This is a genomic window from uncultured Arcobacter sp., assembly GCF_937982575.1.
Lineage (GTDB): Bacteria > Campylobacterota > Campylobacteria > Campylobacterales > Arcobacteraceae > Arcobacter.
Map to the genome: position 1 here is coordinate 57,672 of NZ_CALJLR010000003.1, position 57,671 is coordinate 115,342.

The 57,671-nt window shown below is 29.1% G+C and carries 55 protein-coding genes (2 of these 55 cut by a window edge); 18 read left to right on the plus strand and 37 right to left on the minus strand.

Features of this window, described 5'->3' with window-relative positions; all coding sequences use genetic code 11:
• The 6 genes from groL to Q0617_RS01045 form a co-directional block, all read right to left on the minus strand.
• A protein-coding gene (gene groL, locus Q0617_RS01020; protein WP_298749520.1) for a chaperonin GroEL crosses the window boundary here: on the minus strand, nucleotides 1-456 show its 5' end (the start). The gene continues 1,191 nt to the left of window position 1, outside the view; 456 of the gene's 1,647 nt are visible here — the first part of the coding sequence; it begins with the start codon at nucleotides 454-456; its stop codon lies beyond the left edge, outside the window.
• A complete protein-coding gene (groES, locus tag Q0617_RS01025; protein ID WP_298749522.1) occupies nucleotides 456-713 on the minus strand; it encodes a co-chaperone GroES in 258 nt (85 codons plus the stop codon). The genes groL and groES overlap by 1 nt, the downstream gene beginning before the upstream one ends.
• Nucleotides 714-850: 137 nt before the next feature.
• On the minus strand, nucleotides 851-1,711 hold the full coding sequence (locus tag Q0617_RS01030) for a polyprenyl synthetase family protein (protein WP_298749524.1): 861 nt from the start codon (nucleotides 1,709-1,711) through the stop codon (nucleotides 851-853).
• Nucleotides 1,711-2,034 (minus strand): YbaB/EbfC family nucleoid-associated protein, encoded by a 324-nt coding sequence (locus Q0617_RS01035; protein ID WP_298749527.1) that lies wholly within the window; start codon nucleotides 2,032-2,034, stop codon nucleotides 1,711-1,713. The genes Q0617_RS01030 and Q0617_RS01035 overlap by 1 nt, the downstream gene beginning before the upstream one ends.
• Nucleotides 2,027-2,410, minus strand: a complete 384-nt coding sequence (panD, locus tag Q0617_RS01040; protein WP_298749529.1) for an aspartate 1-decarboxylase — start codon at nucleotides 2,408-2,410, stop codon at nucleotides 2,027-2,029. Before panD ends, Q0617_RS01035 begins: the two co-directional genes overlap by 8 nt.
• A 10-nt stretch (nucleotides 2,411-2,420) precedes the next feature.
• Nucleotides 2,421-2,783, minus strand: coding sequence for a (2Fe-2S) ferredoxin domain-containing protein (locus Q0617_RS01045; RefSeq protein WP_298749531.1), 363 nt, complete (start codon nucleotides 2,781-2,783; stop codon nucleotides 2,421-2,423).
• 139 nt (nucleotides 2,784-2,922) lie between these two features.
• On the opposite strand from Q0617_RS01045, the gene Q0617_RS01050 reads away from it, so the two are divergent.
• Entirely contained in the window at nucleotides 2,923-3,450 is a 528-nt protein-coding gene (locus tag Q0617_RS01050) for a peptidylprolyl isomerase (protein WP_298749533.1), read from the plus strand.
• A 15-nt stretch (nucleotides 3,451-3,465) separates the two neighbouring features.
• Here the strand turns inward: Q0617_RS01050 and Q0617_RS01055 are convergent, their stop codons facing one another.
• The 14 genes from Q0617_RS01055 to Q0617_RS01120 form a co-directional block, all read right to left on the minus strand.
• Nucleotides 3,466-4,827 (minus strand): response regulator, encoded by a 1,362-nt coding sequence (locus Q0617_RS01055; RefSeq protein WP_298749535.1) that lies wholly within the window; start codon nucleotides 4,825-4,827, stop codon nucleotides 3,466-3,468.
• On the minus strand, nucleotides 4,828-5,232 hold the full coding sequence (locus tag Q0617_RS01060; RefSeq protein WP_298749537.1) for a response regulator: 405 nt from the start codon (nucleotides 5,230-5,232) through the stop codon (nucleotides 4,828-4,830). It lies immediately after the preceding gene.
• Between the two features lie 13 nt (nucleotides 5,233-5,245).
• The gene (locus Q0617_RS01065; RefSeq protein ID WP_298749539.1) at nucleotides 5,246-5,728 is read right to left on the minus strand and encodes a chemotaxis protein CheW; all 483 of its coding nucleotides are present in this window, start codon (nucleotides 5,726-5,728) and stop codon (nucleotides 5,246-5,248) included.
• 68 nt (nucleotides 5,729-5,796) lie between these two features.
• Nucleotides 5,797-6,984, minus strand: coding sequence for an exodeoxyribonuclease VII large subunit (gene xseA, locus Q0617_RS01070; RefSeq protein WP_298749541.1), 1,188 nt, complete (start codon nucleotides 6,982-6,984; stop codon nucleotides 5,797-5,799).
• An 8-nt stretch (nucleotides 6,985-6,992) separates the two neighbouring features.
• A complete protein-coding gene (gene ubiE, locus Q0617_RS01075; RefSeq protein ID WP_298749544.1) occupies nucleotides 6,993-7,703 on the minus strand; it encodes a bifunctional demethylmenaquinone methyltransferase/2-methoxy-6-polyprenyl-1,4-benzoquinol methylase UbiE in 711 nt (236 codons plus the stop codon).
• 14 nt (nucleotides 7,704-7,717) lie between these two features.
• Nucleotides 7,718-7,960: a hypothetical protein gene (locus Q0617_RS01080; protein WP_298749547.1), complete on the minus strand. Its 243-nt coding sequence runs from the start codon at nucleotides 7,958-7,960 to the stop codon at nucleotides 7,718-7,720.
• A gap of 9 nt (nucleotides 7,961-7,969) precedes the next feature.
• Complete coding sequence (locus Q0617_RS01085) at nucleotides 7,970-8,758, minus strand: AAA family ATPase (protein WP_298749549.1); 789 nt, start codon at nucleotides 8,756-8,758, stop codon at nucleotides 7,970-7,972.
• A gap of 13 nt (nucleotides 8,759-8,771) precedes the next feature.
• Nucleotides 8,772-9,413, minus strand: a complete 642-nt coding sequence (locus Q0617_RS01090; RefSeq protein ID WP_298749550.1) for a 3-methyladenine DNA glycosylase — start codon at nucleotides 9,411-9,413, stop codon at nucleotides 8,772-8,774.
• Nucleotides 9,406-10,218, minus strand: a complete 813-nt coding sequence (locus tag Q0617_RS01095; protein WP_298749552.1) for a TIGR00282 family metallophosphoesterase — start codon at nucleotides 10,216-10,218, stop codon at nucleotides 9,406-9,408. The genes Q0617_RS01090 and Q0617_RS01095 overlap by 8 nt, the downstream gene beginning before the upstream one ends.
• A 195-nt stretch (nucleotides 10,219-10,413) precedes the next feature.
• Nucleotides 10,414-11,514, minus strand: coding sequence for an aminoacetone oxidase family FAD-binding enzyme (locus Q0617_RS01100; protein ID WP_298749554.1), 1,101 nt, complete (start codon nucleotides 11,512-11,514; stop codon nucleotides 10,414-10,416).
• 41 nt (nucleotides 11,515-11,555) lie between these two features.
• On the minus strand, nucleotides 11,556-12,806 hold the full coding sequence (locus Q0617_RS01105) for an ArsS family sensor histidine kinase (RefSeq protein ID WP_298749556.1): 1,251 nt from the start codon (nucleotides 12,804-12,806) through the stop codon (nucleotides 11,556-11,558).
• Nucleotides 12,803-13,480 (minus strand): response regulator transcription factor, encoded by a 678-nt coding sequence (locus Q0617_RS01110; RefSeq protein ID WP_298749558.1) that lies wholly within the window; start codon nucleotides 13,478-13,480, stop codon nucleotides 12,803-12,805. The genes Q0617_RS01105 and Q0617_RS01110 overlap by 4 nt, the downstream gene beginning before the upstream one ends.
• The gene (locus tag Q0617_RS01115) at nucleotides 13,452-13,919 is read right to left on the minus strand and encodes a Spy/CpxP family protein refolding chaperone (protein WP_298749560.1); all 468 of its coding nucleotides are present in this window, start codon (nucleotides 13,917-13,919) and stop codon (nucleotides 13,452-13,454) included. The genes Q0617_RS01110 and Q0617_RS01115 overlap by 29 nt, the downstream gene beginning before the upstream one ends.
• A 93-nt stretch (nucleotides 13,920-14,012) precedes the next feature.
• Entirely contained in the window at nucleotides 14,013-15,941 is a 1,929-nt protein-coding gene (locus Q0617_RS01120; RefSeq protein ID WP_298749562.1) for a cache domain-containing protein, read from the minus strand.
• Between the two features lie 215 nt (nucleotides 15,942-16,156).
• Between Q0617_RS01120 and Q0617_RS01125 the strand changes: the two genes are divergently transcribed.
• Complete coding sequence (locus tag Q0617_RS01125; protein WP_366517895.1) at nucleotides 16,157-17,650, plus strand: fumarate hydratase; 1,494 nt, start codon at nucleotides 16,157-16,159, stop codon at nucleotides 17,648-17,650.
• Between the two features lie 104 nt (nucleotides 17,651-17,754).
• Entirely contained in the window at nucleotides 17,755-19,866 is a 2,112-nt protein-coding gene (locus Q0617_RS01130; protein WP_298749566.1) for a cache domain-containing protein, read from the plus strand.
• 176 nt (nucleotides 19,867-20,042) lie between these two features.
• Here Q0617_RS01130 and Q0617_RS01135 read toward each other — a convergent pair whose 3' ends face one another.
• The 3 genes from Q0617_RS01135 to Q0617_RS01145 are packed head-to-tail and all read right to left on the minus strand — an operon-like array spanning nucleotide 20,043 to nucleotide 24,027.
• Nucleotides 20,043-23,012 (minus strand): helicase-related protein, encoded by a 2,970-nt coding sequence (locus tag Q0617_RS01135; protein ID WP_298749568.1) that lies wholly within the window; start codon nucleotides 23,010-23,012, stop codon nucleotides 20,043-20,045.
• 2 nt (nucleotides 23,013-23,014) lie between these two features.
• The gene (locus tag Q0617_RS01140; RefSeq protein ID WP_298749570.1) at nucleotides 23,015-23,311 is read right to left on the minus strand and encodes a hypothetical protein; all 297 of its coding nucleotides are present in this window, start codon (nucleotides 23,309-23,311) and stop codon (nucleotides 23,015-23,017) included.
• Nucleotides 23,312-23,319: 8 nt separating this feature from the next.
• Nucleotides 23,320-24,027: a DUF445 domain-containing protein gene (locus Q0617_RS01145; RefSeq protein ID WP_298749572.1), complete on the minus strand. Its 708-nt coding sequence runs from the start codon at nucleotides 24,025-24,027 to the stop codon at nucleotides 23,320-23,322.
• Nucleotides 24,028-24,145: 118 nt separating this feature from the next.
• On the opposite strand from Q0617_RS01145, the gene Q0617_RS01150 reads away from it, so the two are divergent.
• Nucleotides 24,146-25,852, plus strand: coding sequence for a lysophospholipid acyltransferase family protein (locus tag Q0617_RS01150; protein ID WP_298749574.1), 1,707 nt, complete (start codon nucleotides 24,146-24,148; stop codon nucleotides 25,850-25,852).
• Nucleotides 25,853-25,856: 4 nt separating this feature from the next.
• On the opposite strand, the gene Q0617_RS01155 is transcribed toward Q0617_RS01150, so the two are convergent.
• The 13 genes from Q0617_RS01155 to yajC form a co-directional block, all read right to left on the minus strand.
• On the minus strand, nucleotides 25,857-27,491 hold the full coding sequence (locus tag Q0617_RS01155; protein ID WP_298749576.1) for a cation:proton antiporter: 1,635 nt from the start codon (nucleotides 27,489-27,491) through the stop codon (nucleotides 25,857-25,859).
• 7 nt (nucleotides 27,492-27,498) lie between these two features.
• Nucleotides 27,499-29,619: a DEAD/DEAH box helicase gene (locus Q0617_RS01160; RefSeq protein WP_298749578.1), complete on the minus strand. Its 2,121-nt coding sequence runs from the start codon at nucleotides 29,617-29,619 to the stop codon at nucleotides 27,499-27,501.
• A complete protein-coding gene (locus Q0617_RS01165; protein WP_298749580.1) occupies nucleotides 29,588-30,046 on the minus strand; it encodes a polymer-forming cytoskeletal protein in 459 nt (152 codons plus the stop codon). The genes Q0617_RS01160 and Q0617_RS01165 overlap by 32 nt, the downstream gene beginning before the upstream one ends.
• Nucleotides 29,992-30,906, minus strand: coding sequence for a M23 family metallopeptidase (locus Q0617_RS01170; protein WP_298749581.1), 915 nt, complete (start codon nucleotides 30,904-30,906; stop codon nucleotides 29,992-29,994). Before Q0617_RS01170 ends, Q0617_RS01165 begins: the two co-directional genes overlap by 55 nt.
• Nucleotides 30,890-32,059, minus strand: coding sequence for a bifunctional folylpolyglutamate synthase/dihydrofolate synthase (locus Q0617_RS01175; protein WP_298749583.1), 1,170 nt, complete (start codon nucleotides 32,057-32,059; stop codon nucleotides 30,890-30,892). Before Q0617_RS01175 ends, Q0617_RS01170 begins: the two co-directional genes overlap by 17 nt.
• A 3-nt stretch (nucleotides 32,060-32,062) precedes the next feature.
• Entirely contained in the window at nucleotides 32,063-32,596 is a 534-nt protein-coding gene (gene lptE / locus Q0617_RS01180; protein WP_298749585.1) for an LPS assembly lipoprotein LptE, read from the minus strand.
• A 2-nt stretch (nucleotides 32,597-32,598) separates the two neighbouring features.
• Complete coding sequence (gene leuS, locus Q0617_RS01185) at nucleotides 32,599-35,064, minus strand: leucine--tRNA ligase (protein ID WP_298749588.1); 2,466 nt, start codon at nucleotides 35,062-35,064, stop codon at nucleotides 32,599-32,601.
• Nucleotides 35,064-35,408 (minus strand): DUF6394 family protein, encoded by a 345-nt coding sequence (locus tag Q0617_RS01190; RefSeq protein ID WP_298749590.1) that lies wholly within the window; start codon nucleotides 35,406-35,408, stop codon nucleotides 35,064-35,066. The genes leuS and Q0617_RS01190 overlap by 1 nt, the downstream gene beginning before the upstream one ends.
• A gap of 85 nt (nucleotides 35,409-35,493) precedes the next feature.
• A complete protein-coding gene (locus Q0617_RS01195; protein WP_298749591.1) occupies nucleotides 35,494-35,970 on the minus strand; it encodes a hypothetical protein in 477 nt (158 codons plus the stop codon).
• Between the two features lie 99 nt (nucleotides 35,971-36,069).
• Nucleotides 36,070-37,278 (minus strand): pentapeptide repeat-containing protein, encoded by a 1,209-nt coding sequence (locus Q0617_RS01200; protein ID WP_298749593.1) that lies wholly within the window; start codon nucleotides 37,276-37,278, stop codon nucleotides 36,070-36,072.
• A gap of 189 nt (nucleotides 37,279-37,467) precedes the next feature.
• Nucleotides 37,468-38,439 (minus strand): protein translocase subunit SecF, encoded by a 972-nt coding sequence (gene secF / locus Q0617_RS01205; protein ID WP_298749595.1) that lies wholly within the window; start codon nucleotides 38,437-38,439, stop codon nucleotides 37,468-37,470.
• Nucleotides 38,439-40,007: a protein translocase subunit SecD gene (gene secD / locus Q0617_RS01210; RefSeq protein ID WP_298749598.1), complete on the minus strand. Its 1,569-nt coding sequence runs from the start codon at nucleotides 40,005-40,007 to the stop codon at nucleotides 38,439-38,441. The genes secF and secD overlap by 1 nt, the downstream gene beginning before the upstream one ends.
• 77 nt (nucleotides 40,008-40,084) lie before the next feature.
• Entirely contained in the window at nucleotides 40,085-40,354 is a 270-nt protein-coding gene (yajC, locus tag Q0617_RS01215) for a preprotein translocase subunit YajC (protein ID WP_298749600.1), read from the minus strand.
• Between the two features lie 25 nt (nucleotides 40,355-40,379).
• Between yajC and Q0617_RS01220 the strand changes: the two genes are divergently transcribed.
• The 14 genes from Q0617_RS01220 (at nucleotide 40,380) to Q0617_RS01285 (ending at nucleotide 57,102) form a co-directional block, all read left to right on the plus strand.
• Nucleotides 40,380-41,609: an apolipoprotein N-acyltransferase gene (locus tag Q0617_RS01220; RefSeq protein WP_298749602.1), complete on the plus strand. Its 1,230-nt coding sequence runs from the start codon at nucleotides 40,380-40,382 to the stop codon at nucleotides 41,607-41,609.
• Between the two features lie 59 nt (nucleotides 41,610-41,668).
• Nucleotides 41,669-42,550 carry a DMT family transporter gene (locus tag Q0617_RS01225; RefSeq protein ID WP_298749604.1) on the plus strand — a complete coding sequence of 294 codons (882 nt, stop codon included), beginning with the start codon at nucleotides 41,669-41,671 and terminating at the stop codon, nucleotides 42,548-42,550.
• Between the two features lie 204 nt (nucleotides 42,551-42,754).
• The gene (locus Q0617_RS01230; RefSeq protein WP_298749606.1) at nucleotides 42,755-42,988 is read left to right on the plus strand and encodes a hypothetical protein; all 234 of its coding nucleotides are present in this window, start codon (nucleotides 42,755-42,757) and stop codon (nucleotides 42,986-42,988) included.
• A complete protein-coding gene (locus Q0617_RS01235) occupies nucleotides 42,988-43,647 on the plus strand; it encodes a hypothetical protein (protein WP_298749608.1) in 660 nt (219 codons plus the stop codon). Before Q0617_RS01230 ends, Q0617_RS01235 begins: the two co-directional genes overlap by 1 nt.
• Before the next feature lie 21 nt (nucleotides 43,648-43,668).
• Nucleotides 43,669-44,790 carry a branched-chain amino acid ABC transporter substrate-binding protein gene (locus Q0617_RS01240; protein ID WP_298749610.1) on the plus strand — a complete coding sequence of 374 codons (1,122 nt, stop codon included), beginning with the start codon at nucleotides 43,669-43,671 and terminating at the stop codon, nucleotides 44,788-44,790.
• A gap of 11 nt (nucleotides 44,791-44,801) precedes the next feature.
• Nucleotides 44,802-45,704 carry a branched-chain amino acid ABC transporter permease gene (locus Q0617_RS01245; protein WP_298749612.1) on the plus strand — a complete coding sequence of 301 codons (903 nt, stop codon included), beginning with the start codon at nucleotides 44,802-44,804 and terminating at the stop codon, nucleotides 45,702-45,704.
• A complete protein-coding gene (locus Q0617_RS01250; RefSeq protein ID WP_298749614.1) occupies nucleotides 45,704-46,660 on the plus strand; it encodes a branched-chain amino acid ABC transporter permease in 957 nt (318 codons plus the stop codon). Before Q0617_RS01245 ends, Q0617_RS01250 begins: the two co-directional genes overlap by 1 nt.
• A complete protein-coding gene (locus Q0617_RS01255) occupies nucleotides 46,660-47,439 on the plus strand; it encodes an ABC transporter ATP-binding protein (RefSeq protein WP_298749616.1) in 780 nt (259 codons plus the stop codon). The genes Q0617_RS01250 and Q0617_RS01255 overlap by 1 nt, the downstream gene beginning before the upstream one ends.
• Nucleotides 47,439-48,161 (plus strand): ABC transporter ATP-binding protein, encoded by a 723-nt coding sequence (locus Q0617_RS01260; protein WP_298749618.1) that lies wholly within the window; start codon nucleotides 47,439-47,441, stop codon nucleotides 48,159-48,161. The genes Q0617_RS01255 and Q0617_RS01260 overlap by 1 nt, the downstream gene beginning before the upstream one ends.
• Nucleotides 48,162-48,343: 182 nt before the next feature.
• The gene (locus tag Q0617_RS01265; RefSeq protein ID WP_298749620.1) at nucleotides 48,344-51,913 is read left to right on the plus strand and encodes a bifunctional proline dehydrogenase/L-glutamate gamma-semialdehyde dehydrogenase; all 3,570 of its coding nucleotides are present in this window, start codon (nucleotides 48,344-48,346) and stop codon (nucleotides 51,911-51,913) included.
• Between the two features lie 93 nt (nucleotides 51,914-52,006).
• Nucleotides 52,007-53,704 carry an FMN-binding glutamate synthase family protein gene (locus tag Q0617_RS01270; RefSeq protein WP_298749621.1) on the plus strand — a complete coding sequence of 566 codons (1,698 nt, stop codon included), beginning with the start codon at nucleotides 52,007-52,009 and terminating at the stop codon, nucleotides 53,702-53,704.
• A 238-nt stretch (nucleotides 53,705-53,942) separates the two neighbouring features.
• On the plus strand, nucleotides 53,943-55,121 hold the full coding sequence (locus tag Q0617_RS01275) for a porin (RefSeq protein ID WP_298749622.1): 1,179 nt from the start codon (nucleotides 53,943-53,945) through the stop codon (nucleotides 55,119-55,121).
• Between the two features lie 116 nt (nucleotides 55,122-55,237).
• The gene (locus Q0617_RS01280) at nucleotides 55,238-55,621 is read left to right on the plus strand and encodes a hypothetical protein (protein ID WP_298749623.1); all 384 of its coding nucleotides are present in this window, start codon (nucleotides 55,238-55,240) and stop codon (nucleotides 55,619-55,621) included.
• 29 nt (nucleotides 55,622-55,650) lie between these two features.
• The gene (locus tag Q0617_RS01285) at nucleotides 55,651-57,102 is read left to right on the plus strand and encodes a methyl-accepting chemotaxis protein (protein WP_298749625.1); all 1,452 of its coding nucleotides are present in this window, start codon (nucleotides 55,651-55,653) and stop codon (nucleotides 57,100-57,102) included.
• 111 nt (nucleotides 57,103-57,213) lie between these two features.
• Here the strand turns inward: Q0617_RS01285 and Q0617_RS01290 are convergent, their stop codons facing one another.
• A protein-coding gene (locus Q0617_RS01290; RefSeq protein WP_298749627.1) for a hypothetical protein crosses the window boundary here: on the minus strand, nucleotides 57,214-57,671 show its 3' end. It continues 955 nt past the right edge of the window; only the last 458 of its 1,413 coding nucleotides appear in the window; the start codon falls outside the window, past its right edge — the gene reads right to left on this strand; the stop codon is at nucleotides 57,214-57,216.

A 57,671-nucleotide genomic window follows, 5' to 3' on the forward strand; every position in this document is an offset into this window, starting at 1 on the left:
GTTTGCAGAAATTGTAGCAACTTGTTCTATTTCAGTTTTGTTTGCAACAACTCTTGATGCAGCTTTTAAATTAGCTAAAATAGCATCAGTAGCTTTATCCATACCTCTTTTTAAGATAATTGGATTTGCTCCTGCTGTTACATTTCTCAAACCTTCTTTATATATAGAATGAGCTAAAACAGTAGCAGTTGTAGTTCCATCACCTGCTTCATCAGCAGTTTTTGAAGCAACTTCTTTTACTAATTGTGCTCCCATATTTTCTAGAGTATCTTCTAATTCAATCTCACGTGCCACAGAAACACCATCTTTTGTGATTGAAGGAGCTCCAAAAGATTTTTGTAATAATACATTTCTTCCTCTAGGTCCCATTGTAACTTTTACTGCATCTGCTAATTTTTCAACACCTGCATATAATCTATTTCTTGCTGAATCACTAAATAATACTTCTTTTGCCATTACATAACTCCTATAATATTTTCAATTTCTAATACTAAATAATCTTGACCGTCTAAAGTGAACTCTGTACCTCTATATTGTTCAAATACAATAGTATCACCCTCTTTTAATTCTGTTACTTCAGATCCAACTGCTTTTACAACAGCTGTATTTGGTTTTTCTTTTGCAGAATCAACTAAAATAATTCCGCTTGCAGTTTTACTTTCTACTTCTGTTCTTTCTACAAGAACCCTTTTTCCTAGTGGTTTAAAAGTCATTATATACTCTCCTATCAAGTTTATTTCTAATTTTTATAAGTTTTAGCACTCTATTTTTTTGAGTGCTAAATTGTAATAAAATTTTTGATTTTTGTCAAGTAAATTGAGTAAAGATGACTAAGAGTTTGAGAACTATTTTATTTGTGTCTATTTATATATTTTATAAGTAAATTATTTAATGAATTATGTAGGTTTTCATCTAGTGAATTAAGGGTTTTTTCACACTTAAAAGCTAGTTCATTTGCGGCAGTTATGGCACCATCAAGTCCCAGTAAATTTACAAAAGAGTTTTTTGCTCCGTCATTGTGTGTAGTTTTACCAGCTTCTTCATCACTTTGTGTTTCATCAAGTATATCATCTTGGATTTGAAACAGAAGTCCAATATCTATACCAAAGTTATAAAGCTTGTTTTGAGTGGGCAAATCATAGTTTGCAATAATTGCACCCATTTTTAAACTTCCAGCGATTAGTTTTGCAGTTTTGTGAATATGTAAAAATTCAAGTTGTGAAAGCTCAAGTTTTTGGTTTTCAAAAAAACAATCAATTGCTTGACCAATAATCATTCCATCAATTCCACCATCACTTGCAAGTACTTTTACACACTCAATTTTTACGTCACTAGAAAGTGGAGCATTTGCTATTTTTCCAAAAGCTTCAGTATTTAAAGCATCGCCTACAAGTATTGCAGTTACTTCATCATACTTTTTATGTAAAGTTTCAAAACCTCTTCTTAAATCAGCATCATCCATAGCAGGTAAATCATCATGTACTAAAGAGTAAGTATGTAGCATCTCTAAACCTAAAGCAATAGGAAGTGCACTTTTTACTAAAAGAGAGTTTTTAGAGTTTACTACACTTAATAAAAGCATAGGTCTAAATCTTTTTCCACCAGCATCTAACATAAGACTTAAGGCATCTTCAAAATGAGGATGAAAAGTTTTTGATGCTGGAAGATTTGATTTTAGATAGTTTTCAAAAGTTTCTAAAAGATTATTCATTATTTATTTTGAGACGATGTTCCCATGCCACCCATCATGTTCATGGCCATCATTTTTTTATTTTCATCTGATTGTTTTATTACATCGTTCATAGCTGAGATTAATAAAATTTGCAAAGAGTCTTTATCTTCAAGTAAAGAATCATCAATTTGCAAATCAATTACCTCTGAGTTTCCATTAATTGAGAGTGAAATCATTCCACCTCCAGCTTTTGAAGTAAATATTTTTGAAGCATTATCTTCTTTTGCTTTATTTGCCATGTCTTGAAATTGACCCATCATTTCATTTAGGTTTATTTTACTTAAATCAATACCATCAAACATGGTCACTTCCTACTAATTCATTTGTAATTGTTGTGATATTATTTTTATCATCAACAAGCACAACTGTTGGTTTATAATTTTCTAATTCACTTTCACTATATGAGGCATAAGCAATCACAATTATTTTATCGCCTATTTCTACTTTTCTAGCTGCTGCCCCGTTTAGACACATATCTTTACTTCCAGCTTTACCTTTTATAACATAGGTAGAAAATCTTTCACCATTATTAACATTTACAATTTCTACTTTTTGTCCAACTCTTAATTGAGCGGCTTGCATAAGCTCTTCATCAACAGTAATTGATCCAACATAATTTAAGTTTGCATCACTAACTGTTGCTCTATGAATTTTGCTATAAAGCATATCGAATGTCATATATACCTCTTTATTTTGCTAAATTAATAGGTTCTCCCCAGAACTGTTCTGGTATTATAAACTCCTGAACAGGATTCCCACCTATAATGTGTTCTTGTATAATTCTATCTATTTTTTCCTTAGATAAATTACAATACATAGTATGCCCTGGCTCAACAAGTAGTACAGGTCCCATTTGACATCTTCCTAAACATGAAGTTCTAATTGGTTGAACAGGTCCCATTAAACCATTTTCCATCAATTTTTGAGCCATATGATTAAATAAATCCCTTGACTCTTCTGTTACACAACTAGGTTTTGGCATACCTGGAGGTGCACTTTGTTCACATTTAAACATATAAAATGTTGGTTGAGGGATAACTGGCATTTCCATTTGTTTGTTCCTTACTACATATAATTTTGCAAATTTTATCCAATAAATATTAAAGTCATCTAAAAACTCAATTTTAATAAAATATTAAAAACTATAATACTATACTTTAAGCCCAATAAATGGTCAAAAAGGTAAAAGAATGAAAAAATTATTTATGTTAGCAATTATGTCTGTGTTACTATATGCTACTAATCCAATAGCAGTAGTAGAAACTACACAAGGTAAAATAGAAATAGAATTAAGACCTGATATGGCACCACTTGCAGTTGAAAACTTTACAACTCTTGCAAAAAATGGTTATTATGATAATCTTATTTTTCACAGAATTATAAAAAACTTCATGATTCAAGGTGGAGATCCAACAGGTACAGGAAGAGGAGGAAAATCAATCTGGGAAAAACCATTTAAGGATGAGTTTTCACCAAATGCAGTATTTGATAAACCAGGTATTTTAGCAATGGCAAACTCAGGACCAAATACAAATGGAAGTCAATTTTTTATTACAACAGTACCAACATACTGGTTAAATGGAAGACATACAATTTTTGGATATGTAAAAAGTGGTATGGATGTAGTTAAAAAACTTGAGAATGTACCTGTATCAGGACAAAGTCAAGGGAATAAACCCCTAATTGACCAAAAAATCATCTCAATTGAAATAAAGTAGAACTTCTACTTTATTTTAGTTATATATTTTTGCTAAAGTTTGAGAATCCACAGCATGCATAATTCTTTTCTCTAGCTGTTCTATTTTTTGTGTCTCTGCTTTTGCTTTATCTTTCCAATATTCTAACTTCTTAGATAAAATCTGAATATCAGAAGAGCCTTTTGATAACTTAAGTTTCTCAATCTCTTTTTCAAGTTGATCTATTTCTATATTTGATGCTATTTTAATTTGATTAATCTTTTTTTGAGAATTTGCAACAATATTTTCCATATTGTCTCTTAGTTTTTTCATCTCAATATTTAAACTTGCATTCTCTTTTTGGATTTTTATTACATTAATCCCTTTGATATTTGATACATCATCTTTTTCATATTTATCAACTTTTGTTTTTAAAATATTTACATCATCTTTATATTTATCTAAGAGGTATAGGTATTTCTCTTTGTCAAGCTCGACAGTTTTTAACTCTTCTTGTAGCTGTATTATTTGATTTTCTAAATCATTTATTTGTAAATTATTTTTTGCAAAAGTATCTTTTGTTTTTATAAAAATATCACTTTTTTCTTTCATCAAAGCAACTTGAACATCTCTTTGTTTTTTAATATCTTCAGTTATATCCCTTTGAATAATTATAGTTCCATTAATATTTCCATCTTCATCATGGGAAGGTATCATATAAGTATCAAGCATTAAAACACTATTTTCTTTAGTTATTTGTTTTAACTTCCCTTTCCACATCCTATTATCTAAAACTTTTGCAAACATATTATTATAAACTTTTATATCAGTATCATGACTTCTTAAACTTAAAAACTCTTTTCCTATCAATTCATCTTTTAAAAAACCAGAGAGTTTACAAAAGTGAGAGTTTACGTAAGTTATGTTCATATGAATATCAGTTTTTATAACTATACTATTTGCATCAATTGCTTTTTTGTATAAAGATAATTCATCATTTTTTCTTTTTATAATTTTTTTGACTAATAAATTTTCTGCAAACTCTTTTATTGATTCAAGTAAGGCTCTTATGTCTATTGGTTTAACTGCGTAATTAACTACTTTTAATTTAATAGAATCCATCAAAAATTCTTTATCAGAATAGGCTGTTGCAAATATAACGCCAACTTCTTTATCAAACTCTCTGATTTGTTTTATCATTTCAATCCCAGACATTGTTGGCATATTGATATCACTTATTATAAGGTCGATTTTTTTTTGATTTTTTTTAAATATCTCTAAGCCTTCAGCACCATTACTAGCACAAAAAACTTGAGAAAAGAAGTTTGTTAATAAAGAAGATAATTCTGTTCTCATTACATCATCATCTTCTACATATAAGATAGATATTTGTTTTAATAAGGTCTTATCTAAAGACATTTATTTTAACTTTTTGTTATTTATTAGCTCGATAAATTTTATGAAATCAAATGGTTTTAGTAAATAATCATTTACTCCATACTCTTTTGCTTCTATCATATATTTAGATTCAGTATGGGCAGTCATTATAATAATTTCTAAATTTGGATATAAAGATTTTACCTCTTTAATCATCTCCAAGCCATTCATAACTGGCATGCTAATATCAGTAACTATGATATCAATATCATTAGCATGTTCTTTTAAAATAGTTAAACCCTCTTCACCATTATTGGCTGTCAAGAAATCTACTCCCAGCTTTTGTAAAGTTTCGGAAATAATATCCATTAAATCTTTTTCATCTTCAACGAAAAGAAACTTTAATTTTTTAAGATGGTCTATACTTTCTTGTAAGTTCTTTGTCATTATTTTACTTTCACTATTCCAGTTCAGCTTTACTAACAACTGCTTCAATATCCATGATTACTAACATTTCGTTATTATGAAGTCTAACAAAACCTTTCAAATACTTTGAAGGGATTGATGAACCTATATCAGATACTGGTGATAATGCTGATAAATCAAGTCTTTGAACATCATCAACTTTATCAACAACAATTCCAATCATTCTTTTATCTTTTGTTACAACTGCGATTACAGCAGTGTTTTGATTATTTACAATATTTCCTGTCTTAAACTTAACTCTTAAATCAACAACAGGTACAACTTCACCTCTTAAATTAATAAGTCCTTTTATATATGAAGGCACGTTTGGTAAGATAGTTATCATTTCTGGATAAGTTAATATTTCTCTAATCTTAGGTAGCTCAATTGCGTATTGCATAGAACCTAATACAAACTTCATATACTCACTTGTGTTTGCATAATCTATTATTGCGTCGTCGTTGTTTTGATTTTCCATATGATCTGAACTCCTATTAGTAGTATGTTATCATTTTTTATTATATTTTACAATATTTAGCTTAAATTTTATATTTTTTTAATGTCTAAAATATTACATCTAACAGATAACTTTGTAGTTTCTAGTGTGATTTCTTCATTTATCTTAACACTATCTAAACTTACAATTTGATTGTTTTTAGATAACTGCACATATCCATCAACAATTTTTCTATCTGGATGATTAGATTCATATGCACTTTTTAAATAGTTTAGTTCATTTTGTTTTTGTCTATAAACTTGACTAAAAGTACTTATTAAATTTGATTTTAAAAAGTCAATCTCTTTTTGGATAAAAGAGAATTTTCTATCAAGGGAGTGCTGCTCAAAATGTTTTTTATAGTTTAATAAAATTTGTTCTTTATTAAACAGAACTCTTTTAAATCTATTTTCTAATTCTACTTGTAAGTTATCTAAATATATTAGATGTTCATTTTTATCAGGTAGCGCGATTTCCATCGCATTTGAAGGAGTCGCAGCTCGAACATCTGCTACAAAATCAGAAATCAAAAAATCAACTTCATGACCAACAGCAGATATTACAGGAGTTTTTGCTTCAAATATAGCTCTTGCTACAATCTCTTCATTAAAAGCCCAAAGGTCTTCAATACTTCCTCCACCTCGCCCCACAATCATAACATCACAATTTAGACTATCAGCTTTTTTTATAGAGTTTACAATGTTAAGTTTAGACCCTTCACCTTGAACTAAAGTAGGAATCAAAATTAACCGAGCTAAAGGCCATCTATTTTGGGCAACTTTTTTCATATCCTCAATAGCTGCACCAGTGGAAGATGTGACCATTACTACTCTTTTAGGATATTTTGGAAGAGTTTTTTTAATGTTTATATCAAAAAGCCCCTCTTTTTGAAGTTTCTCTTTTAACTGTTCAAAGGCAAGAGCAAGAGAGCCTTGACCATCAGGGTCAATCTTTGTGCACATAAGTTGATAATTTCCCCGTGGAATATATGCGGTAATACTTCCTGAAATAATTATCTTCATACCTACTTCTAATCTAAACTTTAGGTATTGAGCATTGCCACGAAACATTACACAAGAGATTGTAGAATTTTCATCTTTTATTGAAAAGTATATATGTCCTGAGGAGTGATATGTTAAATTAGATATTTCACCTTGGACATAGACACCTACAAAAGTAGTCTCAAGTAAAGACTTGATTTGATTGTTTAGCGTTGATACACTAAGAGCTTGATTCATATTTTAAATCAAACCTTTCTAGCAATAAATAGTGTTGAGATATTCATAGAAAAACCTTTTACATAAATAGGTTCAAGCCCTGCTTCTTTTAACTCTAAACAAAGATTATCTTGAGTTAAAAACTCATCTATTGAATTTGGTAAATAAGTATATGCTTCTTTATTTTTTGAAATCATTCCACCTAAAGTTGGTAAGATTTTATTCATATAAAAATCTGTTACATAATCAAGTGGAGAGTTCTTTTCATTTTTTGTAAACTCTAAGATTACTAAAAGTCCATCTTTTTTTAAAGTTCTTGCGAACTCATGGAAAGCCTCTTGTCTTTTAACTACATTTCTAATCCCATATGAAATAGATATAATATCTGCAACTTCATTTTCAAAAGGCATAGATTCAGCACCTGCTTCTATAAACTCAACATCTGGTAATTTTGTTTTTGCTACATCCATCATACCAACACTTGGATCAACTCCAACTCTACTTTGAAGTTCTATTGCATTTTTATCTGCTATTTTTTGCCAAGTTGTAAGCATATCGCCAGTTCCACAAGCCACATCAATGATTTTCTCTATTTTGTTTTTACCATAAAAAGAAAAAGCTAAATCACAAGCTTTGTTTCTCCAAGTTTTATCAATACCCATACTTAGAACTCTATTTGCTACATCATAAGTTCCAGCTATTTCATTGAACATTGATACTATTTTTTCTTGTTTACCCATTATAAATATTCCTATTATTTAAATAAAAAAACTCCCACCAATAATCCACAAATAAATCCGATATTTAAAAAAACTAATAGTTTTAAAAAATCTAATTTTTTATCTTTTATTGGCATAAGTTTTACAATTTGTTCTTGTAATTTTAAAGCTTCATTAAACTTTAGTGTTGACCTATCTATATTATCAGCGGTCTTTTTTAGTGTTAATTCTGTAAATTCTATTCTTTCTACAAGCTCTTTTGCTTGTTTGAAACTCATATCACTCATCTATTTTTTTTCTAACCATTTATCTAAATCACAAAAGATTTGATTTAAAACATTTAAAACATAATCCTGAGCCTCTGACTGTAATCTTCTAAAAAATATATACTTTTTAGCACTTTCAACATCACCTAACTCTTTTGCTTTTATAGCTTTTTCTCTAAAGTCAGTGTTATTGTGTGCCATTTCCCAAACTGTACTACCTAGATATCTACTCATGGTAATAACTTTATCATTTTTTACTGTAAAATATTTTGGGTCTTTCATAAAATCAAACATCACAGTATTTGAAGCTAAATATTTATGTCCAAAGAAGTTTATAAACTGCTCTTCCACATAATCTTTTTCCATAGATATTGCACGGTTTAGAGCAAATATAATATTATCATCTGGATTTTGCTCAATTTTTCTTATTTTTTTCATAGTTGCTATTGCATTTTTACCATCAAGTTCACCATCACCTAAAGGTATAATCCATTTTAGATTTCCAAAAGAACCAACTTTTTTAATCTCATCTAAAACCAAACTTGAAGTTTTATTTCCACCAACATCAATGATTATTTCATGATTATCGTCCATTAAAATAAGTTCATCTAACTCACTTACTTTATTTGTTCTTAGCATTCTTTTATTAACTATTTGTGTTGTAGTAAATGATTGGCTATCATTATTTTCATCATCAATTTCTATGTAAGTAATCTTTTTTCCATGCTTTTTATATAAGTAGGGAGCTATTACTTGCATAGCAACAGTTGATTTACCAACACCACCTTTAGTTTGAGGAATAATAATCATCTGAACTAATCCTTTAAGATTTTTTTTGATTTTTCATGAATTCTACAATTTTGCCATGAAATCTACAATATATCATATTTAATGAGACATCATAATCATAAAGCGATTCAATTTTATCGAAATTTTCATTAATTCCATATTCTAACCAAGCTTTGAGTTCATCATAACTTTCAAACTCATATCCAAAAGTTTTTAGCAGTCTATTGGTGTAAGAATCCACAACCATCTGCTCTTTATGACAAGAGTAACAAAGTATAGCATCAGCAGTTTCTGCACCTATTCCTTTTTGAGAAAGTAACCAATCTCTACAAACATTTTCTTTAAAAGTTTCAAAATCACCAAACTCTTCAATTATATTTTGACAAATCTTTTTTATTCTTATGGATTTTTGGTTTTTAAAACCACTTGGAGTAATTGCAGATATTAAAACATCGATATCAATATGCGATAATTTTTCTAAATCTAAACTATCTAGTTTTCTTAAGTTTTCTAAAGACTTTTCTACATTTATCCACTTAGTATTTTGAGTTAATATAGCACCTAAAAAAACTTCAAAGTCATCATTTGTAGGCCACCAATATTTGTATCTTTTATCAATAAGATTTTTCTTTTTTAAAAAAAGAAATAAGTCATATGAATTTAAAATACTATTCAACAATTACCTTTGTTATTATCTCTTCACTTTTATCACAAAGAACTTTTATTTTAAAGGCATCTACTGATTTACCATCTTCTATATTCATAACCAACATTTGTAAAATAGATTTACAAGAATTGGGAACAGCAAAATGCCCTCCAAGTCCAGTGGTTGCTTTTTCTATAGGAACCTTTGAATCCATTCCGATAACATTGTCCCTACAGCCTGTTAATCCAATATCTGTTAAATATGTTGTTCCATTTACTATTTGTAAATCATCAGTACCAATGTGTGTATGTGTTCCACAAATACCACTTACTCTTCCATTAAACATCATTGCCATAACTCTTTTTTCACTTGTGGCTTCTGCATGAAAATCTATAAAAATATTTTTGATATTTTCTTCTTCTAACTCTTGCACTATTTTAGTAGCCTTATTGAAAGGATTGTCACAAGTTGGCATAGAGAAATTGCCCATAAGATTAATAACTGCAAGTTTCTCACCTGCAACATCAAAAATCTTATACCCCACACCTGGAACACCCTCTGGATAGTTTGCTGGTCTAATTACATTTTGGCTTTCAAGTAAGCCAATTATCTCTTTTCTTTTATCAAAAGTATGATTCCCACCAGTAAACAAATCAACACCTATTTTAAAAAGTTCATTGGCATTTTTGACTGTTAAACCAAAACCATGACTTGCATTTTCACCATTGGCGATTATAAAATCAAGCTCATATTTTGCTTTTAGTTTTCTTAGATTTTGTTCAATTATTTTTCTACCAGGACGACCTACAATATCACCAATAAATGCAATTTTCAATATATATTTCCTTTATTTATCTATTGGGATTGTATCAATTAAAAAGTTAGTCTTTTCTTTTGTTTCTCTCGTTTTTTATATTTCTTAACATAAGCAAAAGAAAAAAAAGTCCAATGCTAACGCTAATAATGGTAGGGGTTAAATTTGAAGCATCATAAAAATTGTATGCTATTACAAAAGATAAGATTGAGATAACTAAACACATCTGTTTAACTCTTTTGCACATACATAAGCAGACGAAAAAGCAAACTGAAAGTTAAATCCACCTAATTCACCCGTCACATCCAAAGCTTCACCTACAAAGTACAAGTCTTTTTGAAGTCTGCTTTGCATCGTTTTTACATCTACCTCATCAACTTCAACTCCACCTTTAGTAACCTCAGCTTTTGTATATCCAAAGTTTCCAGCAGGCGCGAACTCATAGTTTTTTAGAATTTCTAGTTTTTTTAGCTCTTCATTACTTAATTTACTAACTGGCTTATCTTCAAGTTCAATTGATACTAAAAACTCTTGCATAAATCTTTTTGGTAGATTAAAACTTGAAGAGATATTTTTATTGCCTTTTAAAAATGATTTGAAAGTTTTATTTGGCAAGAAGTCTATACTCATCTTTCCTTTTTTCCAATACAAAGAACTATTTAAAATAACAGGTCCAGTTATACCTTTATGGGCAAAAAGAATATTCCCTTCAAAGAATTTATTTTCAACATGTGCTTTTACAAACATAGAGATACCACTTAAGTTTTTAAACCAAAACTGCTCTTTTTGCACTGTAAAGCCAACAAGGGAAGGATTTAGAGGATTTACTTTATGTTTAAATTTTTTAGCTACATCAAAAGCTATAGAACTAGCTCCCAAGCTTTGATAACTCAAGCCTCCGCTTGCTATTACTACCTTTTTTGCTTCGATTGTTTGATTATTTGTTTTTATTTTATAAAAGTTATCAAACTCTATATCAGAAACTTCTGTATTTAAAAAAAGTCTTTTGTTTTTTATTAGCTTTGAAAACATATCAATAACATCTTGGGATGTGTTACAAAAGTATGTTCCTTTTACTATCTTTTCATTGAGTTTAAAATCTAAGTTTTGCTTTTTTAGAAAACTTATTAAGTCATCATTTGAGAACTCTTTTAAGACAGAGCTTACAAAAGCATTATCTCCCAAATAGTTATTTGCTGTAACTTTTTTATTAGTGATATTACATTTTGCTCCACCTGATACTTTTATTTTAGCACCAACTTTTTCATTACTATCTATTAGACATATATTATTACTTTTAAGTTGACTAGCTAACATCAAGCCACTAGCTCCTGCTCCTATTATTGCTATATCAAATATTACTTATCCTTCTTTTCAAGCTTTATAATAGTAAATATATTTATCTCATCTTTGTATTCATATTTTAGTTCAAAATCATTTGCTTTTAGAATTGAATTTACTATATAAAGTCCAAGTCCAAAACTATTTTTACTTTTATTTTCATTTGCAAAAAATGGTTCAAAATAGTCTTCTAAATTATATGCTAAACCCTTTCCACTATTTTTAAATATTATTTCATCATTCTCATTAGTTTGTATAGTTACTTTTTTATCATCTGAGTATTTAATTGCATTATCAATAAGATTTTTAACTGCCACACAAAAGAGTTTGAAGTTTACATTTATTTTTTTGTTTTCATATTCTGAAATAATTACATCATCTTCTAACATAAGTATATCTACTGCATTGTCAATAATATCATCTAAAAAGTAGTTGTTTTTTACAATATTTTTTGTAGAAGATATAAGCTCTTCTATTTGTGTAAATTCACTAATAAGTAGTTCTAACCTCGTAAATACTCTTCTCATTTTCTCAGCATTTTCATCACTGTTTTCTAACTCACTTAAAAACTTACCCTTTGTAATTGGAGTTTTAAGTTCATGCATTATATTACGTATAAATACATTTCTAGACTCTTTAATATCTTTTAATTTTTTAGCTGTATTTCTAAACTCAACTGCTAACTGAGAGACTTCATCTTGTGCTGTTGTATTATGGATTTCAAAATCAAACTCTTCATCACCTAAAGTTTTTACCTTATCCTTTAAAAGTTTTATTGGATAGAGCTTTTTCCAAGTGGTAATAAAGGATAAAACTATTGCTAAAAACAAGACTGCAAAAACTGCTATTAAGTATATAAGTGGATTGACATGTTTATAATCTGTATCTTTAAACATAATCTCCAACATACCACTTTTTATAAAAAGATAGCTATCTCCTTTTAAATCTAAAACCCTAACTAATATTGTTCTATATTTTCTCTCTAAGGCAATCTTTGTTTTTGGATTATATAAAACTGCATTCATTTGTCCAACATCATTTATAAAGTCCATATCCATATTTGATAAGGAGTCCACAAAAGACTTAGTCAAGCCATTTCTTCTTTGTTGTTCTAGTACCATTTTAGCAACTGGCAAATATTTCTTTGACAGATGTTTTTCTTTATCCTCTTGGGTATGTAAAACAAGTACTACAAAACTTGCTATTACTAAGAATAGTGAAATTATAAAACTAATTGTTATAGTAAAAAATATTGAATCTTTTTTCATTGTAAAAATTTATACCCCATTCCTCTTATTGTATGTAAATACGATGGTGTTTTTGGATTATCTTCAATTTTATGTCTAATTCTATTTATAATAACTGCAAGGGAACCTATATTGTCATAGTCACTATTTAATAAATTACTATTTTCAAAAATATCATCCCTTGAGACAACAAAACCCTCTCTTTTTATCAAAAGAGACAATACCTCATATTCTGCTGCTGTCAACCTTATAAATTTATCATCTTTTCGTATCTCTTTTTTCTCTTCATCAAAAATGAACACTTTTTGTGGTTTTTCTTCTATTTTTGAAGTTGTATTATATCTTCTTAGGATTGTTTTAATTCTAACTTCAAGTTCTCTTGGGTCATATGGTTTAGGTAAATAATCATCAGCTCCAAGTTGTAAAGCAGTTACTTTATCTGTAATATCACTTCTAGCACTTGAGATTATTATTGGTATATCATGGTTTACAATAATCTCTTTACAAACATCTAACCCATCCATTCCAGGAAGAGTTAGATCTAAAATTATCAAATCAAATTTATTTATTTTTAGACTACTAAGAGCCAAAAAAGGCTCTTCATAGTTTGTCACTTTTATATTAAATTTACTTAAATATTGAGTTAAGACTTCTGCTAGTTCAGCATCATCTTCCACCATTGCTATATTTATCATATTTCATACCTCTTTTATCTTCAAAACTATTTGAATCAAGCATCTTTTTTAACTCATTTTTTTGTTCATTTGTTAAAATAGCATAAATTTTTTCTATCAAAGTAGCCCTATATTCTACCATATTTTTATACTTATTCATAGAGATATCTATATAAACAGTTTTATCAAACTTTCCATTTTCAAAGGCTTTAGCATAAGAGTCTATTTTAGGTTTAGTATTTCTCATTATATTCTTTACCTTTGATACTTGTTCATCACTTAACTCTAATTTATGTATATATCTCATAATACTAAAATGTGGACTTTTTTTACTTTTCATATGACACGATGAGTTCTCTTTTTTAGCTTTACAAGAGTGTTCTTTCTTCATATCAACAGCAAATAAAAATGTTGAAACCAAACTACTTAATAAAACAACTGTTACTAATACTCTTTTCATGCAACTTTCCTTATATTGATAAGGAAATTATTACATGCCTATATAACAGTTAATAAATGAAAGGTTAACTTAATGTTAATAGTAATTATATAATTAATTAAGAGGTATAGAAATAACAAACTCAGCACCCATATGGGTTTTATCTTCATATTTATACTCAACATTTGAAGCACTTATTTTACCTTTCATACTCTCTTCAATAATTTGTTTAGAGATATACAGCCCTATTCCAGTGCCACATTCTTTCTCTTTTGTAGTATAATAAGCATCAAAAATATTGTTTATTATTTCATTTGGTATTCCATTTGCATTATCTTTTATCTTGATAATCAAACTATTTTCTTCTTTGTATACATCAACAAATATATACCTTTTTTCTCTACTAGGTTTTTTTACTAACTCTTCTTTTGCATTTTTTAATAGATTAATCAAAGTTTGTAATAACTCGTTTTTTAAACCTAATAACTCCACTTCTTCAATATTTTTTATAACTTCAATATTATTACTTCTAAGTTGTGAATTTATCAATTTTAAAGTATCTTCCATAACATCTGTGCTTTTAAATGATTCTTTTTGTTTGTTTGGATTAAAAAAGTTTCTAAAGTCATCAATTGTTTGAGTTAGATTATGCACTGATTCCTCTATATCATCAATAGCATCCTCAATCTCTTTTTCACTTGAAAAATCTTTCATCTCTCTATTGATTCTAAGTAATCCATTAGCCATAGAAATCACACTTAATGGTTGTTTCCATTGGTGGGCAATACTTCCTATCATCTCACCCATTGTTGCCATTTTTGATTGTTGAACTAATAGTTTTTCTTTTTCAACAACATTATTCATTTTTTCATATACTTTTAATTTATACTCACTAAATATTATGTAAACTCTTTTTGATAAATATGATGAAATAATAATTGTTATTACTGTAAGCAATAATCCTATAAGAATTATATTTTTTATAGACTTATTATTTGACTCTAATAAAGATATCTTTTTTTCTTGAATTTGCTTTTTCAACGCTTCTAAATAAAATCCACTACCTATCATCCAATCCCAATCTTCATATAATTTTATAAATGAAATTTTGTCATTTGAATTTAATTTGTCATTTAGTACTACGGTTGAAGTATAGTTAACAAATCCCTCTTTATTTTTTACAGCAAAGTCGATAAGTTCCCTTATTATATATCTTCCATCTTTTGTCTTAACATCATATCGATTCTGTCCTATTAACTCTTTTTTAGGATTAACTAAACATAAACCTTCTAAATCATATATAAAAATATGCTCAGGTTTTTTTAATTCAAAACTATTAAGTTTTTTCAATATTCTTTTTTGTGTTTGTTCCTTAAAATCATCTTCATAATAGCCTGCACCAATAAACAAATCATATGGTTCAAATTTTTTAAAAACTCCTATTTTTTTGTGATTTACTAGATTGCTATTTGCTTTTTTCCAATACCAAGAATAAAAAGTTTCATCTTTTTCACTTAATATTTTATACATATCTTGAAGTATTAATGTACCCTTTGAATCTTTAAAATTCCAAAGATTTTTACCTTCCATCTCTGGAAAACCTGAGTTTAAAAGATTTTTGCCTTTCATTTCATAAACAAATATATATCCATTATTATTAAACTTTATTGCTCTCAATTCTGATATTATAGTTTCAATAGTTTTATCTTTTGTATAATTTGCTTTTTTTATATTTCTATTATAAATTAGTGTAGCCATTGCATGAGCTTGTTGCACTTCTTCTTTTATTTCATTATTAAAATCTTCTTTTTCAAACTCTCTTTCCATATCAATAAGCTTATAGATTTTATTTACTAAATTTTCAACCATAACTTTATTATGTGATATATAATTTTCTTCTAATTTTTTTATATCTTGTTTTATATCTTGTTTTTTTTGATAAATTAGTATTTGAATAATAATAAACGAAAAGACTATAATTGAAACTATCGGTCCGTATTTTATAAAAGTTAGTAAACTTTTTTCATTTTTAAATATATTCAAAAAAATCCTTTCATTCACAGAAGTTACTACAAGTATATGTATTAACAATAAAGTTATTATATTAGAGTATATCACAACTTCATATTTATATATCTTTCTCAAAATGTTACAAAAATATTCAAAAACTTTACATATATTTTTATACGAAGTAAAAGTTAGCTTCATAAACAATAATTGGTTATAATCAACTAATTTAATTATAAGGGGCATCTAAAATTATGGGAAAAATTACTGAACAAGATATAATAGATAGTATAGCAGACGCATGTCAATACATCTCTTTTTACCATCCAGAGGATTTCGTAAAAGGAATGGTTGAGGCATATGAAAATGAAAAATCTGAAGCTGCAAAAAATGCAATAGGACAAATATTAATCAACTCTAAAATGTGTGCAATGGGTCATAGACCTTTATGTCAAGATACAGGAAGTGTTAATATTTTTGTTAGAGTTGGATTAAACGCAAACTTAGATATTAAAAAAGAGTTAGTAGATTTATTAAATGAAGGTGTTGCAAAAGGATATACAGATCCAGATAACACGTTAAGATACTCTGTTGTTTCAGATCCTGCGGGAGCTAGAACAAATACTAAAGATAACACACCAGCTGTTATTCATGTAACAGTTGATAACTCAGATGAATTAGATATTACAGTTGCAGCAAAAGGTGGAGGAAGTGAAAACAAATCTAAATTTGCAGTATTAAACCCATCTGATAGTGTTTATGATTGGGTTATGGATAATGTCAGACAAATGGGAGCTGGATGGTGTCCTCCTGGTATCTTAGGAATTGGTATTGGTGGAAACCCAGAAAAATCTATGCTTTTAGCAAAAGAGTCTTTAATGGGTCATGTTGATATTCATGAACTACAAGCAAGAGGTCCTCAAAATGCCCTAGAAGAGTTAAGATTAAAACTTTATGAAGATATCAACAAAATCGGAATTGGAGCACAAGGACTTGGTGGATTGACTACTGTTGTTGATGTTAAGATTTTAGATTATCCATGTCATGCAGCTTCTCTTCCTGTTGCTATGATTCCAAACTGTGCAGCAACAAGACATATTCACTTTAAACTTAAAGGTGATGGACCTGCAAGATTTAATAAACCAGATTTAGACCTTTGGCCAGATATTGAACTTCCAATGGATACAATCAAAAGAGTAAATATTGAAGATTTAACAAAAGAGAATTTATCTCAATTTAAATCAGGAGATACACTATTACTTTCTGGAAAAATTTTAACTGCACGTGATGCAGCTCATAAGAAAATAGTTGAATACAAAAATGCAAATAAACCACTTCCTAATGGTGTTGATTTAAAAGATAGATTTATCTACTATGTGGGACCTGTTGATCCTGTAAGAGATGAAAAAGTTGGACCTGCTGGACCAACAACATCTACAAGAATGGATAAATTTACAAAAGATATGATGGAAATAGGAATCATGGGTATGATTGGTAAAGCTGAAAGAAAGCAACCAACAATTGATTTAATCAAAGAGTATAAATCTATGTATTTAATTGCAACTGGTGGAGCTGCTTACTTGATTTCTCAATCAATCAAAGATGCAAAAGTTCTTGCATTTGAAGAGATGGGAATGGAAGCTATCTATGAATTTGAAGTAAAAGATATGCCTGTTACTGTTGCAGTTGATACAGAAGGTACTTCTATTCATACAACAGGTCCAGCTAAATGGAGAACCATATAATAATTTTATGTATAAAAGGACTATTCCTTTTATACATGGGTACAAGAGACTCTCTACTTTCATCTTATTTATAATATAATAGCAAAAATAATTAAAGCAGTATAATGAAACTATCTAATCTAATCTTAAAAGCAATTTTTTTTACTGCCCTTATATCTACTTTTCTTGCCTTTATAATTAATACTATCTTTGAATACAACAATTTCCAAAATGAAAAAGAAGATATAAAAAAAGAGTTTATCAAACAAAAAAAGAGTGAAGTAAAACGTGAAGTAAACAAAGCATATGATTATATTTTATATCACGAAAGTGTGATTAAGAGTGATGTAAAAAGAAAACTAAGAAATAGAGTATATGATGCATATAGCATAGCATATAAAATATTTAATGATAACAAAAATAAAAAAACAGAAAAAGAAATCAAATACCTAATCGTAGCAGCTTTACAAAATATAACATATGAACATGGAGCATATTTTTTCGTCAACAGTAATCAAGGAAGAGCAGTACTTTTTGATAAAAACTCCTTTTTAGATACTTACAAAGATATTTGGAATCTGCAAGATATCAAGGGAAATTATATAATAAAAAGACAAAGTAATATCGCACAAGTTCAAATAGAAGGCTTTATAAAAAATTACTTTAAAAAACCAAACCAAAATAGTGATAAGCAGTATGAAAAAATATCTTTTATAAAACTATTTGAACCATATGATTGGCATATTGGTATGGGAGAATATATTGATGAAATTACTGAAGACTCTAAAAATGAAATCTTAGAATACATCTCATCACTTAGATTTGGAAAAGATGGATATATTTTTGTAAATTCAATGGATAAAAAAGCCTTAGTTTTTGATGGGAGAAAACTAAGTCCCCCAAAGGATTATCCAAATGATATTTTATTTCAACAACAAAAAGATACAGTCGAAAATAAAGAGGGGAACTTTTTCTTTTATAAATTTAAAAAATTAAATACAGTTGAAGAGTACCCGAAATTAGCCTTTGTAAAAAAATATGACAATTGGGGTTGGATAATTGGAGCTGGGGTTTATATTGATGAAATTGATGAAGAGTTAGCAAAAAAAGAGAGCCAACTTACAAATGCGATTATCTCTGAAACTACCATTATCTTAATCATATTTTTTATTATTTTAATAATGATATTTTTTGTATCTAAAAAAATAACCTCTTATATAGAGTCAAATATTTTAAATCTTCTTCAACTATTTAAAGCCTCATCTACGAGTTTAGAAGAGATTGATATTGATAAATTTACTTTTAAAGAGTTTAGAACTATTGCAAAAAGTTTAAATAGAACCCTGAGACTAAGAAATAAAGCTGAAAAAAGAGTGAATGACCTTATGGACATTATTAATAAAAATGTAAATATATCCACAACTGATACAAAAGGTATAATAATTGATGTAAATGACTCTTTTTGTAAATTATCTGGTTTTTCTAAAAAAGAGCTTCTTGGAAAATCACACAATATAGTTCGTCATCCAGATACACCAAAAGAGATTTATAAACAGATGTGGACAAATTTATCAAATGGTATAAAATGGGAAGGTGAATTAAAAAATATAAAGAAAAATGGGGATACTTATTGGGTTGATATAACTATTCATCCCAATTATCAAAATGGAAAACTAGTAGGATATACAGCTATCAGACAAGATATTACAGATAAAAAAAGAGTTGAATATCTCTCTATAACAGATGAATTAACTCAAACATATAACAGAAGATATTTTAATATAAAAATTGAAGAAGAGATAAATAGAGCAAAAAGAAATGATTATTATTTAAGTTTTTTAATGCTAGATGTTGATTATTTTAAATTTTACAATGATACATATGGCCACCAAGCTGGAGATTTAGCATTGCAAAAAATTGCATCTATTTTAAAAAGTCATACAAGTAGAGCTAGTGATTTTGCTTTTAGATTAGGTGGAGAAGAGTTTGGAATTTTATTCTCATATAAAGATGAAGAAGAGTCTTTAATATATGCAAATTTAATCAAAAGTGAAATTGAAGGCTTAAAAATAGAGCATAAAGCAAGTAATGTAATTCCATATGTTACTGCTTCGTTTGGGCTAGTTGTCAAAAAAGGTGAAGATATAGAAAGTGTTAATATGATTTATAAGTTAGCAGATGAAGCACTATATAATGCAAAAGAGAGTGGAAGAAATAAAGTATCTGTTAGTGAGTAATTAAAGATTAAAGGTTTTCATTTATTCAATTCCTACCATAAATAATATAGAAAATAGTAGATTTTATTAAAGGTCAAGGCAAAGAGTTAAATTTGAGAAGGAGCTTACAAGTAGTAAGTGACTGAACAAATTGAACTCTTCAACGCAGAGATTTGATAAAAGATACTGTTTTATATTTATTTTCGCAAGTATTTTAAGGCCGTAGCAATAATATCATCATCATCTTTACTAGGACTTTTAATTGTCTCTTTTGTATCATCATTCTTGGTAAAAGTTACATTCATCTCATAACTTGATACTGTTTTTATCTCTTTTTGTAAAGCTAAGATTTTTATCATGATTAATTCTAAAAACTGTTTTGTTGGAGTATCTGGTTTTCCAAATCTATCTTCCATCTCTTCTTCTATTTCATAAACTGCTTCTTTTGATTTTGCTTTTCCTAGCCGTCTATAAAGTTCAAGTCTTACCCTATCTTCAACTATATAATCACTTGAAATAAATGCAGAAATCGCAAGTTTGATATCTACTATTTGGCTCTCTTCTTTTGATTCACCACTAAGAGTTGCTAAAGTATCTTCTAACATCTTAAGATATAGCCCATACCCTATTTGTTTGATATGTCCACTTTGAGCTTCACCGATGATATTTCCACCACCTCTTATCTCTAAATCTTGATGAGCAAGTGCTGTTCCACTTCCTAGATAAGAGTTAGATTCTAAAGCTAATAATCTTTTGATTGCATCACTTGTTATTTTTTTCTTATCTTCAACTATAAAATAACAAAAACCTTCTTTGTGCCCTCTTCCAACTCTTCCTCTTAATTGATGTAAATCAGCTATTCCAAATCTATCCGCCCCATCTATTATCATAGAGTTTGCATTTGGTAGGTGAAGTCCTGATTCCACTATTGAAGTTGCTAATAAGATATCAAATTTTCCATCATTGAAATCTTCAATTAATTTTTCTGCTTTTACTTGAGAAATTTTAGAGTGAATCATCTCTATTTTTATATTTGGTATCAACTCTTGAATATCTGCTTTTTTAGCTTCCATTGAAACAATATTATTATGCACATAAAAGAGTTGCCCACCTCTTCTTTTTTCTCTTAATACTATCTCTTTAATGAGTTTTTCATCAAACTCTTTTACATATGACCTTACACCTAATCTCTCAGTTGGTGGAGTTAGAAGAGAACTCATACCTTTTAGTTTTGATAGGGCTAGATTTAGAGTTCTTGGAATTGGTGTTGCACTCATAGAGAAAATATGTACATCTTCTCTAAGCTCTTTTAACTTCTCTTTTTGTTTTACACCAAACTTATGCTCTTCATCAATGATTACCAAGGCTAAATCTTTTGTCTTAACCCCAAGTAGCGAGTGAGTTCCTACTACTAAATCTATATCTCCACTCTCTAGTGCTTTTTTAACATATGTTTTTTCTTTTGCAGTTGTTTTTCCATCAAGTTGAGCCATTTTGATGCCATATTCATCAAATCTTTTTTTCATACCATGAAAATGTTGAGAAGCTAGCAAAGTTGTAGGACATACAAAAAGTGCTTGATGCCCATCTAAAATAACAGCTAAAAGTGCATTCATTGCAACTTCTGTTTTTCCAAATCCCACATCTCCTGAAAGTAACCTATCCATTACTTTTCCACTTGATAAATCTTTAAATAGCTCTTTTACACTTCTATTTTGATCTTTTGTATAATCAAAGCCAGCACTACAAGCAAAATCATTTAATATCTTTTTATTACAATCTATTTTTATACCATTTACAAGCTCTCTTGCAGCTGCTAATTTTATAATATCATTTGCTATGGCAAAAAGTCTATCTTTTACTTTATCTTTTAGTTTGGCAAAACTTCCCTTACCAAGTGTATCAACAACAGCATATGAACTTCCATCTGCAACATATCTATCTATTAAATCAATATTCTCTACTGGTATTAAAAGCTTGTCATCATTTGCATAAGCAACTATAACAAAGTCTCTTTTTGCTCCCATTACAACAACAGGCTCTATACCTTTATATTGTCCAATACCGTGCTGTTCATGCACTACAAAATCATTTACAAGTAGTTCATCCAGGACTAGTTTGATTTTCTTTTTTCTTTTTTTCTTTATCTCTTTGTTAAGTGAAATGATTACCTCATCATCACTAACGAGATTTATAATATATGGTTCTAAAATATATTTTATATTTTTGTCTGCTAAATCTAAATCAAAACTTTTTATCTTAGCTTCAGTTGTTGAAATGATTGTATGTTTTTTCTTATCATGGAAAGTTAAAAACTCTTTTATATTTGCAGGTTCTATTATTTGGTATTTTTTTGCTTTTGGTACTTTTGGAAGTGTTAAAAACTTCTCTTTATCTATTCTTTTTGCTTCAAAAATATATGCTTCTTCTAACTCATCAAGGGCATTGTAAGTAACATATGAATTAAACTTAGAGGGTAAATATTCTCCCAAATCATCCAAATACCAAAACCCAAGTGAATGAATATCTTTTATAAAAGCATCACTCTCTACGCTTTCTAGTTCTTCATTGATTCTATCTATCTCTTCTTCATTTAAAGCTAAAAAGGCAGGTGTAATTGAAAAGACTTCTATCTCTTCTTTTGATGACTTCTGGTCTTCTATATCAAACTCTCTGATACTTTCAACTTCATTATCAAACAAACTTACTCTAAAACCTTTAACAGCTCCTAGGGGACAGATATCCAGAATATCCCCACGAAGTGAAACTTCACCTTCACTTGTAACAATATCAACAAAATAGTATCCCCAGTTATAAAGTTTTTCTTTTAGATTTTCTAAATCAATTGTTGAAGCAAACTCTATTTTAAAAGAGTCAAAGCACTTCTCAACAGGCATTTTATAAGAAGCAGTTCGTAAAGGAACTACAAGAACTTTATTCTCTTTTTTATAACTATAAAATTCATTTAAAGTTTTGGTTATATTTTGTAACTCTTCAGAAAAAGATAATAAATCATCCCCAAAGTTTGCTCTAAAATCAGCTAATACAAAAGGCTTTTTTTGATTGTAAGCCAATACATCATAAGCCTCTTGTGCCTCTTTATCATCACTTACAATTAATAATTTACAGTCATTTTTTTCTTTAAAAAACTCAAATAAGGAATTCAATACTATTTAACCTCTTCAAAATCATTTGTAGTTTTGTCATAAGTGTATGGGGGATATGGTGTTTCATTGAGTAAAAATACCATATTACAAGAGTCAAACTCTGTTTTTTGTAAACCTTTTTTAAACACTTCTAATATATAAGCTTTTGTAGAAAAAGTGGTAGTACTTGAACTTGCAGTGTATACGAACTCTTCTTGAGGTACTGTTTGAAACCCCTCTTTTATCAAATGTTTTTCAAAAAGCTCTTTATCTTTTAAATTTTCTACTTCTAATATAACTATTAACTCTATATTTTCCAACTCTTCTCCTAAAGTACAACTGTACTAATTAAACCAATAAGTCCACCAAAGACTCCACCCCAAACAACTAGCCATCCTAGATGCTCTTTTATCATCTTTTGAACAATCTCTTTTACCATCTTAGGAGTTAACTCTTCAAGTCTACTATTTACTATAGAGCTTACCTTTTCAAAAATATCCTCACTAACACTTGAAGAACCTAGACTTTCATGAAGGGAAGCTTGAAAAGATTCATCTTTAGAAATAGTAACTATTGCACCTTTTAATTTTTCTACAAAGGGCTCTTTTAAAGGATTCAATGCAGCTTCTCCTCCAAACATTCCAAGCATACCACCAAATTGTGACTCTAATACAGCTTGTTTTAAAGACTCAAATGCAGGTGTAAAATCTGTTTTTTCTAAAACTGGTGATAAATCAAAGTGTGATTTTTTTGAAGTTATTTCCTCTTCAAAAAACTTTTGAAGGTTCTCTTTTGTAAAAAATTGATCCATTATAAGTGAGTGAATCCCCTCTTTAAATTGAGAAAATCTATTTTCAACAACACCTGAACCATATAAAAAAGGCACCTTTTCAAAAAGCATATGTATTGCCAAGGCGTTAGTAATTGCCCCACTTAAAGCAAATAGCCCTACCATAAAAAGCATATCTTGTTTTAAAACAAAACCTAAAATAACTACCAATAAAGCTAGTAAATTTGTACCTAATGATTTGTTCAAAAACTTCTCCTTAAATTTTTGTGGAGTTTACCATAATCTAACAAAGGAAAAAATCAAAAAAAGAGTAACCATCATGTAATCATTTAAATATAAAATCACAAATAACAAAAGGATACAAATGGTTGATGTAGAAAACGAAATAAAGAAAAAATTTCCAAAGATAAATCTTGAATCATCTTTTATAAATAAGTCTTTAATTAAAATAGCAAAAAAAGTGGTGCATGAAGAGTCTATAAATGAATTCTTACAAGCAAATGCCCATAAAAAAGGTTTTGAGTTTGTGGATGCTGTTTTGGATAATTTTGATTTTGATTATACTGTTTCTAGTAATGATGTACAAAATATACCAAGCTCTGGAAAAGTTGTAATTATAGCAAACCACCCTTTGGGCGGATTAGATGCTTTATGTTTATTAAAACTTGTTGGGAAAGTGCGAAAAGATGTAAAAATAGTAGCCAATGATTTTTTAGCTGGAATTGAAGCACTTAGCTCTTTATTTGTGCCAATAGATAACTATAAAAAAAGACAGAGTAAAAAAGATATTAAAGCAATCTACGATACTTTAAATAGTGGAGAAGCTATTATAATCTTCCCAGCAGGTGAAGTTAGTCGAGCAACACCAAAAGGTATAAAAGACCCTGCATGGAATAAAGGATTTTTAAACTTCGCCCAACACTGTAATGCACCAATACTTCCAATACTTGTAGATGGTAAAAACTCAAAACTCTTTTATACTATCTCTATACTAAATAAAACTTTTTCAACTCTACTTTTATCAAATGAGATGTTTAAGAAAAAATCTAAAAAAATAAGTATTAAAATTGGTCAAATTATTCCAAATGAAAATATTATGCCAAAAGGTATCGATAAAAAATATCTTTTAACCCTTTATAAAAAGCACCTATATGCCCTAAGAAAAGGCAAAAGGTCATTCTTTGTAACACAAAGTGCAATAGCCCATCCAGAGAGTAGACAAGAGATAATAAATGAATTAAAAAACTCAAAAGTTATTGGTGAAACTTCTGATGGCAAACTTATATATTTGTATAACTATAGTGATGATTCAATTGTCTTAAAAGAACTAGGAAGATTAAGAGAACTCTCTTTTAGAAGCGTGGGAGAAGGGATAAATAAAAAAAGAGATACAGATAGGTATGATATTTATTATGAACACATAATTTTATGGGATAAAGATGCTTTAGAAATAGTAGGTTCATATAGAATAGGAAATGGTGAATTTATCAATAATAACCTTGGTATTTCTGGGTTTTATTCAAGTACTCTATTTCAATATAAAGATGATTTTGTACCATATTTAAATGACTCCATTGAACTTGGACGAAGTTTTGTTCAACCAAAATATTGGGGAAGTCGTGCCTTAGATTATCTTTGGTATGGGATTGGTGCTTATTTAAAAGCAAATCCACAAATAAAATATATGTATGGTCCAGTATCTATTTCTGCATCACTTCCTAAGATAGCAAAAGATATGCTTGTATTTTATTACTCTTTATATTATTCAAGTGATAAAAACTTATTAGACTCAAAACTTCCTTATCAATACTCTGTTGATGAAAAGTCTATAAAAGAGATGTTTTCTTGTGGAGATAAAAAAGAGGATTTCAAAAGATTAAAAACAGCTCTTTCTAATATGGGAGTTGCTGTACCAACTCTATTTAAGCAATACTCAGAGTTATGTGAAGATGGTGGAGTTAACTTTCAAGGATTTAATATAGACCCTGATTTTTCAAACTGCGTTGATGGTTTAATTGTTGTGGAAATTGATAAAATAAAAGATAAGCAAAAGTCTAGATACATAAAATAAGATACTAAAGTATCTTATTTTGTGAAAAGTCTATACTACAAACTCTAGTCTCTTCAACTAAAGCTTTTGCTACAACTTCATCATCTACAATGATATGTTCTAAATGTAAACCTTCTAAAAGTTTTTTATCTTCTGATTTTGTAATTTTTACTATTGTTTTTGTATTTTTTGTCAAATCATTTATTGTTTCACATACAATTCTAATTTGTTCTTGATTATCAATTGCCACAATTACGGCACAAGCTTTTTTTATGTTTACTGATTCTAAGATATGTTTTTGGGCAGCATTTCCAAAAATGATTGGTTCATTATCATTTTTCCCCATTTGATAAAATAAAATCTTATTTTCAATAATAATATAATCATTTCTCATATCTTTTAATTCACGTACAAGTTCTTGTCCCAAGTGTCCATATCCAAGAACTATTACATGACCTTTTAAATCCTTATCAACAGCCAATGTAGCAGGAGTATCCATCACATCATCAGGAAGTAAAGAACTAGCTATTTTTGATAGATTTTTAAGTGCAATTGGAGTTAAAATCATAGATAAAACAATAGTTACAATCAATATTTGAGCATGGGTTGAGTTTATTAAGTTTCCACTTCTTGCTAACTCTAAGATTGCAAGTGAGAACTCTCCAATTTGAACTAATGAAAAAGCTGTTTTAAATGCAACTCTTTTTGTATCATCAATTCTAACTATCGCATAAATTATTAAGTATTTCAAAATCATTAAAATAGGAAGTAAAAGCAATATTGTAAATAGATGTTCATAAATCATAATAAAGTTTATTTGCATACCAACTGTTACAAAGAATACCCCAAGTAAAAGATTTCTAAATGGTATAAGGTCAGACTCTACTTGATGTTTAAATTTAGTCTCAGATATCATCATACCTGCAATAAAAGCCCCAAGTGAGTATGAAAACCCAAAATAATGAGCCATATAAGAAGCCCCAATCGCAATTAGTAATACAGAACCAACAAATAGTTCTTCTGAGTTTGTTTCACTTACATGGGTAAAAAATGGTTCAAGCAAATACTTTCCAGATAGATATAATATTCCTATTAAAATAACTGCAGCAACTGTTGTTTTAAAAATTATGAATAAAACACTATCTCCTGAGTTTGTTGTAAAAATTGATATCATTAACAATATTGGAATTACTGCAATATCTTGCATAATAAGAATTCCTAGAACTCTTTGTCCATGTCTTTTTTTAATATCTCTATTTTCATTATAAGTTTTTAAAACAATTGCCGTAGAAGATAAAGACAAGGCAGCCCCTATTATCATGGACGTTTGAAAATCAAAATTTAAAATATAAAAAGAGATTAATACAACAATTAAAGTTGTAATTATTACTTGCAAACTTCCTGTTAAAAAAACTTCCCGTTTCATTCTAACTAGGGCATCAACAGAAAACTCTAATCCAATTGTAAACATTAAAAATACAATACCAAACTCTGCAATCTCTTTTAAGTTATGGTTGTTTACAACATCATGTAAACCAAATATATAAGCAATAATAGTACCTGTTACTATATATCCTATAATGGTGGGTAAATGAAATCTTTTTAGTATTAAATTAACAATAATTGCAATAAATATTGTTGCTACGATAATTCCTAACATTTTTTTCCTAATATATTTTATAGTGCATCTGTTTATAGCCTTCAAGTCTCTTTTTAAAAGTTGAATTTAACATTGCATTTTTTGAGTCTAATAAATCTATGGCTAAACACTCTTGTCCATCACGGCCAACTCTTCCTAAATATTGAACAAGTCTTCCATAATATGAAATAGGTGTTACAAAAATAATTGTGTTTAAATGCGGGAAATCTATCCCCTCTCCAAAATATGAAGTTGTGGCAAGAATTAAATTACTAGATTCAATCTGTTCTAGATTTTCTTGCTGTTCTTTTTTGCCTAAACTTCCATGTATACTAACATATTTTAAATTATTTTTTATTAATAATTCTTCCAATATATTTATATGCTCTATTCTATCTGTTAAAACTAAAATTTTTCTGTTTATATACTCTTTTACTTCATTTATAATCAAATCATTTCTATGTTTATCTATTGTTATTTCATTGATTAATTGAGCATAATTATCTGCTTGACTTGTGAAATCTGTATTTACAACTTTTACTCTGTGAGTAATTGTTCTTTTCTTTTTGTATTCATATGAGATTTGACCTAGTTGTTGGAAAAGTATTGGCTCTAGTCCATCTTTTCTATTAGGTGTTGCACTTAAACCTAAAACATATTTACCACAAAACAGTTTTATGATTTGTTCAAAGGTAACAGCAGGAATATGATGGCATTCATCAACTATTACAAATGAGTAGTTTTTGATAATTTCTGGCTTGTTTTTGAGACTTTGCATAGTAGCAATATCTAGTTTACCTGTTAGTTTGTTTTTACTTTTTCCTAAAAATCCTATCTCTTTTTTATTCATTCCAAAATAATCAACAAACCTTTGAATCCATTGGTCTAAAAGCATATTTTTATTTACAACAATTAAAGTATTTACTTTTCTCTGCTCTATCATCTTTGCACCAATTAAAGTTTTACCAAATCCAGGAGGTGCTACACAAATTGAAAAATCTTTTTTAAGAACTTTAGAAATTGCTAAAATTTGCTCATCCCTTAATTCATATTTTATTAAAGGAAACTCCTCTTTTATAGAAACTCTTTTATCATCAATAGAGTAACTAACTGCATTTTGTTTTAATATCTTTAAAACAAAACCTAAAACTCCCCGTGGAAGTTTTAAATACTCTTCGTCTTCTTCATAGTTTTTTATCTGTTTAGGGGTATTGTAAAGGGGCTTTCTCAAAGCTAATAAGGTTTTAATTTGGGGGTTATCAAAAACTGCTAGGTTTTTAAGTTCATTTAAAAATGTTTTTGATAAATTTTTTGAAGATATATATACATAATCAAAAATAGTAATATTTAGTGAAAAGTTGGGATACTCTACACTACTTTGTTTTTTACTCTCCCAGTTTTGTAATTTTCTCTGTTCATTTGATTTTGCTATATTTAATATTACGCTTTTAGCTATTTTTTTAATATTTGATAAAAAGCTCCATTGGTCTTCATATACATTTAAAGTTTTAGGGTCAAAGAAAACTGTTTTATTACTTTCTCTAAGTTTTAAATGTAAAGGCAGTTCAAGATATGTTCCAAAATTTGAACTGTTTACAAATTCGCTATTTGGATATATCTTTGCACTAATATTTGCGCTTTTGATTATATTTTGCAAAAACTCTTTTGCCTGTGCTGCAAAAATACTCTCTTCAAAAAAGAACCATACTAAAATATCATTATAAGAATCATACTGATAATTTGCAGAGATATTTAATCTATTTGTAATATTTTGTATTTTAGGTATATCATTTTTTGAGATTTTTAAAACTGCATATTTACACTGATTTGTTATGGATATGGTATAAGTTGAAAGTTGAACTTTTCCCCTTAAATGTTGTTCAATATCATGATTTAAAAGAGGGAGATAATCACTACCTTGAAAAGTTTTAGTAACTGGGAAATAAGACTCTTTTGTGGAGTCTTTACTAACCCATTTTTTTAAGTATACATCAGGACGAGATATAAATAAAGAGTTAAATAATTGAATTTTCTCATCTTTACTTAACTCTTTTTTATTTAGCTCTTTTTCTAAAAGAGCTATCTCTTTATCAATATTTTCTCTATCTAGGTAAAGCTTATTTAATCTTTTCTGCACTTGGGTTTGCATGTGGGCTATCTTCTTGTTTAGTTGATACAAAACCGCCAATTCTATTTTCAATTTCGTTATATCTACTTTTAAGTTCAGAATTTTTTCTACTAACTCTTCCCTCAAATTTTGCATCTTCTTCGATAATTAAATCATTATAAGTAAAATCACCAATTACTTTTCCTGCTGATAAAACTTGCATAATATTACAATCAATTTTACCATCAAAAAAACCACTTATAACAACATGGTTAGCCTTCACATCACCGATCACTTCACCAGTTTTACCAATTGAAATTGCATCAGCTTCTAATATTACACCCTCAAACTTACCATCAATATGAACTGTACCTTGTGTTGAAATTCCACCAATGATACAAGTTCCTTTAGCAATTACAGTTGCCCCAGCTTGTGATGTTCCTTTATTAGTTTTACTAAATACTCCCACTTTACTCTCCTTTGTTTAGTAAATATTGACTCATACTTTTTTAAATCCCAATTTATAAAATCCCTTGGATTTAAAACCATACTTGCATATCTAACTTCATAATGTAGATGTGGACCAGTGCTTCGTCCCGAATTTCCAGTCATTCCAATAACTTGGTTTTTCTTTATCACATCCCCAAGTTTAACCTTAGTTTGTTTTAAATGAGCATAAACTGTCTCAAATCCAAAATTATGTGAAATAATTACAACTCTACCAAAATCTCCACTATCTCTTGACTGTACATATCTTACAACTCCATCAGCTGTTGCATAAACTGGTGTTCTAAGATTTGCTCGTAAATCAATTCCCCTATGAAATTTTTTCTCATGTGTTACAGGATGGATTCTATAACCAAAACTAGCAGACACACTTATTCTTTCAAGTGGCTTACCATTTGGTATAGTTGAAAGCATATACATTTTTTGTGCTGACGTTATTTTAGTCAAAGTAGCCTTTGTAATAGATATTTGCTCATTTGAATCTCTTTTTAACCCAACAATCTCTTCAATAGTATCTAGTTTGCTACTTAACTCTTCTATATCTTGAACTTTACCCTTAATTTGCATTGAGTAAAAAAGATTTTGTGCCTGGAGTTTTTTCTCTTTTTCTGTTAATACCGAAATCTCTTGCTTTTTTTTGATTTTCACTTCATTAATCTCAGTAGTTAAAAAAGAGATAAACCAAAAAGCACCAGTTATTACAAAAAAAGTTATAATAATTACAATTAAAATAATCTTTCTAAAAAGCTGATGAATATTATATGATTTTGTACTATTTACATCCGAAACAGTAATAACTAATCTATTATTTAATATCTTCATCTACTCTATTCTCAATCTTCAAAAAATTTTCTACTACTAAAAATGAGCCAAAAACTAAATACTCTTCATTTTTTAGAATCTCATTTTTAAACAATCCCGATATTATATTCAAATTTTCACAAACATTTATTAAAGTGGCTTCTTTGACTACTCTTTTATCCTCTAATGGCAAAATATACAACTTTTTTATAATAGGTTTTAAGATTTTTAATACCTCTTTATAATCTTTATCTTCAAAACTATTATAAATAAGGTTTATTTTTTTACCTTTAAACTCTTCTAATATTCCCCTTGCGGCAAGTGGATTATGTCCCACATCTAAAGTGATATTTTTTTTGTATTTTTCACACCTTCCATTTAACTTCATAGTTTCAAACTTCTTTATGTCAACTTCTATATTTAGATATTTCAACGTTGCTATTACTAAAGAGATATTTTTTAATAAATATTTTGGGAAAAATTTATCAAGTGTACTTATATCTATTTTAAAATCATCAAGAGTAAAAAGCTTTATATTTTTTTCATCTTCTATTGTTTTAGCACATAAATATACTTCATCATGTACTTGAGAACCTAGAATCATGACTTTGTCACATGAACGCATTTTCGTCAGAGCTATCTCTTTTATACTATGCCCGAGAAAACTTTGGTGATCAAGATCTATTGTTGTAATAAGTGACAAATCATTTATTGCTACATTTGTAGCATCAAACTCCCCACCAAGTCCTGCTTCTAAAATAAGATAGTCTCGATTTGAACTTAAATAAAATGCTAAAAGTGTTGTATATTCAAAATATGTGAGTTTTTCTAACAAAGCAATATCTAAAATCTCTTGTAAAAATTTGTGTGCAGTATTTAAGTCATTATCATTTACATCAAAATTATTGATCCAAATTCTTTCATTGAAATCTTTTATATGAGGAGAACTATAATGAAGTACATTCTTATTCATAGCAGATAAATATTTAGCTAAAAATCTTCCAGTACTTCCTTTTCCGTTTGTTCCTACTATGTGGATTATGTAAGGAAGTTTTATTTTTTGTTTTAAAATTTCAAAAGAGTTTCTAACTATGCTAAAATCTATTTTATCATAGTACATTGTTTTGTAATTTAAAAACTCTTTTAAAGGTATGGTTTTAAAATCAATCTTCACGTTCTATTTTTTATCTAACTTTTTTTTAGGTTTTTCAAAAGACATTATTGCTATTCTTGAGATTACTTCATCTAAAGCTTTTGTTGATGCAACCTTAATTGCTTCAAATCTTTTTGCATCTGATATTGTTCCGCCACTATCTATTGAAAAATCATATGTTCCTGATACACTAAAACTTCTTGATGTCTCACCATTTGTATAGTTTACACTTACACTTGAAGTTGCTTTATATAGTTTTACATAACCATCACTATCATATTGCAAAGCACCAAAACTTGTAGAATCTAAAGTAACTATTACAATTGTATCAGCTAACTCTTTTTTATTGACTAATTTTGCATCCAATTTATGAACTAAAAGTTCATTCATAGCATCTTTTATTAGTACTGAGTTTTTAGGGTCTTCAATATTAACTCTTAAGTCAACAAATACTTTCCCATTAATCTCTTTTTTTGCATAAGTTGAACCTGGTTTATAACCACACGCTGTAAAAACAAATCCAATCAAAACTGCTAATACAATTGATTTTAATTTCATAATTATCCCTTAATTACTAAGTTTACCAATTTATTTGGAACAACTATCTCTTTTATAATCTCTTTACCCTCTATCCATTTAGCTGAAGTCTCTTTTGCTATAACTAAAACTTCTTCTTTAGAAGCATTTGGAGCAACTTCGATTTCAGCTCTTTTTTTACCATTTATAGTAATAGCTAATGTAATAGAATCAGATACAAAAACTTCCTCTTTTACTTCTGTTTTATTGTTAAAGTTTTTTAACTCAAATAGTTCATTTGATAACTCCCAACAAAGGTGAGGAATAATTGGCTCTAAGATATTTGTTAAAATATAATAACCCTCAGCCCAAACAGTTTTATTATCTTGTGCATTTAAAGCATTCATAGCTTCCATTGATGAAGCGATTAAAGTATTGAAAGCATAAGTTTTATCAAATACTTCATTTGACTTTTGTAGTGCTTCATATACTTTTTTTCTAGCCTCTTTTTCTTCTTTTGATAAAGAGCCGTGATCAATTGTATTTATCTCATCAAGTGATACACCTTGTGCCATTTCAACTTTTGAAGCAAATCTTTTAATAAACCTAAATGCTCCATCAACAGCACTATCATTCCACTCTAACTCTTTTGTTGGAGGGGCTGCAAACATCATAAACAGTCTTGCAGTATCAGCACCATATTTCTCAACAATCATATCAGGATCTACAACATTTCCTTTTGATTTTGACATTTTGGCACCATCTTTTAAAACCATACCTTGAGTAAGTAATCTTTTAAATGGCTCTTTAGAATTTGTATATCCTAACTGATTTAAAGCTTTTGTAAAAAATCTTGCATATAAAAGATGTAATATAGCATGTTCTATTCCACCAATATATTGGTCAACATCCATCCAATAATCACTATCATCTTTTGAGATACCTTCATTTTTCCATTTTTTGTTATTTGTTGCATATCTTAAGAAATACCAAGATGATTGTACAAATGTATCAAGAGTATCTGTCTCTCTTAAAGCTTCTTTTCCACATTTTGGACAAGTAGTATGTTTCCATGTTGGATGATTATCTAAAGGATTTCCTTCACCTGTAATCTCCACATCTTCTGGTAGTGCAACTGGAAGGTTTTCAAGTTTTTCAGGAACTAAGCCACAACTATCACAATGGATAAATGGAATAGGTGCTCCCCAATACCTCTGTCTTGAAACTCCCCAATCTCTTAGTTTATAGTTAATCTTTTTTGTTCCAAAAGAGTTTTGCTCAAAGTGATAGATTATCGCTTTTTGTGCTTTTGTATTATCTAAGTTTGTAAAACCTTCAGAGTTAATCAAAGTACCAGCTTCTGTATAGGCTTCTTTCATATTTGGGATTTCGCCATCTTTTCCAACAATTACTTGTTTGATTGGTAATTCATATTCCCTTGCAAATTCAAAATCTCTTTGGTCATGTGCAGGAACTGCCATAACAGCTCCACTTCCATAAGATACTAATACAAAGTTTGCAACCCATACAGGAACAGTTTTACCTGTTAGGGGATGAAGAACATCAAGCTCTAAAGAGACACCCTCTTTAGGCATAGTTGCTCTATCTCTTTCACTAACCTTTTGCATAGCTTTGATTTTAAATATCTTGTTTTCATCAAGAAGTTCATTATCAACCATATATTTTACTATTGGGTGCTCTGGTGAAAGTGCTGTATATGAAACCCCATAAATAGTATCAGGTCTTGTTGTAAACACATCAAATGAAGCAAAGTTTTTATTTAACTTATATCTTGCATCTTTTGTAAGTTCAAAAGTGAACTCTAAACCTTCACTTCTTCCTATCCAATTTTCTTGCATAGTTAAAACTTGTGATGGCCATGAATCTTCTAAACCTTTTAAATCATCTAGTAACTCTTGGGCAAATTTTGTAATTGCTACATAATACCCTGGCATCTCTTTTTGCTCTACAGGTGTATCACATCTCCAACAACATCCCTCTTCTACTTGCTCATTTGCTAAAACAGTATGACAAGGCTCACACCAGTTTACAGTAGTAGATTTTTTATATAAAAGACCCTCTTCATACATCTTGATGATAAACTCTTGTTCCCATCTTGTATAAAGCTCATCACTTGTAGCAAACTCTCTTTTTGCAGAGAAGCTTAAACCTAAACCGTTAAGCTCTTTTCTCATGTAGTCTATGTTTTCATAAGTCCATTTTTTTGGATGAAGTTTATGCTTAATAGCTGCGTTTTCAGCAGGCATTCCAAAACTATCCCAACCAATTGGATGCAATACATTGAAGTTTGATTTTCTAAAAAATCTAGCAAATGCATCACCTAAACAGTAGTTTCTAACATGTCCCATATGTATCCTACCACTTGGGTATGGAAACATACTTAAAATATATTTTTTATCTTTTTTTGTATCATCACTTGGTTCAAAACTACCATTTTCAATCCAATAGTTTTGCCATTTCTTCTCTATCTCTTGCGGATTGTACTCCATTAAAACTCATCCTTTTCCTGACTTTTTGCACTCTCAATTAGTGCTAAGGCTATAGAAAATATATTTGCAACAATTGCTCCAATAGCAAGTGCTATAGCCAATCTTTCATCACCCATAAAAGTAAGAACCATAAATGCAGGTATCAAGTGTAAGTCTGCAACTAAAGAACTTGCAAGTAGTTCTGCAGCCAATAAGTTTTTAACACCTATTTTTAAAATTGTTGATATTACATTAACCCCAGCTGCTAAAAATAGTGCCAAAGAGTTTGGTTCATATAAAAACCCTGCCGTTGTAGTTAAAGACATTAGTGAAAAGAATATATAGGTTACTTTACCCCAATCCATGTTCATCCTTTTAAAGTATTTCTAAAAGCAATTATAATAGCTAAAGTATGATAAAAAAGCTCTTTTATAGTTCTAAAATTTAGAACTATAGTTGATTAGGTTTTGAAGCTCGAAGTGATTTAACCACTTGAAAGATTAAGTAAAAAATTATAAGTTTGAAAAAAAGTTGAATAATCAGGTTTATCCCTGTATCACTTTGAATAAGTCTAAATATATTGATGTTATTTATAAGAAAATCAAGAAAATAATCATGGGTAGTAATCATATAAATACCAACAAATCCAAATAAAATAAGATATAAAATAGAACTCTTATCCCAAAATATAAGATTATAAATACATAACCAAATATAGACAGTAACAATAAGTCCAATAATTATTTCTGTGAAAATTCCATCAGGAATATGCAACATAACAGATGAGGGTTGATGTACAAAAGAGTACTCAATTAAAGAAGCAAGTATTTCAAATATAACTATCCAAAATAGTGCTAAACTCCAACTTGCAGAGTTATTTGAGGTGATTTTATCAAAGTTGTCTTTTAAAGCTATATATTTTTTCATATTTAATCCATTGTAAAAATTATATTCTATACTTTTATCTTTAAATTATATATTAAAAGTGTGTCATTTTTATAACATTTTATTATATCTACTTAAAATTTATTTACGCCTAGTATTTTGCCTTATTGAAATAATTAGCTGGTAGATTAAGTAGGCAATTATGATTTTGAAGATTAAAGTTCCAAATGTAATTGGCTCATCACCTCTCATAATTGAAAATGGATTTAAGTTTTTTGCAAAACAGTCTAAATTACTATCATTTGTACTAAAAATATATAGCTTATAATATATATATGTAAATGGGATAGAAATCAATCCACGTAATTTCATAGAAATGTAAGATATGCCAATTCCTGCAATTAATAAAATTAAAGTTTTATCCAAGATTTGAACATAAGACATTTTTTCAATATCTATTAAGCCAAATAAAAATGTTATATTGATTATCCAAAACAATGCTAATAACCAATCTTGTGAATGGTCTGAAGAAATTTTATGAAACTTGAATACTAACCATTCAAAAGGATTTTTTAAAAAGCTTAATTCTTTTTCTCGTTCTTCCATCTCTAAAGCATAAAATTTATTTGCTTCAATAATGTTGTTTTGTTGTTCAAAAGAGTCTTTTATTATTCTTGCTGTTTCACGATTTTTAACATTTATATACTCTTCAAACTTATTATTTAAATTATTATAATTTTCTTTAACTGTTAGATTATTATTGATATTTATTTCTTTAGTAAATGATTTGATTCCTAAAAAATATGTTTTATTATTGATGTAACAATTCCTTAAATCAAATTTATAATCATGAGTTATCATAATATCTTTAAAATTTGTTATTTCATCAAAAGATGTTAATTCTAAATTTATTCCTTTACAAAATACACTTCTTGAAAAATCACAATATGAAGAAAAAAATGTATTTCTTAAATTTACAGTATCAAGAAATATACAATTATTAAATATAATTTCACAATGTATTTCTTTATCATCAAGATTAACTTCTTTTTCAAAAATACAATTTTTAAACATTAGCATATCTATAGGTAGTATTTCTCGTGATTTATCTAAAAAATGTATTGTAGGAAGATAAAAATCTCTAGGAAATATGCATTCTTCAAATCTTACAGTTTTATTATTAGGGTGTGGATTAATAATATTGCTAAAAAATGAATTCCCATTTTTTGTATCATTAGTAATAAATTTTTTATTCTTAAATTCATGACAAGTGCTGGCTAAACTTGTATATTGATTTATTGCGGATTTATCCGCTAAATTAATATTTTGATAATTTCTAATTTTATTCATAAATATTTCTCTTAATTGTTTTAAATTACATTATACATTTCTATTTCTTATAAGAGTTATATTTATATTAGATTTTGGATTTAGTGGAGGCGGAAGTTTATTTTCAAGCGGAGTGTACAAGTAGTACATGAGCATTGAAAATAAATTTCCAACGCTCAATAAATTTAAAAGATGATGTAAAGATAACTCTTATACGGTTCCTTGTTCAAACATAGCTCTCATCTTTTCCTTCTCTTTTTGTTTCTTCATCTTCTCTGCTTCTTTGCTTCTAAAATTCTCAATAGAGAACTTTAACTGAACTAAAAACGAAGCCGCTACGAAGATAGATGAATATGTACCAACAATAATACCAACTAATAAAGTAAAGGCAAAACCATTGATAATCTCTCCACCAAAAAAGTATAAAGTTGCAACAACAAAGAATGTTGTCAATGAAGTAAGTGTAGTTCTTGATAATGTTCTTGAAACAGACTCATCAACAATCTTTTCTAAATCACTCTCTTTAGAAGTTTGAACACCCTCTCTAATTCTATCAAATACAATAATCGTATCATTTAGTGAGTAACCCAAAAGTGTAAGAATAGCTGCTAAGATATCTAAGTTTACTTCCACATTAAACAAACTAATTGCACCTAAAGCAATAGTAACATCATGAATTAAAGCCAAAATAGAAGCAAGTGCAAATCTCCACTCAAATCTAAATGAAACATAAATCATAATTACTATTAGAGATAAAACAAATGCCATAAGACCTTTTTCTCTTAACTCTCCACCAACTTTTGGTCCAACTATATCAACTCTTCTAATCTCATAGTTTCCAGTATCAACTAATATTTTTCTAATCTCATCACCTAAGTCATTTGATACACTGTTTGAAGAAGTTGTTACTCTGATAATTATCTCTTCATCACTACCAAATTTTGTAATAGATGAATTTTTATATTCACTTGTATTATTTAAAATATCTCTTATTTTATCAAGAGGAGCTGCTTTTTCATATTTTACTTGAACTAAAGTTCCACCAGCAAAATCAATACCAAAGTTAACGCCTTTTGATAATAAAAGTACAATAGAAGCTACAACTAAAATAGCGGAAAACCCTAAAAATGGTAATCGCTTACCCATAAAATTGTATATTTTATCACCTTTAAAAAATTCCATTATTTTATCCCAAACCATTTTCTTAAATTTTTCTCTCTATTCATCTTTGGCAATAAAGACTCATAAATACCATGTGTTCCTAAAATAGCTGTTAACATAGATGCTAATATACCAATAGAGATAGTAATAGCAAAACCTTTAATAGGTCCAGTTCCATATGCATATAATATAACTGCCACAAGTAGTGTTGTGATATTTGCATCTAAGATTGCTCTCATTGCATTTGAATATCCATCTTCTATGGCTTTAGTAATTGAAGCACCATTATTTAACAACTCTTTTATTCTTTCACTAATAATTACGTTGGCATCAACTGCCATACCAACAGTTAGTACAATCCCAGCCATACCAGGTAAAGTTAAGGTTGCTCCAAACATAGCCATAACTGCAATGATTATAAAGATATTAGTTATAAGTGCAATATTAGCAACTACTCCTGCCATACCATAATATAAAACCATAAATACTACTACAATAGCAAACCCAGCAATAAGCGCAATCATAGATGCTTTTATAGAATCAGCACCTAAAGATGGTCCAACACTTCTTTTTTCTAATAGTTCAACTGAAGCAGGTAATGCACCAGATCTTAAAGCAATAGCAACATTTCCAGCTTCTACAAGTGTAAATCCACCAGAAATTTGTCCACTTCCTCCACCAATTCTCTCTCTAATATTTGGTGCAGAGTAAACTTTACCATCTAAAACAATAGCAAGTCTTTTTCCAATACTTTTAGAAGTAAACTCCCCAAATACTTTTGCTCCAATTGAGTTTAGAGTAAAGTTAATAATAGCTTGATTTGATTGGTCAAAAGCAACTTGAGCATCTGTTACTTGGCTTCCGTTTAAAATAGGTATCTCTCTTACAAGATATTTTTTTGAAGGCTCTTTTGCATCTTCTAAAATAATATCTCCATATTGAGAAGCTTGTGAGGCACTCATAGTATAAACTTGGTCAAATCTCTCTTCATCTACAGCCATAAGCTCTAGGTTTGCAGGTTTTGAGATAAGTTCTCTTGCTGCTTGTTCTTCTGCTTGATTTTTTATACCGGGAAGTTCAACAACGATATCAGTTTCACCTTGCCTTATAACAGTAGGTTCAGATAGACCAAATTGGTCAAGTCTATTTCTTATAGTTTCAACAGCTTGAGAAACAGATTGATCTTTTGTTAAAGCTATCTCTTCTTGTGTTAAAGTTAAGGCATAGGTATTATCTTCAGATTTTGAGATAATTAGGCCTTTTATTTTACCTAACATCTCATCTACTCTTTTAACCTCATCTGGGTCAAGTACTAAAAAGTGTACACTATCAGAGTTTATAGTTAAGTCTTCTATTAAAATCTCTTCATCTTCTGAATAGTATTTAACTGTTGCTGCTATTGATTTGATTTTAGATACAACTGCTTCCTCAGTTTTAACACCTAAAAGTAGATGAAGTCCACCTTGTAAATCAAGTCCTAGTGAGATTTTTTTTCCAGTATCGGTTTGTAGAAATGAAGGTATTGAGAATACTACACCGAAAATAATGCTTAAAATAAATATTATAAGTCTATAATTTAAGATTTTCAATCTTTATCCTTAAATAGTAAGTTAGTTTATAGGAGTATGTGGTAAAACATGTAAAAAAGTTTTACATGTTTTATTTTTTATTCAGCAAGTCTGGCTACAAACTCTTTTGCTAATTTCATTTCAGAACCATCTACATTTTTTACAGTAAAAAAAGTCTCTTCTACTTTAGTAATTTCAACGATTAAGCCACCATTTGTTACAATCTTATCACCTTTTTTAAGATCAGCCAACATCTGCTTATGCTCTTTAGCTTGCTTTTGTTGTGGTCTGATAATTAAAAAGTAGAATATTGCAAATAATGCAACTAGAGGTAATAATGAACTTATTAAGTCACCGCTTTCACCCATGGTACTTCCTTTATAATGATTTAATATGTTTTTCCTAAAACGCGAGTATTTTAACAAAACCTATATAATAAAAGGCTTGATTACAGCTTTATTGTTTTCAACTCCTATTTATTTAGCCTATTTTGGTCTTGAATTAAAAGTAATTAATACTATTTTTTTACTCTTTTCTTTCTATTTTATCCTCACAATAAATAGACCTTCTCTATTTTTTGCAGGTTTTTTCACAGGAATTTTTTGGTTTTATTGGGTAAGTTTTTCTTTTAGATATTATGATTTAACTTTTTTAATTCCTTTTGTAATTTTTGCTTTTGCTCTTGCATATGGACTACTTTTTTTAATAACCTCACTAAAAGATACCATTTATATAAGAGCTATACTCTTTTTTGTACTAACATTTATTGACCCTTTGGGATTTAATTGGTTTAAGCCTGAGATTTTACTTTTAGATAGTTTTTTTGAAACAAATAAAATTGTTCTTGCGTTGCTTTTGTTTAGTACTATTTTTTTAGTAAAAAAAAGAGTTTTTATTTATTCTATTATTATAATAGCTACCTCTTTTGTAAATATAAACCCAAGTTCAACACCCCTTAGTGATTTAAAAGTATCTCTTCCCCAATACTTTATAAATCAAGATTATAAATGGAATAAAAAAAATCTTGCTAGTGTTATAGATATAAACTTTGCACAAATAAATAGTGCAATCAAAAACAAAGATGATGTTGTAGTTCTACCTGAAACTGCTTTTCCTTTATTATTAAATACTCAAGATTTTGTACTAGAGAGTCTACTTGAAAAGTCCCATCTTATTACGATAGTAACAGGAGCACTATATTATGAGAATAGTGAATATAGAAACTCTACTTATATTATTAAAAATGGAAATGTAAAACTTGCACATAAAGTTGTACTTGTACCCTTTGGTGAAGCTATTCCGCTTCCAAGTATAATAACAAACTTCATAAATGATATTTTTTATAATGGTGCAAAAGATTATACAAAAGCGAAAAAACCAACAGATTATAAGATAAAAGATACTTTTTTTAGAAATGCTATTTGTTATGAGGCTACAAGTGAAGAGTTATACCAAAATCTAGGAACGGTTAAAAATATAATAGCCATATCAAATAATGCCTGGTTTACCCCTTCCATTGAACCTACCTTGCAAAAACTTCTACTAAGACTTTATTCAAATAAATATGGCGTAAATATTTATCACGAAGTAAATGGAAGTGAAAACTATATAATTAAAAATTAGCAATAATAATTTTTAATAAAGCTTTTTAGTAGTAACATTCCAAAAAGTTTAGGAAAAATATGCATCTTTTATCAAATGACATTAAATATGCCCTACTTGCTGTTTTTCTTTGGTCAACTGTTGCAACTGCATTTAAAGTCTCACTGCAATCTTTAACTCCATATGAACTTCTTTTTTATTCAAGTTTAGTTTCTACTTTAATTTTTTTATCTATTATTATAAAAAGAAAACAACTTCCAGTTTTATTTGAATTTATAAAAAACAATAAAACAAATGTCCTTTTATCCTCACTATTAAATCCTTTTTTATACTATTTGATGCTTTTTAAAGCCTATGATTTACTTCCAGCCCAAGAAGCCCAAGCCATAAATTATACTTGGGCTTTAGTTTTGGCATATTTTTCAGCAATTTTTTTAAAGCACTCATTAACACTAAAAGATATATTTGCTGGGATACTGTGTTACCTTGGTGTTCTTATCATATCAACCAAGGGAAATATACTTGGTTTAGAGTTTTCTAATTTAGAAGGTCTTTTATATGCCATAATCTCAACTGTACTTTGGGCAACTTATTGGATAATAAATACAAAAAATAAATTTGACCCTATAATTAGTCTATGTGCATACTTTTTAGTTTCACTTCCTTTTATAACTATATATATACTAATTTTCCACTCTTTTTCACTGCCAAGTATTGAGGGCTTATTAGGGGCTACTTATGTGGGTCTATTTGAAATGGGTATTACTTTTTTATTATGGCTAAAAGCCTTGCAACTAACACCTAGGATTAGTAAAATCTCAAATTTAATATTTATTTCACCTTTTATATCTTTGATCTTTATTCACTTTATTGTTGGCGAAGAAATTTATATTTCAACTTTGATTGGACTTATAATCATAATCTTCGGACTAACTTTACAACAGCTTAAAAAACACCACTAATTTTGTAAAAATTCTTTACATAGCATTTACATAGCACCAAGATAGCATTTACGTAGCATTTCATAAAAAACCACTAATTGTATATTTTATATACAGCTTTTAGCACTATTTTAAGTTTTACATAAGTTTCACTATGAAATAATTGCCTAATCAAAAAAAGGTAGTACAAAAAGTACTACCAAAAAATAATTAGGATTTCTAACTATGGCAAAGTTGAAAAATAATAGAGCTGTTATTCACAATGTTATTCACAAACACTTGAAAAAAAATAAAAAAGAAGTTTCACAACTAACTATTAAAATCAATAGTGAGCTAGATAATGCTCTTATTATACTAAGTCAAAATCTAGGTATTTCTAAAAATAAACTTATTGAAGAGATTCTATTTGAAAGTGGGATTATCCAAGAAGTAGATGAAAATTATAGGGAAGAAGACTAATGAATATTTTTCCAAAACAAGAAGAAGTTATAGACGCAGTAGTTGCAGGATTGAACAAAGCAAAAAGAAACTATAGCTTTTGGACTTCAGATGAACTATACCTTTCAAATGCTACTGAAAACTTTTTGACAATACACGTTGCGCAAGAAATAGCAAAAATAGAAGATACTCCAGAGATATTTATAGATGCAACAGTTTCAGATATCTTAAGATGTTCCCTGCCAGACAGATCTGCTTTTAAAGAGTTTATGAAAAACAAATCTATCCAAGATAGATACTTATCAATTACCCTTGATACTAGATTTAAACACAGAACAGATAATGATTCTATATCAAAAGTAATAATGTCAGTAAGAAATGGTGTTAGAAATGCTCAAGAAGATTATAAAAATGATATTCATCTTATATGTAAAATGTTAGAGCGATCAAATAAAGAGGACTCAACTTTAGATTATGGTTTGTTTGCTTTTTACTTAGATATTTCTAATAGTGCTAGAAAAGATGCAAAAAAAAGATTAGAAGAGATAATCAAATCTTTTGATGAGATTGTTAATTCATATGAAAATTTAAAATCAAGTTTCAAAGGAGGCGATATAAAAAAATTAGAAAAAATTGGTGAATGGTGTATCGGTTGTTACATCATAGAACATACTTTATAAATCAAACTAGAAGGGAAAAAAATGAATTTAAAAAATATAACAAAAGCTTTTGCAGTAAGTGCAATAGTAGCTAGCTCATTATTTGCTAGTGATGTAGTAAAAATTGGTGTACAAGCACCAATTACAGGTCAATACGCAAATGAGGGACAAAGTATAGAAAACTTTGTAAAACTTATTGTAGATGAAAAAAATGCCGAAGGTGGGCTTTTAGGTAAACAAATCGAAGTTGTAACTTGTGATGATGAAGCTAAAGCTCAAAAAGCTGCTGTATGCGCTAAAAAACTTACAAATGCTGGTGTTATAGCTGTAATTGGTTCGTATACATCTGGTGCAACAGAAGCTGCCCAAACTACATATTACAGAAAAGGTGTTTTACAAACAAGTGATGGAACAAGTGATTCTTTAATTAAGAAGAAATATTGGACTTTCTTTAGAAACTCTTTTCCAAACTCATCACAAAGTGATTTTACAGCAGACTATATGGTAAATTCTAAAAAATACAAAAATATAGTTGTTTTATCTGATTATTCTTCTTACTCAGCAGGACTTGGTGATGCGACTGAAGCTTCAATAAAAGCAATTGGTGGAAATGTAGTTTTCAGAGGAAAAATCAAAGCAGGAACTCAAAACTTTACTGCAATGTTAACAAAAGTTAAAGCTATGAATCCAGATGTAATTTATTACTCAGGTTACTATACTGATGGCGGATTATTAAGAGCTCAACAAAAACAATTACAAATCGATGCTGACTTTGTTGGTGGAGATTCAAACGATAACCCTGATTTTTATAAATTAGCAGGTGACGCAGCAGCAGGTACAGTTTTAATCAACTTTCCAACACCTGAAATCTTACCATACCCAGAAGCTAAAAAATATTTAGCAGCTTATAAAACTAGATTTAAAATGGATCCTCCATCAATTTGGCCAGTTACAAATGCTGATGGATTAAGAGCTGTTATTGAAGGTGTTGAAAAAACAAAATCTTTTGATACTAAAAAAATCGCAGAATATATCAGATCTATGAAAGATTTTCCAGGGATTACTGGACCATTTAACATTAGAGAAGATGGGGAAAGAGTTGGTGCTAAATTTGTTGTTTATAAAATGAAAAATGATGGTACAAAACAAGTAGTTAGTGAATAATAAGGTTTAATATGGATACTTTACTTCAACAGTTAATAAATGGTTTAACAATAGGAAGTCTGTATGCATTAGTGGCTTTAGGTTATACAATGGTTTACGGTGTGATGAAGTTAATCAACTTCGCACACGGTGACCTTGTTGCCTTTTCTGCTTATGTGGGATTGACTATTTTTACACAGTTTTATGGTTCAAATGCATTATCATTGGTAAATATTGTTATTGTATTTACATTAACTGCATTAGTTGTGGCTTTTGTAGGTGTTCTTCTTGAGCGTCTTGCATATAGACCTTTAAGAACGGCACCAAGGTTAAGTGCTGTAGTTTCTGCACTTGGTGCGTCACTTGTAATCCAAAATGCAATTATGCTTATTTGGGGTCCAAATATGGAAATTTTTCCAGCTGATGTATTTCCTGCAACATCTTGGAACTTTGGTGGAGTAATTATATCGTTTACACAATTAGTTATTTTGGCTTTATCTGCTGTATTAATGGTTTCTTTATACATTTTCATTAATAAAACAAAAATGGGAACAGCAATAAGAGCAACGGCAATTGACCAAGATGCAGCAAAACTTATGGGTATCAATGTAAACAGAGTTATTATGACTATTTTCATTATTGGTTCTATGTTAGGTGCAATTGGCGGTTTGTTTATTGGGATTTATTATAGAGGTTTAACATTTGACATGGGATGGCTTTATGGTTTAAATGCCTTTATTGCAGCTATTATTGGTGGTATTGGAAGTATTCCAGGAGCAATGCTAGGTGGGCTATTGCTAGGATTATTCAATGCTTTAATATCAGGATATATTTCAACAGAATGGGCAGAAACATTTACATTTATTTTATTAATTATAATTTTAATTGTAAAACCAACTGGACTTCTTGGTGAAAACACAGCGGAGAAAGTATAATGAATAAAACTACAATTATTGCTACTTTATTTATAGTAGTTATGGCAGTTTTCCCATTTTTGGTTGATTCTGCATGGCTTAGTATTGGTATTACATTTTTAGTATTTGCCGTAGTTGCTTTTTCTCAAGATATTATTTTAGGAAGAGCTGGTGTTTTTAATATGGGTCATGCAATATTCTTTGGGCTTGGAGCATATACTACAGCTATATTAAATATACATTTTGGTTTTGAGATTATTGAAACTGTTCCTTTTGCGATTCTAGTTCCAGTTGTTTTCTCAGTTTTACTAGCAGGACCAATTATCCACCTAAGAGGGGATTATTTACTTGTGGCAACTATTGGTTTTAATATCATATTTGAACAAGTATTATCAAATGACGTATTTGGTTTAACAGGTGGTCCAAATGGTATTTTTGGAATTGATTTCATTAGAGTTTTTGGATATGAGTTTACAACTGATACTTCAGTTTATTATGTTGCATTTGGATTACTGATTATAACTTTGTTTATTATAAGAAACCTAGATACATCAAAATATGGAAGAGCGTTATATTATATAAATAAAAATGAAATTGCAGCAAAATCTATGGGTATTAATATCTCATATTACAAACTTTTTGCATTTGCTTTAGGTGCTGGTATTGCTGGAGCTGCAGGTGCAGTGTTTGCAGTTCAATATTCAGCTGTAAGTCCTGAGTCTTTTAACTTTATGCAATCGGTTATGTTCTTTGCAATCGTTTTAGTTGGTGGATCAGCTTCACTTCCTGGAATTATTATTGGTACATTTGTGATGTTTGTATTACCTGAACTGTTTACTGAGTTTAAAGAATCAAGATATTTAATTTTTGGTGCGGCTATGGTTCTTACTATGATTTTAAGACCAAATGGTGTTTGGCCAGCTACTTTTGGAAATATCCCAAAATTTCTTAAAAAGAAAGCAAGGGAGGCAAAATAATGAAATATGTATTAGAAATAACAAATGTTTCAAAGTTTTTCCATGGATTAGTTGCAATTGATGACTTAACTATTAACGTAAAACCTGGTCAAATATATGGAATCATTGGTCCAAATGGTGCTGGTAAAACTACACTTTTTAACTGTGTAACAGGTATTTATACTCCAGAACAAGGAACTATAAAATATAAAGGTGAAGATATAACAGGAATGGCTCCACACAAAATTGCCCAAAGGGGAGTTTTAAGAACATTTCAAAATATTCGTCTTTTTAAAGAGATGAGTGTTGCTGAAAATATCATTGCTGGATGTCATACAAAATCAAACCAAAAATGGTACCACGCTATCTTTCACACTCCTTTTTATAAAAAAGATGAAAGTAGACAGTGGGAAAAAGTTGCTGAATTGATGGATTTCTTTGGATTGACAAAACATGCTAATACTCCAGCAGGAGATTTATCATATGGAAATCAGAGAAAAATAGAGATGGCAAGAGCACTTGCAGCTGAACCTGAACTTCTTATTTTAGATGAACCAGCCGCTGGACTTAATGAAAATGAAACAATAGAACTTACAAATATCATCTTAAAAATAAAAGAGATGGGACTTGGAATTATGATGATTGAACATGATATGGATATGGTTATGAAATTAACTGATTATATTACTGTTATAAACTTTGGAAAAGAGATTTCTCAAGGTCTACCATCATTTGTTCAAGATGACCCAAAAGTAGTTGAAGCATATATTGGAATAGACGATGATGAGGAGGATGCATAATGGTAAATAACGAAGTATTATTAGAGATTAGAGATCTTCATGTATCTTATGGGGCAATATCTGCTATTAAGGGTATTTCTTTAAAAGTATTAAAAGGAGAAGTTGTAACAATACTTGGTGCAAATGGTGCTGGTAAAACTACAACTTTACAAACAATATCTGGACTTTTAAAAGCAAAATCAGGAAGTATAATTTTTGATAAAAATGATATTACAAAATCTGAAGCTCACGATGTTGTAGGACTTGGAATGTCACATTCTCCTGAAGGAAGAAGAGTTTTTGGAACACTAACAGTTGAAGAAAACCTTATGATGGGAGCATATACATTAAAGGACCATGATAAAGAGACTTTGGAATGGATTTACGATATTTTACCAAGATTAAAAGAGAGAAAAAAACAACTTGCAGGAACTCTAAGTGGTGGTGAGCAACAAATGCTTGCAATTGGAAGAGCTATTATGAGTAAACCTAAACTTTTAATCTTAGATGAGCCATCACTTGGACTTGCACCAATTTTAATTAAGGCAATTTTTAAAGCAGTAAAAGAGATTGCACTAAGTGGAGTTACAGTTTTATTAGTTGAACAAAATGCAAAAGCAGCGCTAAAATTAGCAGATCGTGCTTATGTATTAGAAGTTGGGAAAATCACACATGAAGGAACTGCTGAAGAGTTATTAAACTCTAAGACAATTCAAGAAGCCTATTTAGGGAAAAAGCATTAATATGAGACATAAACGTAGATTACAATCAAAAGTACAAGATTTACATAAAGGCCAGGCAATCCTTAATTAATTAGCAAGATGGCAATACTTAATAGTCATTAGCCTTTTGAGCACATTTAAAATATGTGCTCTCAAGCTGCTTAAAAGTAATTTAAAAAACAATAAATTTTTAAGGACAATAAATGATAAATGAAACAAAAATTATAGATTCAGCTATAGAATTAGCTGAAAAATGGCAAAACAGAGCTACAGAACTTGTAAGTGACTACGATAGAGAATTCTATGTAAAAATGAATAAAATGCTTGATCATCCAAAAGATAAAGCACTTTTAATTGAGTTGATGGATCAATGTTTTAGATGTGATTCAAATGCAAGAGTTGCTGACCAAATCATTTTTCTTTTAGAAAAGCATGGTATGGCACATTTCTTTACAACAAAAGATAAAACACTTCTATGGTTATTCCAAAACTTCGGTAAATTTTTACCAAACTTATCTGTTCCTATGTTTGTAGACCAAATAAGAGAAGATACAAAAACAGTAGTTATTAAAGGAGAGGCAGGGCCTTTTAATAAACACTTAATCATGAGAAAAGAAGAAGGTACAAGAGTTAATATCAATCTTATTGGTGAAGTAGTACTTGGTGAAGAAGAAGCCAGTGAAAGAATGGAAAAATATTTAAAAGCTTTAAGTAATCCAAATATTGACTATATTTCTATCAAAATCTCAACAATTTACTCTCAAATCAATCCTTTAAATTTTGAGCATACAGTTGAAGTACTTGTTGAAAAATTAACTAAAATATATGAACAAGCAATCAAGTATCCTTATATAGCTCCAGATGGAACAAAATCAAATAAATTTATCAATCTTGATATGGAAGAGTATAGAGATTTAGCTATTACTGTTGAAGTATTCAAAAGAACATTAGATAAACCACAATTTAAAAACTTCTATGCAGGTATTGTTTTACAAGCATATGTTCCAGATTCATTTTTAGTACAAAAAGATTTATTGGCTTGGGCAAAAGCAAGAGTAGAAAATGGTGGAGCTCCTATGAAGTTTAGACTTGTAAAAGGTGCTAACATGGAGATGGAAGAGACTGAAGCTAGTCAAAAACATTGGGAAATGGTTACTTATACTGATAAAAGTGATACAGATTCTAACTACAAAAGAATGGCAAGATATGCACTAGATCCAGAAAATGCAAAATATATGCATATAGGAACTGCATCTCATAACTTATTTGAGTTAGCATATGCTACAACATTAGCACAAGAAAATAATACATCTGAATATCATACATTAGAGATGTTAGAAGGTATGAGTGAAGCTGCAAGATTAGCAATTAGAGAGATTTCTAAATCAGTAATTTTATATGCTCCAACAGCAGCAAAAGAACAGTTTACAAATGCAATTGCATATTTAGTAAGAAGACTTGATGAAAATACAGGTCCTGATAACTTTATTAGATACTCATTTGGTCTAACTGTTGGTTCAAAAGATTGGAATATGCAAAAAGAGTTATTTATAAAATCTTTTGAAAATGAAAAAACTTCATTCGTAGGTTCAAAAAGAACTCAAAATAGACTTGAAGAAAAATGGGATGATTTTTCTCATTCATCTTATGATACAAAAGATTATCATGCGGAAGCTGATACTGATTTTATTTTAGCAAAAAACCAAGAGTGGGCTAAAAATATTGTTAAAAAATGGAAATTTTCTAAAGACACTGAACATAAAATCACTCCTATTGTTGTAGGTGGTGTTGATATAACTGAAGATAGAAAAGTTGTAGAAGCTATTGATAAGTCTCAAATAATAGATGGTGTTCTTGCAGGTAAATTTGCAAATGCGAATGCAGAAGACCTTAAAAAAGCAGTAGAAGTTGCTCGTGATGATGTTGACGGTTGGAGAAGTTTAACTCATGAACAAAGACATGCTGCACTAAAACTTGCTGCTATAAAAGTGCGTGAGAGAAGAGATGATTTAATAGGTGTTGCTGCTGCTGAAGTTGGTAAAGTTTTTACAGAGACTGATGTAGAAGTTTCTGAAGCTGTTGACTTTTTAGAATTCTATCCATATAGCGCAGACTATTTTGATAAATATGAAAACTTAGAATTTACAGGAAAAGGTGTAGGTGTAGTAGTTCCACCATGGAACTTCCCTGTTGCTATTCCTTTAGGTGGAGTTGCTGCAACTTTAGCTGCTGGTAATACAGTTATTATAAAACCAGCTTCAGTTGCTGCTTTAACAGCATATGAGATGTGTAAATGTTTCTGGGATGCTGGTATTTCTAAAAATGTACTTCAATTTGTTCCTTGTCCAGGAGCACTTGCTGGTGAACATTTAATTGCAAATAAAGATGTTGACTTTGTAATCTTAACAGGTGGAGAAGATACAGCGGCAACTATGCTTAAAACTAGACCAGACTTATTCTTAACAGCAGAAACTGGTGGAAAAGATGCAACTATTGTTACAAATATGGCAGATAGAGAACAAGCCATTAAAAATGTATGTCAAAGTGCCTTTGCAAATTCAGGTCAAAAATGTTCTGCGACTTCACTTTTAGTTTTAGAAGAAGAAGTTTATAATGATGAAGGCTTCAAAAAAGCACTATTAGATACTGCAAAATCTATGAGTGTAGGTTCTGTTTGGGATTTCAAAAATAGAATTGGAACTTTAGCAAACCCTGTATCTGGAAACCTTAAAAAAGCTATTAGTGAACTAGAAGGTAATGAAGAGTGGCTGTTAGCTCCTGAATATGCAGAAGATAATGAATATATGTTAAAACCTGCAATTAAATGGGGTGTAAGTGAAGGTAACTTTATCCATATGAATGAGCTATTTGGACCAGTGCTTGCTGTTGTAAAAGCAAAAGATTTAAAACATGCTGTAAAAATTGTAAATGATACTGGCTATGGTTTAACTTCTGGGATTGAATCACTAGATGAGAGAGAAGTTTCATATTGGAGAGAAAACCTAAAAGCAGGTAATTTATACATAAATAGAGGTACAACTGGAGCAATAGTTATCAGACAACCTTTTGGTGGTATGGGTAAATCTGCAATTGGTGCAGGAAGAAAAGTTGGTATATTTAATTATATTACACAATTTGTTGATTTTAAAGAAAATTCTCTTCCAAAAGTTAAAAGAAATCATAATAATGAATTAACAAGATTTATCGCTGATTGTAAATCTTCAAAAAACAATAAAGAAGATTTTGAAAAACTTGAAATTGCATTACAATCATATTTAGAAAACTATGATAATGAATTCTCACAAGAGAAAGATTATTGTAAAGTTAGAGGTGAAGATAACCACTTTAGATATCTGCCTTTAAAAAATGTAGTTATAAGAGTTTCAGGTGATGATTCTATATTTGAAGCAGTTGCAAGAATATTGGCAGCAATTGTATCAGGTGTAGAATTTAAAGTATCAGTAGATAATAATAAACTAGTTAAGTCATTCTTGGAAGAAGCAACAATTTTATTCAAAGGAAATAATACTTTAGTTGAAGAAGATGATAAAAAATTCTTAAAAACTATTGCTAACTTTGATAGAGTTATTTATTCAAATATCTCTAAAGTATCAACAGCAGTATTTGAAGAATCTGTTAAATCTTTGACATTTATTGTAAGACAACCTGTAATGATGGAAGGAAGATTAGAACTCTTAAATTACTTTATTGAGCAATCAATTTCTCACTCTTTTCATAGATATGGAAATATAGGAGCTAGAGAAATAAAATAAGAAGGAACCTCCTTCTTATTACTCATCAATTTTAACCCACTATTTGTACATATTGTGATGTTAAAATTCTAAAAAATATTATAGGAATTGTCTATGGAAACATGGTTTATAGTTTTAGTTGTTTTTTGCATAGTTATATTTATGTGGTATGTACATGATAAATATGTGCAAAGAACACATCAAATCTTGGTTAATTATCCAATAATTGGACGTTTAAGATTTGTTTTTCAAGAGTTTAGAGAGCCATTTAGACAATATTTTGGTGATGAAAAATTTTATGAATCAATGGATAAGTTAGACTGGGTATATAGTGCATCAAGAGATAAAGTAAATTTTTCATCTTTTTCTCCATCACAACCTTTGCCAAAACCAAAGTTTATGCTTAGGCATGTAAATATTGTATTAAATGATAATGAAGTTGATGATGATTTTTCAGTTACTTTTGGTGAAAAAAGAGAAAAACCTTTTGTAACATCTTCTATTATAGGAAGAGCTCCCATGAGTGATGGTTCTATTTCACCTGAGGGAACTAGAGCTTTTGTATATGGTTCACAAAGAGGGAATTTCCCTATCAACTCAGGTGAAGGTGGATTAACATCGAACTTTTTCGTAACACATAATAGTTATGATAAAAGCTATATGGAAATTGTAAGAGGAAGTAGTTTTGCATACAAAATGTTTAAAATGGCAAAAATATTCTTTAATGAACCTGTTGCAATTGATTTTTATAGAAAACATATATTTAAGAATAATAAAGAAGCAGATACATATGTATTTAACAAAGAAAAAAAATGTTTTTATAGACCAAACTGGAACGCTTCACTAGAAAGTTTTCCAAAAAATGTCCCTTCTGATATGCCAGATATTATTTTACAAATTAGTTCTGGACTTTATGGTGTTAGAGATAAAGAGGGTAACTTTGATATGCAAAGGTACAAAAAGCAAATGAGCTTTTGTAAAATGACAGAGATTAAACTTGCCCAAGGAGCAAAGCAAACAGGTGGAAAACTTATCGCAGAAAAGGTTACTCCTTCTATTGCTTATTATAGAAATATAGAGGCACATAAAGATCTGTTTTCACCAAATAGGTTTCCATATGCTACTTCAAATGAAGAGTTATTTGATTTTATTGGTACTTTACAAAAAGCTTCAGGAAAACCAGTTGGAATCAAAATTGTTGTTTCTGATTATGACAATATTGTTCCAATTGCAAAAGAGATTAAAAGAAGAGTTGATTTAAATCTTCCATTTCCTGACTATATCTCTATTGATGGTGGGAGTGGAGGAAGTGCTACTGCACCATTAGAGATGATGGAAAGAATAGGAATGGATATTAGGGATGCTTTATACTTAGTTGATAAAGTATTAAAAGACCATGGCGTAAGAGAACATATAAAAATCTCAGCAAGTGGAAAAATACTAACTCCTGATGATGTGGTAATAACACTTTGTTTAGGAGCAGATTTTGTTCAAATAGCACGTGGGTTTATGATGAGTGCCGGATGTATACGAGCTAGATATTGTTCAGGTGCTACAAAACATCAATGTCCTGTGGGTTTAGCAACTCAGGATATTAAAAAAAGGCGACATTATTTTGTAAATAAACATTCAAACTATATAAAAAATTACCACAATAATGTTTTAAAAAGTATGAAAAGTTTGTTGGCAGTAATGGGTTTAAAAAATATCAAACAGCTAAATAAAGAGAAATTAATATTTTTAGATATTGATTCAAAAATCCATGATGATATGGATGCTTTATTTGAAAGAAGGATTTTACTTAAAAAGTAATTTATTGTTTTGTATCTACTGGTGAGTAGGCATATTTAAAAGACACCCCATATGTCCTCTTTATATTCCGTCATATGCCTACTCACCAGTGGATACATAAGGATTGTCGAAATTTCTGTCTATATTACGCGCATTATAGAAGAGTATGAATAACTATTTACTTTAAAGAAATTTCAAAAATTTAGAATTAATAGAAAAAAAGGGGAACTATTAATTTTAACAAAAGAAAGGGTTTTAAATGAAAAAATTAACAAAAATAAGTTTAGTTGCTAGTTTAGCACTAATTACAACTCAAGCATTTAGTGCAGACACAATTGCAAAAGCTTTCGAAGAAGGTAAAATAAGTGGAGAGATTAAATCTCAATATTTCCAAAAAGAAGTTGGAGCTTCTCACGATAAAGTTGGTATTTGGACAAATGGTGGTAATTTATCTTTTGTTACAGGTTCTTATTATGGTTTAAAAGCTGGTGTTACATTTCAAGCAGCAACAGTAACTTCAGATGATTTAGATAAAGGTCCTACTGCGTATAATAGTGACCAAAATGTTTCTGGCGCAGTTGCATCACAAGCATATTTAGAGTATACAAGAGGAAATACAACTGGTAAAGTTGGTAGACAGTATATTTCTACTCCACTAGTTGCAGGTTCTAGTTCTAGAATATTTAAAGAATCTTTTGAAGCTATTCTTCTTTCAAATACTGATATTCCAGGTACTACTTTAGTTGCTGGTTATGTTGATAAAGAACAATATAGAACTGATATTGCTGCTAGAGGAGCAACAAATGGAACTGTTAAAGCTGTTTCTGGATTTGAAAATGTTCAAGATGGTGCTTATACATTATATGTAAAAAACAACTCTATTGAAAACTTAACTCTTGACGGACAATATGCTCAAATTAAAACAGATGGAACACAAGTTAATGATAAAAAAGCATTCTATGCTTCTGCTTCTTATAATATCAATCCTTTTACTATTTCAGCACAAACATATCAAACTGATGATGGAAGTGCAACAAACTCTGATGGTAAAGCATATGGTATTGATCTTGGTGCTAATTTTGGTAAGTTATCTTTAGGAGCAGCATATACTACTATTGATGATGAAGCTGATATCGTAAATGGTATAGGTAATGGTGCTGATTATATGTATACATGGGCATGGATTTATGGTGGAATTTATACTGCTGATACTGATGCATATAAATTATCTGCTGGATATAAAATCACTGATGATTTATCATTCGACATAATGTATTCATCATGGAAAACTGGTAGTACAAACAGACAATCTGAGACTGGTTATATCACATCGTATAATTTTGATAAAAACTTATCGGCAACATTTGTATTTGCAGATTATAATAATATATCAACAGAAAGCTATAGATCAAGACTTTACGTTTCTTACAAATTTTAATATAAAAAAGGCTTATAAAGCCTTTTTTATAAAACAAATAAACACTCTACTTCGAACTATGTAAAAAATTATTAAATTAATTTTTTACATAGTTTGAAATAAAACAAGGATATAAGATGTTAGGTATAAATAACATAAACATCGGGAAAAAAATTATCATTTCACCTGCTATTGCAGTAATATTTTTACTAATTTTGACAATTTTTTCTAATAAAGCATTAAAATCAGATAGGGATACTTTAAAGGAAATTGTTCAAGTTAAATTTGAACTTTATGTTGTCAGTACTAAACTTTTAACTGATATTGAACTATATAATACCGTATTATATAAAGTATTTAACTATGTTACAGGAGCATATGAAGAAGCTGAAATTGAGGCTGAAATAAAAATATTAAATGCTCTACAAAAAGAAGTTAATGAAGATATGAAAAAACTAAAACAAGCAATTATTCATGATGAAAATGTTAAAAAAGCGTTAAAGAAATTGAAATTGATTTAAAAGAGTATAACACACAAATAAATGATGCAATGAATGATGTGATGAATATATATTTAGATAAAATTTTAGAAACTGATATACCATATTCTAAAATAACTAAAGAATTAAATAAGATTACAAAATTTGCTTATAAAGAAAATAACAAAAGTTATGCTATAGCTTTAGACAAAATTAGCAATACCCTCTCTACTCTAAATATACTAAGTATAATTGCTTTTGCCTTATCATTTACTATTATTATTTTTGTTACAAGGTCAATAAAAAATCCACTGAAAAAGTTTCAAGATGGACTTCTTGAATTTTTTAAATATTTAAACAAAGAGATTGATGATACTCAATTAATTGAACTAAATACTAAAGATGAACTAGGGAAAATGGCAAGTGCAATAAATAATGGTATTTTACAAATTAAAGATGGTGTAGAAAAAGATAAATTATTAGTTGCAAGTGCTATAGAGTGTGCAAATGAAGCAAAAAAAGGGTTTTTAAATGTAAGAATAAGTGGCGATACAACAAATCCTGCTTTGATTGAATTAAAAGACGTAATAAATGAAATGTTAAGTTCGATTGAGTCAAATATAAAAAATGCCATGGCAGTGCTTGATAAGTATACAGAGTATGATTATAGACCAAAAGTAGACTTAAAAAATATGGATGGTGATTTAAAAGATTTAAGCGAAGATATTAATAGTTTAGGAAGTGCAATTACTGCAATGCTTTTAGAAAATAAAGAACTTGGATTATTTCTATCACAAAAGGCGGACATCTTATCTGCAAATGTTCATAACTTAAGCTCTTCTGCAAATAATCAAGCTGCATCTTTAGAAGAAACAGCTGCGGCAATTGAAGAGATAACTTCCAATATGCAAAACAGTTCACAAAATATTTCAGAAGTTACAAGTTATGCAAATGAAGTATCAAAATCTGTTAAAGATGGGTTAAACTTAGCATCAAAAACAACTTCTTCTATGGATATAATAAATGAACAAACAAATGCAATCGCAGATGCAATTACAGTCATTGACCAAATTGCATTTCAAACAAATATTTTATCACTTAATGCTGCAGTTGAAGCAGCAACTGCTGGTGAAGCTGGAAAAGGTTTTGCTGTTGTTGCACAAGAAGTGCGAAATCTAGCTTCAAGATCAGCAGAAGCTGCAAAAGAGATAAAAGCCTTAGTTGAAAATGCGACAATAAAAGCAAATGATGGTAAAAGCATATCTAATGAGATGATTAAAGGATATGATAAATTAAATGACAATATTCAACATACACTAAAACTTATATCTGATGTTTCAGTCTCATCAAAAGAACAATTTTCTGCAATGGAACAAATCAATGATACTGTAAATAAATTGGACCAAGTGACACAAGAAAATGCATCTTCAACATCTGAGTCAAACAAGGTTGCTAGTGAAGTTAAAGGTATAGCAGAAAAAGTTGTATTACATGCAAATGAAAAAGAGTTTGAAGGAAAATAAACTATCAAATTTACACTTAAGTATCTATTGGTGAGTAGGCATATATTATTCATTTGACACCCCATATGTCAGCCCTCCTTAAACACTATATGCCTACTCACCAGTGGATATTTATTTCTTTAACTCTTTTTCATATTTACTTATAATTAACTCTAAAATCTCTTCTTTTTTCATATTTTCATCAATTTGTAAATCAAAAGCATAATCTAAAATCTCTTTAAATAAAACACCAGGCTTATAACCTAAAGCCATTAAATCTTTTCCCATTACAATAGGTTTTAGTCCTTCATTAGTAACTTCCAATTGTATTGCTTTATTTTTTAGCCAAGAAATTGCTTCATGACATTTACACTTATCTTCTATTGTTCTGCCTAGACAATCTGCCAGACAAACTAAACAAAGCATCTCTATATCAACTTTTAAAGCTAATCTTTTTACTGCTTTATCACTACTATTATGTAAATATAGTTGAAAGGGTGAAAGATGATTTTTTACTAAAGGAAGAACATCAGAGATTAGTTTTTTATCACTAGTTAGTTTTTCTAAAAAAGATATTGTGGGCTCTATTC

Coding starts and splice junctions, on each gene's coding strand:
- Q0617_RS01265 (WP_298749620.1), top strand. CDS start 48,344: ATGATAAATGAAACAAAAATTATAGATTCAGCTATAGAATTAGCTGAA.
- Q0617_RS01240 (WP_298749610.1), top strand. CDS start 43,669: ATGAATTTAAAAAATATAACAAAAGCTTTTGCAGTAAGTGCAATAGTA.
- Q0617_RS01245 (WP_298749612.1), top strand. CDS start 44,802: ATGGATACTTTACTTCAACAGTTAATAAATGGTTTAACAATAGGAAGT.
- Q0617_RS01110 (WP_298749558.1), bottom strand. CDS start 13,480: ATGATAAATATAGCAATGGTGGAAGATGATGCTGAACTAGCAGAAGTC.
- Q0617_RS01050 (WP_298749533.1), top strand. CDS start 2,923: ATGAAAAAATTATTTATGTTAGCAATTATGTCTGTGTTACTATATGCT.
- Q0617_RS01230 (WP_298749606.1), top strand. CDS start 42,755: ATGGCAAAGTTGAAAAATAATAGAGCTGTTATTCACAATGTTATTCAC.
- panD (WP_298749529.1), bottom strand. CDS start 2,410: ATGACATTCGATATGCTTTATAGCAAAATTCATAGAGCAACAGTTAGT.
- Q0617_RS01190 (WP_298749590.1), bottom strand. CDS start 35,408: ATGGATTGGGGTAAAGTAACCTATATATTCTTTTCACTAATGTCTTTA.
- Q0617_RS01285 (WP_298749625.1), top strand. CDS start 55,651: ATGAATGATGTGATGAATATATATTTAGATAAAATTTTAGAAACTGAT.
- Q0617_RS01255 (WP_298749616.1), top strand. CDS start 46,660: ATGAAATATGTATTAGAAATAACAAATGTTTCAAAGTTTTTCCATGGA.
- yajC (WP_298749600.1), bottom strand. CDS start 40,354: ATGGGTGAAAGCGGTGACTTAATAAGTTCATTATTACCTCTAGTTGCA.
- Q0617_RS01115 (WP_298749560.1), bottom strand. CDS start 13,919: ATGAAAAGAGTATTAGTAACAGTTGTTTTATTAAGTAGTTTGGTTTCA.
- Q0617_RS01105 (WP_298749556.1), bottom strand. CDS start 12,806: ATGAAAAAAGATTCAATATTTTTTACTATAACAATTAGTTTTATAATT.
- Q0617_RS01225 (WP_298749604.1), top strand. CDS start 41,669: ATGCATCTTTTATCAAATGACATTAAATATGCCCTACTTGCTGTTTTT.
- Q0617_RS01055 (WP_298749535.1), bottom strand. CDS start 4,827: ATGTCTTTAGATAAGACCTTATTAAAACAAATATCTATCTTATATGTA.
- Q0617_RS01275 (WP_298749622.1), top strand. CDS start 53,943: ATGAAAAAATTAACAAAAATAAGTTTAGTTGCTAGTTTAGCACTAATT.
- Q0617_RS01250 (WP_298749614.1), top strand. CDS start 45,704: ATGAATAAAACTACAATTATTGCTACTTTATTTATAGTAGTTATGGCA.
- Q0617_RS01220 (WP_298749602.1), top strand. CDS start 40,380: ATGTTTTTCCTAAAACGCGAGTATTTTAACAAAACCTATATAATAAAA.
- leuS (WP_298749588.1), bottom strand. CDS start 35,064: ATGGAGTACAATCCGCAAGAGATAGAGAAGAAATGGCAAAACTATTGG.
- Q0617_RS01200 (WP_298749593.1), bottom strand. CDS start 37,278: ATGAATAAAATTAGAAATTATCAAAATATTAATTTAGCGGATAAATCC.
- Q0617_RS01160 (WP_298749578.1), bottom strand. CDS start 29,619: ATGCAAACCCAAGTGCAGAAAAGATTAAATAAGCTTTACCTAGATAGA.
- Q0617_RS01155 (WP_298749576.1), bottom strand. CDS start 27,491: ATGTTAGGAATTATCGTAGCAACAATATTTATTGCAATTATTGTTAAT.
- Q0617_RS01080 (WP_298749547.1), bottom strand. CDS start 7,960: ATGAGTTTCAAACAAGCAAAAGAGCTTGTAGAAAGAATAGAATTTACA.
- lptE (WP_298749585.1), bottom strand. CDS start 32,596: ATGAAATTAAAATCAATTGTATTAGCAGTTTTGATTGGATTTGTTTTT.
- Q0617_RS01065 (WP_298749539.1), bottom strand. CDS start 5,728: ATGGAAAATCAAAACAACGACGACGCAATAATAGATTATGCAAACACA.
- Q0617_RS01035 (WP_298749527.1), bottom strand. CDS start 2,034: ATGTTTGATGGTATTGATTTAAGTAAAATAAACCTAAATGAAATGATG.
- ubiE (WP_298749544.1), bottom strand. CDS start 7,703: ATGGGTAAACAAGAAAAAATAGTATCAATGTTCAATGAAATAGCTGGA.
- Q0617_RS01045 (WP_298749531.1), bottom strand. CDS start 2,783: ATGGAAATGCCAGTTATCCCTCAACCAACATTTTATATGTTTAAATGT.
- Q0617_RS01030 (WP_298749524.1), bottom strand. CDS start 1,711: ATGAATAATCTTTTAGAAACTTTTGAAAACTATCTAAAATCAAATCTT.
- Q0617_RS01100 (WP_298749554.1), bottom strand. CDS start 11,514: ATGTTAGCTAGTCAACTTAAAAGTAATAATATATGTCTAATAGATAGT.
- Q0617_RS01280 (WP_298749623.1), top strand. CDS start 55,238: ATGTTAGGTATAAATAACATAAACATCGGGAAAAAAATTATCATTTCA.
- Q0617_RS01060 (WP_298749537.1), bottom strand. CDS start 5,232: ATGACAAAGAACTTACAAGAAAGTATAGACCATCTTAAAAAATTAAAG.
- Q0617_RS01235 (WP_298749608.1), top strand. CDS start 42,988: ATGAATATTTTTCCAAAACAAGAAGAAGTTATAGACGCAGTAGTTGCA.
- Q0617_RS01150 (WP_298749574.1), top strand. CDS start 24,146: ATGGTTGATGTAGAAAACGAAATAAAGAAAAAATTTCCAAAGATAAAT.
- Q0617_RS01260 (WP_298749618.1), top strand. CDS start 47,439: ATGGTAAATAACGAAGTATTATTAGAGATTAGAGATCTTCATGTATCT.
- groES (WP_298749522.1), bottom strand. CDS start 713: ATGACTTTTAAACCACTAGGAAAAAGGGTTCTTGTAGAAAGAACAGAA.
- xseA (WP_298749541.1), bottom strand. CDS start 6,984: ATGAATCAAGCTCTTAGTGTATCAACGCTAAACAATCAAATCAAGTCT.
- Q0617_RS01130 (WP_298749566.1), top strand. CDS start 17,755: ATGAAACTATCTAATCTAATCTTAAAAGCAATTTTTTTTACTGCCCTT.
- Q0617_RS01195 (WP_298749591.1), bottom strand. CDS start 35,970: ATGAAAAAATATATAGCTTTAAAAGACAACTTTGATAAAATCACCTCA.
- Q0617_RS01085 (WP_298749549.1), bottom strand. CDS start 8,758: ATGATTATTATTCCTCAAACTAAAGGTGGTGTTGGTAAATCAACTGTT.
- secF (WP_298749595.1), bottom strand. CDS start 38,439: ATGGAATTTTTTAAAGGTGATAAAATATACAATTTTATGGGTAAGCGA.
- Q0617_RS01170 (WP_298749581.1), bottom strand. CDS start 30,906: ATGAAGATATTAAATAATAGATTAGTTATTACTGTTTCGGATGTAAAT.
- Q0617_RS01270 (WP_298749621.1), top strand. CDS start 52,007: ATGGAAACATGGTTTATAGTTTTAGTTGTTTTTTGCATAGTTATATTT.